Source organism: Streptomyces sp. P9(2023), from assembly GCF_032436795.1.
Lineage (GTDB): Bacteria > Actinomycetota > Actinomycetes > Streptomycetales > Streptomycetaceae > Streptomyces.
The window spans coordinates 1-57,671 of the sequence record NZ_JAUPWM010000026.1 but is presented as its reverse complement, the minus strand read 5'-3'; the positions used below and the strand labels follow the sequence as shown (position 1 = coordinate 57,671).

The 57,671-nt window shown below is 70.9% G+C and carries 46 protein-coding genes, 8 tRNA genes, 1 other RNA gene and 1 pseudogene (1 of these 56 running past the window's edge); 28 read left to right on the top strand and 28 right to left on the bottom strand.

All coding sequences use genetic code 11. The features are described from left to right. From Q5762_RS26610 to Q5762_RS26595, 4 genes are all read right to left on the bottom strand, one after another. A protein-coding gene (locus Q5762_RS26610; protein WP_315894768.1) for a winged helix DNA-binding domain-containing protein crosses the window boundary here: on the bottom strand, positions 1-1,126 show its 5' portion. 71 nt of this gene lie to the left of the window's left edge; only the first 1,126 of its 1,197 coding nucleotides appear in the window; it begins with the start codon at positions 1,124-1,126; the stop codon falls past the left edge of the window. A 283-nt stretch (positions 1,127-1,409) separates the two neighbouring features. After that, entirely contained in the window at positions 1,410-3,698 is a 2,289-nt protein-coding gene (locus Q5762_RS26605) for an FtsX-like permease family protein (RefSeq protein ID WP_315894767.1), read from the bottom strand. Beyond that, positions 3,695-4,354 (bottom strand): ABC transporter ATP-binding protein, encoded by a 660-nt coding sequence (locus tag Q5762_RS26600; RefSeq protein WP_315894766.1) that lies wholly within the window; start codon positions 4,352-4,354, stop codon positions 3,695-3,697. Before Q5762_RS26600 ends, Q5762_RS26605 begins: the two co-directional genes overlap by 4 nt. Positions 4,355-4,385: 31 nt before the next feature. After that, positions 4,386-4,799 carry a hypothetical protein gene (locus Q5762_RS26595; RefSeq protein ID WP_315894765.1) on the bottom strand — a complete coding sequence of 138 codons (414 nt, stop codon included), beginning with the start codon at positions 4,797-4,799 and terminating at the stop codon, positions 4,386-4,388. A gap of 250 nt (positions 4,800-5,049) precedes the next feature. Here Q5762_RS26595 and Q5762_RS26590 point away from each other — a divergent pair, with 250 nt between their 5' ends. The 3 genes from Q5762_RS26590 (at position 5,050) to Q5762_RS26580 (ending at position 7,802) form a co-directional block, all read left to right on the top strand. Continuing rightward, entirely contained in the window at positions 5,050-5,604 is a 555-nt protein-coding gene (locus Q5762_RS26590) for a hypothetical protein (RefSeq protein ID WP_315894764.1), read from the top strand. Positions 5,605-5,922: 318 nt separating this feature from the next. Further along, positions 5,923-6,891 carry a hypothetical protein gene (locus Q5762_RS26585; protein ID WP_315894763.1) on the top strand — a complete coding sequence of 323 codons (969 nt, stop codon included), beginning with the start codon at positions 5,923-5,925 and terminating at the stop codon, positions 6,889-6,891. A gap of 32 nt (positions 6,892-6,923) precedes the next feature. Continuing rightward, positions 6,924-7,802 carry a hypothetical protein gene (locus Q5762_RS26580; RefSeq protein ID WP_315894762.1) on the top strand — a complete coding sequence of 293 codons (879 nt, stop codon included), beginning with the start codon at positions 6,924-6,926 and terminating at the stop codon, positions 7,800-7,802. A 74-nt stretch (positions 7,803-7,876) separates the two neighbouring features. Here Q5762_RS26580 and Q5762_RS26575 read toward each other — a convergent pair whose 3' ends face one another. Continuing rightward, the gene (locus tag Q5762_RS26575) at positions 7,877-9,277 is read right to left on the bottom strand and encodes a PLP-dependent aminotransferase family protein (protein ID WP_315894761.1); all 1,401 of its coding nucleotides are present in this window, start codon (positions 9,275-9,277) and stop codon (positions 7,877-7,879) included. Between the two features lie 169 nt (positions 9,278-9,446). Here Q5762_RS26575 and Q5762_RS26570 point away from each other — a divergent pair, with 169 nt between their 5' ends. Next, complete coding sequence (locus tag Q5762_RS26570; protein ID WP_315894760.1) at positions 9,447-10,592, top strand: aminotransferase class V-fold PLP-dependent enzyme; 1,146 nt, start codon at positions 9,447-9,449, stop codon at positions 10,590-10,592. Then, a complete protein-coding gene (locus Q5762_RS26565) occupies positions 10,589-11,929 on the top strand; it encodes an MFS transporter (protein WP_315894759.1) in 1,341 nt (446 codons plus the stop codon). Before Q5762_RS26570 ends, Q5762_RS26565 begins: the two co-directional genes overlap by 4 nt. 257 nt (positions 11,930-12,186) lie before the next feature. Here the strand turns inward: Q5762_RS26565 and Q5762_RS26560 are convergent, their stop codons facing one another. From Q5762_RS26560 to Q5762_RS26525, 6 genes and pseudogenes are all read right to left on the bottom strand, one after another. Beyond that, positions 12,187-13,608: an ATP-binding protein gene (locus tag Q5762_RS26560; protein ID WP_315894758.1), complete on the bottom strand. Its 1,422-nt coding sequence runs from the start codon at positions 13,606-13,608 to the stop codon at positions 12,187-12,189. Between the two features lie 61 nt (positions 13,609-13,669). Further along, positions 13,670-16,067: pseudogene (locus Q5762_RS40050) on the bottom strand (helicase-associated domain-containing protein). A 478-nt stretch (positions 16,068-16,545) separates the two neighbouring features. Next, complete coding sequence (locus Q5762_RS26540) at positions 16,546-16,968, bottom strand: PIN domain nuclease (RefSeq protein ID WP_315894757.1); 423 nt, start codon at positions 16,966-16,968, stop codon at positions 16,546-16,548. Beyond that, the gene (locus Q5762_RS26535; RefSeq protein ID WP_046777527.1) at positions 16,965-17,180 is read right to left on the bottom strand and encodes a type II toxin-antitoxin system VapB family antitoxin; all 216 of its coding nucleotides are present in this window, start codon (positions 17,178-17,180) and stop codon (positions 16,965-16,967) included. Before Q5762_RS26535 ends, Q5762_RS26540 begins: the two co-directional genes overlap by 4 nt. A gap of 122 nt (positions 17,181-17,302) precedes the next feature. Beyond that, positions 17,303-19,726 (bottom strand): helicase C-terminal domain-containing protein, encoded by a 2,424-nt coding sequence (locus Q5762_RS26530; RefSeq protein ID WP_315894756.1) that lies wholly within the window; start codon positions 19,724-19,726, stop codon positions 17,303-17,305. A gap of 276 nt (positions 19,727-20,002) precedes the next feature. Beyond that, positions 20,003-20,090: transfer RNA gene (locus Q5762_RS26525), tRNA-Ser, on the bottom strand. Positions 20,091-20,209: 119 nt separating this feature from the next. Between Q5762_RS26525 and ffs the strand changes: the two genes are divergently transcribed. The 6 genes from ffs to Q5762_RS26495 all read left to right on the top strand — a co-directional run bounded on the left by ffs (position 20,210) and on the right by Q5762_RS26495 (position 28,842). Then, an RNA gene (ffs, locus tag Q5762_RS26520) (signal recognition particle sRNA small type) lies at positions 20,210-20,308 on the top strand. Positions 20,309-20,466: 158 nt separating this feature from the next. Beyond that, positions 20,467-22,620: a DNA polymerase III subunit gamma and tau gene (locus tag Q5762_RS26515; protein WP_315894755.1), complete on the top strand. Its 2,154-nt coding sequence runs from the start codon at positions 20,467-20,469 to the stop codon at positions 22,618-22,620. Between the two features lie 61 nt (positions 22,621-22,681). Beyond that, entirely contained in the window at positions 22,682-23,932 is a 1,251-nt protein-coding gene (gene purD, locus Q5762_RS26510) for a phosphoribosylamine--glycine ligase (protein ID WP_315894754.1), read from the top strand. A gap of 217 nt (positions 23,933-24,149) precedes the next feature. Next, positions 24,150-26,168 carry a hypothetical protein gene (locus tag Q5762_RS26505; RefSeq protein WP_315894753.1) on the top strand — a complete coding sequence of 673 codons (2,019 nt, stop codon included), beginning with the start codon at positions 24,150-24,152 and terminating at the stop codon, positions 26,166-26,168. Between the two features lie 184 nt (positions 26,169-26,352). After that, positions 26,353-27,813, top strand: a complete 1,461-nt coding sequence (locus Q5762_RS26500) for a N,N-dimethylformamidase beta subunit family domain-containing protein (protein WP_315894752.1) — start codon at positions 26,353-26,355, stop codon at positions 27,811-27,813. Between the two features lie 117 nt (positions 27,814-27,930). Next, positions 27,931-28,842 carry a phosphoribosylaminoimidazolesuccinocarboxamide synthase gene (locus Q5762_RS26495; RefSeq protein ID WP_315894751.1) on the top strand — a complete coding sequence of 304 codons (912 nt, stop codon included), beginning with the start codon at positions 27,931-27,933 and terminating at the stop codon, positions 28,840-28,842. Positions 28,843-28,893: 51 nt separating this feature from the next. On the opposite strand, the gene Q5762_RS26490 is transcribed toward Q5762_RS26495, so the two are convergent. The 8 genes from Q5762_RS26490 to Q5762_RS26455 form a co-directional block, all read right to left on the bottom strand. Continuing rightward, positions 28,894-28,969, bottom strand: a tRNA-Gly gene (locus tag Q5762_RS26490). Positions 28,970-28,991: 22 nt separating this feature from the next. Next, complete coding sequence (locus Q5762_RS26485; RefSeq protein WP_315894750.1) at positions 28,992-29,600, bottom strand: response regulator transcription factor; 609 nt, start codon at positions 29,598-29,600, stop codon at positions 28,992-28,994. Continuing rightward, positions 29,597-30,835, bottom strand: a complete 1,239-nt coding sequence (locus Q5762_RS26480; protein WP_315894749.1) for a histidine kinase — start codon at positions 30,833-30,835, stop codon at positions 29,597-29,599. Before Q5762_RS26480 ends, Q5762_RS26485 begins: the two co-directional genes overlap by 4 nt. Before the next feature lie 18 nt (positions 30,836-30,853). After that, a complete protein-coding gene (locus tag Q5762_RS26475) occupies positions 30,854-31,618 on the bottom strand; it encodes an ABC transporter permease (RefSeq protein WP_315894748.1) in 765 nt (254 codons plus the stop codon). Then, positions 31,615-32,577 (bottom strand): ABC transporter ATP-binding protein, encoded by a 963-nt coding sequence (locus Q5762_RS26470; protein ID WP_315894747.1) that lies wholly within the window; start codon positions 32,575-32,577, stop codon positions 31,615-31,617. Before Q5762_RS26470 ends, Q5762_RS26475 begins: the two co-directional genes overlap by 4 nt. A 142-nt stretch (positions 32,578-32,719) precedes the next feature. Further along, positions 32,720-32,792, bottom strand: a tRNA-Gly gene (locus Q5762_RS26465). 80 nt (positions 32,793-32,872) lie between these two features. Then, positions 32,873-32,944 (bottom strand) — tRNA-Gly (locus Q5762_RS26460). A gap of 122 nt (positions 32,945-33,066) precedes the next feature. Beyond that, a complete protein-coding gene (locus Q5762_RS26455; protein WP_315894746.1) occupies positions 33,067-33,411 on the bottom strand; it encodes an Lsr2 family protein in 345 nt (114 codons plus the stop codon). Between the two features lie 333 nt (positions 33,412-33,744). On the opposite strand from Q5762_RS26455, the gene purS reads away from it, so the two are divergent. The 5 genes from purS (at position 33,745) to Q5762_RS26430 (ending at position 38,431) form a co-directional block, all read left to right on the top strand. Then, positions 33,745-34,026, top strand: coding sequence for a phosphoribosylformylglycinamidine synthase subunit PurS (gene purS / locus Q5762_RS26450; protein ID WP_315894745.1), 282 nt, complete (start codon positions 33,745-33,747; stop codon positions 34,024-34,026). Then, complete coding sequence (gene purQ / locus Q5762_RS26445; RefSeq protein WP_315894744.1) at positions 34,023-34,703, top strand: phosphoribosylformylglycinamidine synthase subunit PurQ; 681 nt, start codon at positions 34,023-34,025, stop codon at positions 34,701-34,703. The genes purS and purQ overlap by 4 nt, the downstream gene beginning before the upstream one ends. Continuing rightward, a complete protein-coding gene (gene purL, locus Q5762_RS26440) occupies positions 34,700-36,949 on the top strand; it encodes a phosphoribosylformylglycinamidine synthase subunit PurL (protein ID WP_315894743.1) in 2,250 nt (749 codons plus the stop codon). Before purQ ends, purL begins: the two co-directional genes overlap by 4 nt. A 128-nt stretch (positions 36,950-37,077) precedes the next feature. Beyond that, the gene (locus tag Q5762_RS26435) at positions 37,078-37,584 is read left to right on the top strand and encodes a helix-turn-helix domain-containing protein (protein WP_315894742.1); all 507 of its coding nucleotides are present in this window, start codon (positions 37,078-37,080) and stop codon (positions 37,582-37,584) included. A gap of 25 nt (positions 37,585-37,609) precedes the next feature. Continuing rightward, on the top strand, positions 37,610-38,431 hold the full coding sequence (locus tag Q5762_RS26430; protein WP_315894741.1) for a M23 family metallopeptidase: 822 nt from the start codon (positions 37,610-37,612) through the stop codon (positions 38,429-38,431). Here Q5762_RS26430 and Q5762_RS26425 read toward each other — a convergent pair. Beyond that, positions 38,419-38,823 (bottom strand): nuclear transport factor 2 family protein, encoded by a 405-nt coding sequence (locus Q5762_RS26425; RefSeq protein ID WP_315894740.1) that lies wholly within the window; start codon positions 38,821-38,823, stop codon positions 38,419-38,421. The two genes, Q5762_RS26430 and Q5762_RS26425, sit on opposite strands and share 13 nt — an antisense overlap. Before the next feature lie 73 nt (positions 38,824-38,896). Between Q5762_RS26425 and Q5762_RS26420 the strand changes: the two genes are divergently transcribed. The 4 genes from Q5762_RS26420 to purM all read left to right on the top strand — a co-directional run bounded on the left by Q5762_RS26420 (position 38,897) and on the right by purM (position 43,472). After that, complete coding sequence (locus tag Q5762_RS26420; protein ID WP_315894739.1) at positions 38,897-39,685, top strand: sterol carrier family protein; 789 nt, start codon at positions 38,897-38,899, stop codon at positions 39,683-39,685. Between the two features lie 67 nt (positions 39,686-39,752). After that, a complete protein-coding gene (locus Q5762_RS26415; RefSeq protein WP_315894738.1) occupies positions 39,753-40,580 on the top strand; it encodes an META domain-containing protein in 828 nt (275 codons plus the stop codon). A gap of 239 nt (positions 40,581-40,819) precedes the next feature. Further along, positions 40,820-42,346, top strand: a complete 1,527-nt coding sequence (purF, locus tag Q5762_RS26410) for an amidophosphoribosyltransferase (protein WP_315894737.1) — start codon at positions 40,820-40,822, stop codon at positions 42,344-42,346. Positions 42,347-42,398: 52 nt separating this feature from the next. Continuing rightward, positions 42,399-43,472: a phosphoribosylformylglycinamidine cyclo-ligase gene (gene purM / locus Q5762_RS26405; protein WP_315894736.1), complete on the top strand. Its 1,074-nt coding sequence runs from the start codon at positions 42,399-42,401 to the stop codon at positions 43,470-43,472. Positions 43,473-43,597: 125 nt separating this feature from the next. Here the strand turns inward: purM and Q5762_RS26400 are convergent, their stop codons facing one another. Both Q5762_RS26400 and Q5762_RS26395 read right to left on the bottom strand, forming a co-directional pair. Continuing rightward, the gene (locus tag Q5762_RS26400) at positions 43,598-43,852 is read right to left on the bottom strand and encodes a DUF3073 domain-containing protein (protein ID WP_315894735.1); all 255 of its coding nucleotides are present in this window, start codon (positions 43,850-43,852) and stop codon (positions 43,598-43,600) included. A 355-nt stretch (positions 43,853-44,207) separates the two neighbouring features. Then, positions 44,208-45,302: a Glu/Leu/Phe/Val dehydrogenase dimerization domain-containing protein gene (locus Q5762_RS26395; protein ID WP_315894734.1), complete on the bottom strand. Its 1,095-nt coding sequence runs from the start codon at positions 45,300-45,302 to the stop codon at positions 44,208-44,210. 160 nt (positions 45,303-45,462) lie between these two features. On the opposite strand from Q5762_RS26395, the gene Q5762_RS26390 reads away from it, so the two are divergent. Both Q5762_RS26390 and bldC read left to right on the top strand, forming a co-directional pair. Then, positions 45,463-46,338 (top strand): hypothetical protein, encoded by an 876-nt coding sequence (locus Q5762_RS26390; RefSeq protein WP_315894733.1) that lies wholly within the window; start codon positions 45,463-45,465, stop codon positions 46,336-46,338. 560 nt (positions 46,339-46,898) lie between these two features. Further along, entirely contained in the window at positions 46,899-47,105 is a 207-nt protein-coding gene (gene bldC / locus Q5762_RS26385; RefSeq protein ID WP_003949541.1) for a developmental transcriptional regulator BldC, read from the top strand. Between the two features lie 322 nt (positions 47,106-47,427). Here bldC and Q5762_RS26380 read toward each other — a convergent pair whose 3' ends face one another. The 3 genes from Q5762_RS26380 to hrpA all read right to left on the bottom strand — a co-directional run bounded on the left by Q5762_RS26380 (position 47,428) and on the right by hrpA (position 51,849). Further along, positions 47,428-47,610: a DUF6274 family protein gene (locus Q5762_RS26380; protein ID WP_315894732.1), complete on the bottom strand. Its 183-nt coding sequence runs from the start codon at positions 47,608-47,610 to the stop codon at positions 47,428-47,430. 127 nt (positions 47,611-47,737) lie between these two features. Continuing rightward, a tRNA-Asp gene (locus Q5762_RS26375) sits at positions 47,738-47,811 on the bottom strand. A gap of 99 nt (positions 47,812-47,910) precedes the next feature. Then, complete coding sequence (gene hrpA / locus Q5762_RS26370) at positions 47,911-51,849, bottom strand: ATP-dependent RNA helicase HrpA (RefSeq protein WP_315894731.1); 3,939 nt, start codon at positions 51,847-51,849, stop codon at positions 47,911-47,913. A gap of 134 nt (positions 51,850-51,983) precedes the next feature. Between hrpA and Q5762_RS26365 the strand changes: the two genes are divergently transcribed. Genes Q5762_RS26365 through Q5762_RS26355 form a run of 3 tightly spaced genes read left to right on the top strand, consistent with a single transcriptional unit; the run spans position 51,984 to position 53,992 of the window. Then, entirely contained in the window at positions 51,984-52,355 is a 372-nt protein-coding gene (locus tag Q5762_RS26365) for a hypothetical protein (RefSeq protein ID WP_315894730.1), read from the top strand. 57 nt (positions 52,356-52,412) lie between these two features. Continuing rightward, positions 52,413-53,159: a thioredoxin domain-containing protein gene (locus tag Q5762_RS26360; RefSeq protein WP_315894729.1), complete on the top strand. Its 747-nt coding sequence runs from the start codon at positions 52,413-52,415 to the stop codon at positions 53,157-53,159. Further along, the gene (locus tag Q5762_RS26355; protein ID WP_315894728.1) at positions 53,156-53,992 is read left to right on the top strand and encodes a cytochrome c biogenesis CcdA family protein; all 837 of its coding nucleotides are present in this window, start codon (positions 53,156-53,158) and stop codon (positions 53,990-53,992) included. The genes Q5762_RS26360 and Q5762_RS26355 overlap by 4 nt, the downstream gene beginning before the upstream one ends. Positions 53,993-54,159: 167 nt before the next feature. Here the strand turns inward: Q5762_RS26355 and Q5762_RS26350 are convergent. From Q5762_RS26350 to Q5762_RS26340, 3 genes are all read right to left on the bottom strand, one after another. Continuing rightward, positions 54,160-54,233 (bottom strand) — tRNA-Phe (locus Q5762_RS26350). A 22-nt stretch (positions 54,234-54,255) separates the two neighbouring features. Beyond that, positions 54,256-54,329, bottom strand: a tRNA-Asp gene (locus Q5762_RS26345). A gap of 39 nt (positions 54,330-54,368) precedes the next feature. Then, positions 54,369-54,441, bottom strand: a tRNA-Glu gene (locus Q5762_RS26340). A 104-nt stretch (positions 54,442-54,545) separates the two neighbouring features. On the opposite strand from Q5762_RS26340, the gene Q5762_RS26335 reads away from it, so the two are divergent. The 3 genes from Q5762_RS26335 to Q5762_RS26325 all read left to right on the top strand — a co-directional run. Then, a complete protein-coding gene (locus tag Q5762_RS26335; protein ID WP_315894727.1) occupies positions 54,546-54,896 on the top strand; it encodes a metallopeptidase family protein in 351 nt (116 codons plus the stop codon). 200 nt (positions 54,897-55,096) lie between these two features. Beyond that, positions 55,097-55,633 carry a hypothetical protein gene (locus Q5762_RS26330; RefSeq protein ID WP_315894726.1) on the top strand — a complete coding sequence of 179 codons (537 nt, stop codon included), beginning with the start codon at positions 55,097-55,099 and terminating at the stop codon, positions 55,631-55,633. 224 nt (positions 55,634-55,857) lie between these two features. Then, on the top strand, positions 55,858-57,671 hold a 1,814-nt coding region (locus Q5762_RS26325), incomplete at its 3' end, for a DEAD/DEAH box helicase (protein WP_315894725.1).

The window sequence follows — 57,671 nt, the reverse complement described above, 5'->3', positions numbered from 1 at the left end:
CGCTCAGCCGCGCCGCCTCCGCCTCGGCGGCCGCCCGCGCCGCCTCGCCCCCCTCGTCGCTCAGGAACCGGAGAGCGATCTCCCCGTCCGGGCGCTGGGCCCAGCCGCCGACGACGCGGCCGTTCCACCACACGGTCGGGCCGATGTTGCCGCTGCGGTCGAAGAGCGCGGCCTTGTGGGCGGGGTCGGTGTACCAGTCGCGGTACTGCCAGCCCATCGCCGTCGGATCGAGGGCGGGCAGCAGCGCGGCCCAGGGCTCGGGGTAGTCCCGTACGGGTTCAAGGTCGTCAGGCAGCACATACCCCGTGCCCTCGGACAGCTCCACCGCCTCCGCGCCGATCGCCGAGAGCGCCTTGCGGACATCGGTGACCTTCCACCCGGTCCACCACTTCAGGTCCGCCTCGGTCGCGGGCCCGCAGGCCGCCAGCCACCGCCGTACGAGTTCGGCGTGGGCGAACTCGTCGGAGGGGTCGGGCTGTTCGGGCGTCGGGGCCCACCGGAACCGGCTGGAGGTCCAGGCACCCTGCGGCCGGCCGCGCGCGATCCGCCCCTCCATGCCGAGGACCCGGAGCAGCCGGCTGGAGAGCGACTGCGGCCCTTCCTGACGGGTACCGACCCCGTACACGTACTGCGTGCGCAGCCGGGGAACGGCCGCGCCCAGCTCGGCCCCGGTGGCCTCACCCCGTACGGCCAGCTCGGCGAGGACGAGCCGCTCGGTCTCGGCGAGCCAGGCCGAGTCGTACGCGCTGCCTTTGGCCAGATCCTTGATCAGCATGGCGCGTTCGCGGGTGGCGACGTCACGGGTGGTGGAGGCGTGCACGGTGGGGACGAGTGAGGTCGGGAAGACGAAGATCGTGTGCCGCATGCCGTGCATCCGGGTCAGCGTCCGGTCCTCGTACAGGGCCCGCTCGAGCCCGGCCACGGGCCCCTCGACGCCGTGCTTCCCGGCCAGCCGGGCCCCGACGGCGAGGAAGACGGTGGCGGGGTCGGTCGCGTGCAGGGCGACCAACGACTCGGCGACGTCCTCCACACCGGCCGCCCGCGCGACCCCGGCCAGCCGATGCCGCACGCCCAGCCGGGCTCTGCGCTCTTCGTCCTCGATACGGCGGTGAGCCTTGTTCCCCATGGGGCAAGGATGACCCAGGGGACCTCCGGGGACGGGGAATCACCCGATGAAGTCGACGAGGAGCCGATGAAGGACGTCGGGCCGCTCCAGCTCCCGAACTTCACGGGCCAGGAGTCGAGCCACCCCTGGACCTCCCGCCCGCCGCCGGGATCGGCCCCCACGGGCCCGGCCTCGACGAGCACGAGCCCGGTCAACCGGTCCGGGTACGCGGCGGCGACGAGCCGGGGCCCCCGAGCGCTGCCCGACCAACAGGGGCTGTTCCAGGGCGAGTTCACCGAGGGGGTCAGTCGCGCCGGATGTGCTCGGGATCGACGTGCCGGCGTACGAGCGGCACCGAGGAGACGGCGGCGGCGAGCAGCACCCCGAGACAACAGGCGAGCAGCAACGGCAACCCACTCCAGTCCCAGTGCACCGCCCCACCCCCGGTGATCAGGTAACTCGACTCGGCCAGCCACCCGGTGACCACGGCGGCCCCCAACCCCACGGCCAACGGCACAACCACCTGCACACACTGCACCACCCGCAAGGTCCCACCCCGAGCCCCCAACAACACCAACGCGGCCACCTGCCCCCGCCGCTCCATGGCCCGATCAGCCACGGAAACGACGAACGCGGCCACACTGATGACCAGCCCGAGCACCATGCCTGCGGCGAGGAGGCTGCGGATGACGGTGAGCTGGGCGAGGGATTCGACGACGATGCCGACGGGTTCGACTTCGGCGGTGGGTGCGATGGCGCCGATGCCGTCGAGGACGGTACGGACGGTCGGAGCGTCGGCGTCGCTCAGGAGGACGAGTGCCGAATTCTTCGGCAGTTCGTCGACGCGAACCAGCGACGGAGGAATGAGTACATCGGTCGAGGAGAAGGCGGAGGGTTGATAGGCGCGGACCGTCAGGTGCTCGTGTGGCACGGTGAGGCTGAGTTTCCGGCCGTTCTTCAGGATGAACGGGAAGGTTCGACCCGGCACCGCGTCCTCGTTCGGGGAGCTGCCAAGGTCACGCAGGCTGAGCATCTTCCCGTCGACGCAGCCGCGTGACTCCGCAACGAAGGCGGCGAGTTGGGCACAGGTGGCGATGATGCCTGCCACGCTGGGCTTGGTGAGGCTGTCGTCCGCGGGGGTCCAGGAGGAGAGTTCGACGGCTTGTGCCCGTGCGCCCTCCACCCGGGACATCCTGGCGTACTGCTCGCCGGTGAGTTTGTCCAGCGCCACGCGGTATTCCTGGACGGGAGCCGTGCGGCGGCTGACCTGGTCCAGTTCCACGAGGACGCCCTGGGTCAGAGATGTGGCGAAGATCAGCAGAACCAGACCGGTCACCACACGGAGTGAGGCGCCCGGCTCGACTTCGGCGCGTCGCATCGCAAGCGCCAGGGGGAGTGACCGAGCGGTGCCCGCGAGTTTGCGGGCGAGCCACATGGTGAGGGGCGGAAGTCCGAAGACCAATCCGGCGCCGGTCAGCAGAACCGCAGCGGGGATGAGGAGGGTGTTGGCGGACCCTCCGGACGGGTCTTTCCCCAGGACACTGAGCGCGCAGTAACCGGCGATGACGCCGAGCCCGGGGACCAGGAGGAGCATCCCGTACATACTCGGCGGCTTGCGCTCCGCGGTGCGACGGACGTTGAGCGGGGTACGCGCGGCTGCCCGGGCGCTGTGCCGACCGACGATCCAGGCGAGAGCAGGACACAGGACCAGGCAGGCGAAGAGCGTCGTGGCCTCGGGGCGGCCATCGGCCGGGTACCAGTGGAGTCCAGGCAGACCGATCCGCGCCATCACCTCGTTGAAGGCGAGGTACCCGCCGACTCCGAGGAGCGCCCCGAGGAAAGCCGCGGCTACGGTCTCGCCGGCATTGACCCGCAGGGTGTCTTTGACGCTCAGGCCCACCAGCCGAAGGGCGGCGAGCCTGCGCGCACGGGACTCGGCGGACAACCTGGCGCACACCGAGAGGAACACGGCGAGGGGCAGTAGGACCACGCAGGCGAGGGTGAACCGCAGAATGTCGAGGGTTGACTCTTCGACGACCTCGGAGCGGGCGTAGCGAGAGCCGAAGAAGTCCACTTGCCGGGCGTTCTCCGCCGGGATGATCTGGTCGTGGGTGCTGCCGACGTAGGCGTACAGATCATCGGGTCCGGCAAGTCCGTCGGGCCGGATCGTGCCGGTCACTTTGCCTGGCAGGAGTCCGGCCACTCCGGGTGATTCTGCCAGGACTTCCCGCAGTCGTGGCGAGACGATCACTTCCCCTGCGGCCGGCAGCCTGTCGATGCCGGGGGGAACCGGCGCCGGACCGGAGACCGGGCGGGCGACGAACAGACGGCGGAGCGGCTGGGACCCGTAGGCGTCCTCAAGGCTGAGGGCGACGGTGGCGGCGGTTGGCGATCCGTCCTTCAGCTCGTAGTTGGTTCGCGGCTCACGGGCCGCGGATCGAGAGTCGTGGGCGGCCAGGATCGTCGGAATGGTGAGGACGGCGGCGAGACAAGCCACCCCGAGTGAGCAGCCGAACGTCATCAGCAGGAACCGGGCCCGGCCTCTGCGTCCACCACGCCACAGGAGCCGCAGGCCGAGCAAGAAGGGATTCACTTCAGATTCCCGTCGGTCATCGTGTAGCGACTGTCGGCGTACTCAGCCACCGTTGCGTCGTGAGTGACGATGACGACAGCCGTGCCCTGGTCCCTTGCGAGTTTGAGGAACTCCTCGAGGACAGCAGCGGCGTTGGTGCTGTCGAGCGCACCAGTCGGCTCGTCCGCGAACACGACGTCCGGTCGATGGACCAGCGCTCGGGCAACGGCCACCCGCTGACTCTGCCCACCGGACAATTGCGAGGTTCTGCGCTGGAGCAACTCGGTCATACCGAGCCGCCCGAGCACCTCGCCGGCCGCCGCATGCGCGGGCGCCTTACGCTGGCCGGCGAGGCGCAGAGGGAGAGCGGCGTTCTCCTCGACGGTGAGCTCAGGCAGCAACTCCCCGTACTGAAACACGAATCCGAAGCGTTCCCGGCGGAGTGTGCTCAGCTCGTCGTCCGTGAGTGACGACAACGTCGCCCGGTCGAAGCTCACGGTGCCTCGCGTTGGCGCGAGGACCCCGGCCAGGCAGTACAGCAGCGACGACTTACCTGAGCCGCTGCTTCCCATGACGGCGGCCACTTCTCCACGCCGCAGGGTGAAGTCGGCACCGTTGACGGCCTGGTGCGTTCCATAGAGGAGATCCACGCCCTCGGCGCGGAGAATGGCGTTCATGGTCGTGTGACTCCCTGGCGCTTGCCCGCGGCTACTTCCGGTGGAACGACTTGGGGATCGTGCAGTTGTCAGGTCGCAGGGAGCCCCGGTCGCGGCACACGCGGATGTCCGCGTCGTTGGTGTACTGGGCGGCGCCGTCGTAGACGACCTTGTTCAGAGGCACGGTCTTCCGCTGTACGCCCTTGAAGCGGTTCCAGCTGTAGCCCTCGACCTTGGCCTCCACATAGACGTTGTGGCCGTCGTTCGGAGCGAGGTCCTTGAGCTGCCCCCTGAAGCCGAAGCCTCCGTGGTTCTGCCCCTTGGGCCACCACCGGTACTCCGGATTCAGGAGCTCTGCGCCGTAGGTCTGCATTTGACCGAGGCTCTTCCACGAGTCCGCCACAGCCACCCCCGCTCCACCCAGGAACAACCCCGCCGCCACCGCGACCGTCGCCAACTTGCGCACGTTTCCTCCTGCTTGAGAGCACCCCGACTGGGTGTAGCAGAAAGTGTTCCAGTGATTACGGAGCGCGTGCGCGGGCGTAACGTCACTGCCTGTTCGGCCCCCCCGAACCGGTGACATCAGCACATGAGTGAGGCCCCGGCCGGCCGCGCGCCGTGCCCTGGTTCCCCGGCGGGACGCCGCCCCGCCCCGTAGGAGTGATCATCGGTGTGGCGCCGTGAATCGGCGCGGCCGCCTCGCCAAGGTGGCGCGCATGCGCCTTCCCTCGTACCGCCGTTCCCTCGTCCCCTTCGTGGCCGCCGTCGCCCTGCTGGCCACCGCGGGCTCCGCCGTCTCCACCGCGGCGGAGTCGTGCGGCTCGATCATCACCGCCCCGCTCAACCGGCCCGTCTCCGCCGACGATCCCTGCCCCAGTACCGACCCCGTCGTGTGCCGGATCCGTGTCCTGCCGATGGACGAGAAGGTCGAGGCCCAGCGGACCCGGATGCAGTACCACGGCCTCCTGGAGGACATGCACCGTACGGAGGCCAACATGCGTGAAGCCGGCGCCTCCGAGGAGGAGATCGCCCGGGAACTGGTCGACATGCGCAACCAGGCCAAGGAGATCACCCGCGCCGGCATGACCCCGGCAGAGGTTCGGATCCTGGAGGAGCGCAACATCGCCAAGTACGGCAACCCCCTCGGCCCGACCGCCGACCAGCTCTACGCCAAGTACGGCTCCTGGGAGAAGGTCACCGACGCCTCGATGCGTACGAGTTATGCCGTCGACCGCGAACTGAGCCTCGAGTACCGTCCCTGCCCCGTGTAGGCACGCACGCACTCCGAACAGTGCGAACAGTGCGTGCGAACAGTGCGAAGGGCGCGACCGGTGGTGCCGGTCGCACCCTTCGTCATGCGTGCGGAACGTCTGGCAGGGCCCGTGCAGCCAGACGTACGTCGTGGACCGTAGGGGCGGGTGGGAAGCCCTACGGGACCGGTGATCGCGCCCCGCCCGCGTACGCCCCTCGCGTGCGCCTTCGCGCTCCGCCGGACGGCGTATGCGGCACTGGGGTCCGCCTCACCATGATCAATAACCTGACGTCCGGCGCGTGACCGCGCGTCTGATCGGACAGAAGGTGAGCGACCAGTGGAACTCCCGATGGTGCGGCGACGCACGGCCTGGCTCGCGGCGGCGGCCACCCTGTTGACCGTGCTCGGCACCGGTCCGGCGGTCGGTGCGGCGGACGGCACATGGCAGAAGGTCGGCGGCGACGCCCGCAGCGGGGTCAGCGGACTGGCGTACGAGGGGCGGACGGCGGACGGCAGCGGCGTGAACCTGCTCGTGGTCCACGACAACAAGCGGACCGGCCGGCAGCGCCTCTCCCGCATCACCCATCACGACGGCTCCGCCACCGCCACCGCCTCCGCCACCGCCTCCGACTCCGTCGCCCCGCTCACCTGGAACGGGGCCGAACCGGTCGACCTGGAGGCGATCGAAGCGGTTCCCGGGGCGCCGGGGGAGTACGTGGCGCTGGCCGCCCGCGGCATCGTCTACCGCCTCAAGGTCGACGGCTCCACGGCCACGGTCCTCGACTACGCGCCGCTCCCTGCGATCGGCGACGGCGACGACTTCGAGAGCTTCGCGCTCATCGCGCAGAACGGGAAGCTCGCCGCCCTCTGGGCGGACCGGGGCGCCGGCCAGGACCGCCCCGCGACGCTCTACGCGGCGCCGATGACCATCGCCGCCTGGGGGCAGCCGCTGTTCGGCGCCGTGACGCGGCGGGCCTACCGGGCGCCGTACCCGACCGACGCCGGCACGCGCCACATCTCCGACATCTCCGTGACCGACGCGGGCCGCCTCGTCGTGAGCTCGGCGGCGGACGCCGGCGACGACGGCCCCTTCGACTCGGCGGTGACCGACGCGGGCCGCGTGACGGTGTCGTCCACGGGCCGGGTCCGGGTCACCCTCGACAGCTCCCCGACCGTCCTCGGAACCTTCCCCGGATACAAGGTCGAGGCGGTGGAGTGCCTCCCCGGCGCCGGCTCCACGGACGGCGTTCTCGGCACGGACGACGAGAACGCCGGCGGATACGTACGTACCGCATCGATCCGCTGAACGGATCGGCCCTGTGCGGTTGAGTGGGGGTTATGGATCACTCCCCCCTCCTCGACACCGTATGGAAGCTGCTCCATGAGCGCATACCCGGCGACGTCCCGACCCTGATCGAGGTCCCCGAAGGGGGCACTCTGCGGGAGCTCGTCGCCGCGATCGGCGGGCGGGCGGGCCGGTCCCGGAGCCTGGTCTCCGACGGTGTCGCCGACCCGTCGCTCACCGAGTACGCAGGCCTGGCCCTCCTGGAGCCCTTCGGTGCGGATATCGGCGCTGACCTGCTGGAGCTACGGGCGTGGTCCCACTGGTCCCACTGGATCGGCTGCGCCGAAGTCGCCTCCCCGAAGGCCCTGGACGCCCTGGACGCCCTAGACGCCCCGGACGGCACCCGCCTGTTCGTCGTGCTCGCCGACCGCGAGGACCCGGCGGCGGGCGGGCTCCCGGAGGGCGCGTCCTGGGCGGAGAAGCTGCGCATCGTCACCGGTTGGGAGCCGATGCCCCAGCCGGCCGTCGACTGGTCCGCCGTCGAAGCCGCCCTGGGCACGGCGCTGCCGAGCGACTACAAGGAGACCGCCGACCTCTTCGGCGCGGGCAGCTTCGACTGGTACCTGGACCTCCTCGTCCCCGGCGCCAAGGGCGGCCTGGACCTCGTGACATGGGCCGAGCACGACGCGAAGCACGGCCGCACCGGCCTGCTGCGCTTCGGCACCTCGGAGCGCGAGATCGACTTCGCCTGGCAGACCGGCGCCACCGACCCCGACGCCTGGCCGGTAGTCGTACGGCACGACTTCCGCACCTGGGAACGCCACGACTACGGCTTCGGCGAATTCGTCCTCCGCATGCTGACCGACCCCCAACTCGGCTTCCCGACAAGCCGCCTCACCGCCCACACCTTCCTGAGCTTCGACATGTCGTAAGGAAGAACGAATCGGGAAGAACGAATCGCGAAGAACGAATCGGGAAGAATGAATCGTCAGGAAGAACGAACGCCTCATCCCTCCCTCGGGCCGACGTCGGTGAGCGCGAGTCCCAGCCGCCGTGCGCCCTCGGTCAGCTCGGCGTGATCGGCGGTCGCGGCGAACCCGATGCGCAGGTGCGCCGCCGGCGGTTCGGTGGCGAAGTAGCGACTGCCGGCGCTCACGGCGACGCCGCGCTGCCGGGCCGCGCCGGTGAGGACGGCGTCGTCCACGCCCGACGGCAGGCGAACCCACAGGTGCAGCCCGCCCGTTGGCAACCCGGCCACCGTCGCGCCCGGGATCTCCCGAGTGACCGCCGCGGCCAGCACCGCGCACCGCTCTCGCAGCGCCGTGCCGAGGGCGCGGACGTGCCGGTCCCAGGACGGGGAGCTGAGCACTTCCAGCGCGGCCTCCTGCAGCGGGCGCGTGACGAAGAAGTCGTCGACCAGGCGCACCGCCCGCATGCGTTCCATCACCGGGCCGCGGGCCACAAGGGCTCCGATCCGCAGGCTCGGTGCGGCGGGCTTGGTCAGGGAGGTGACGTGGACGACGGTGCCGTCGCGGTCGTCGGCGACGAGCGGTCGCGGCACGGCACCACCGTGCCCCAGGTGCCGCGCGAAGTCGTCCTCGAGTACGAACGCGCCCGAGGCGCGCGCCACGTCGAGGATCTGGCGGCGCCGCTCTGGCGCGAGCACGGTGCCGGTCGGGTTCTGGTACGTCGGCTGGCAGTAGAGCAGTCGCGCGCCGGTCATCGCGAACGCGTCGGCCAGCAGGTCGGGCCGCAGGCCGTCGGCGTCGAGCGGGACCGGAACGGGCCGCAGCCCCGCGGCGCGGGCGGCGGCCAGGGCCCGCGGGTAGGTGGGGGACTCGACCAGAACCGGGCTGCCGGGCCCGGCGATGGCCCGGAACGCGATCGACAGCGCGCTCTGCCCGCCGGCGGTGACCAGCACGTCCTCCGACGCCACGCTGCCGCCGACGATCCGGGCGAACACGGTGCGCAGCGCCATCAGGCCGCCGGCCGGGGCGCGGTCCCAGGCGTCCGGGCGGCGGCCCGCCCGCGCGAGCGCCGCGCTCAGGGCCCGGGTGGGCTGGAGCGAGCGGTGCACGTAGCCGCCGTCCATCGTGATCGTCCCGGCCGGTGGCGGGCCGAGCGGGTCGGCGATCAGGTGGGTGTCGACGGCGCGGTCGGTGAGGGCGACCGTCTGCCAGTCGGTATCCGTGTCGCTGCCGTCGGCGGCGTCGCGGAGCCCGCCCGGCCGCGCCGCGAACGTACCGCTGCCCGGACGGGTCACCACCGCGCCCTCGGCGGCCAGCGCGGCGATGGCCCGTGCCACGGTCGCCGGGCCGACCCGGTACTCCTTGACCAGCTCCCGGCTGCTCGGCAGCCGGTCGCCGGGCGACAGCCGGGAGACCAGGGCGCGGAGACTCTCGGCCAATTCTCCGGAAGTCCCAGCACTAGAAGTGCTACTGTCGTTCATGAGAGACAACAGTAGCGCTTCTGGTCCTGGTCGGGAAACACTTCGGGGTGCACTTCGGGAAACACTTCGGGAAGCACCTCACCTGGACGTCGCCGCCCTGCGGGCCGACACCCCGGGGTGCCGCCAGGTGATCCACTTCAACAACGCGGGCTGCGGACTGCTGGCCGCCCCGGTCCTCGACGCGATGGTCGGCCATCTGAACCTCGAAGCACGGATCGGCGGTTACGAGGCGTCGGCCGCCCGAGCCGCCGAAGTCCGGGACTTCTACACGGAGATCGCCGCCCTCATCAACACCACCCCCGACAGCATCGCGTTCGCCGGCAGCGCCACCCACGCCTACGCCAACGCCCTGTCCTCGATCCCGTTCGAGACCGACGACGTCATCCTCACCACCCGCGACGACTTCGTCTCCAACCAGATCGCCTTCCTCTCCCTGCGCAAGCGCTTCGGCGTACGCATCGTCCACGCGCCCGACACCCCGGAGGGCGGGGTCGACGTGGAGGCGATGGCCGCGCTGATGCGGACCCACCGCCCCCGCCTGGTGTCCGCCACCCACGTCCCCACCAACTCGGGCCTGGTCTCCCCCGTCGCCGAAATCGGCCGCCACTGCCGCGAGCTGGACCTGCTCTACCTGGTGGACGCCTGCCAGTCGGTGGGGCAGTTCGTCATCGACGTGGAGGAGATCGGCTGCGACTTCCTCACCGCCACCTGCCGCAAGTTCCTCCGCGGCCCGCGCGGCTCCGGATTCCTGTACGTCTCCGATCGCGTCCTGCGCGCGGGCTACGAGCCGCTGTTCATCGACATGCACGGTGCCCGCTGGACCGAGCCGGGCGGCTACGAGCCCGTGGCGAACGCGGCCCGGTTCGAGGAGTGGGAGTTCCCGTACGCCACGGTCCTCGGCAGCGCGGTCGCGACGCGCTACGCCCGCGAGGTCGGCATCGAGGCCATCCAGCAGCGCACCCCCGCGCTCGCGGCCCGGCTCCGCGACCGGCTCGCGCCGATCCCGGGGGTACGCGTACTCGACCGGGGCCCGCGCCTGGCCGCGCTCGTCACGGTCGGCGTCGCGGGCTGGCAGCCGCAGCCGTTCAAGGCGGCCATGGACGCCCGCGGGATCAACTCGGCGCTCAGCTTCCGCGAGTTCGCGCAGTTCGACTTCGGGGACAAGAACGTCGACTGGTGCCTGCGCCTGTCGCCGCACTACTACAACACCGAGGAGGAAGTGGACCACGTGGCGGAGGCGGTCGCGGATCTGGCAGGCCAGGTCCGCCGATGACCGCCACACAGGCACGCACCAAGGAGCCGCCCAAGGAACCCGAGGAGTCGAAGGAATACAAGGAGTCCAAGGACTCCAGCGCGAGCCTCTGGCGCAACGGCGACTTCCTGAAGTTCTGGCTCGGCGAGACCCTCTCGCTCCTCGGCAACCAGGTCACCAACCTGGCCCTGCCCCTCACCGCGATCACCGCCTTCGACGCCACCGACGAGCAGGTCGGCATCCTGAGGTTCCTGCAGCTCGTCCCGTACCTCGGGCTCGCCCTGGTCTTCGGGGTATGGGTGGACCGGGCCAGACGCCGGCGGATCATGCTGGGCGCCAACCTCGTCCGCATGCTCCTCCTCGCCCTCGTCCCCGTCCTGTACTGGACGGACGCGCTCGGCCTGACCTCACTCCTCGTGATCGCCTGCGCGGTGGGCGTCGCCTCGGTGCTGTTCGACGTGAGCTGGATGTCGTACGTACCCACACTCGTACGCGACCCCAAGCACTACGTGGAGGCCGGCGCCAAGATGGGGATGAGCTCATCGGCGGCCGACGTGGCGGGGCCGGGGCTCGCGGGCGTACTGGTCGGAGCCCTCACCGCGCCCGTGGCGCTGATCGTCGACGCCTTCTCCTACCTGGTGTCCCTGATCTCCCTGCTCCTCATCCGCACGCCCGAGCCCCGTCCCGAACCGCCGGCCGCCCGGAGGCACCTGCCGACCGAGCTCAGGGACGGCCTGCGTCTGGTGCTGAGGAACCCGGTCCTGCGCTCGCTGGCCCTGATCGGGTTCTGCTGCAACTTCTCCATGATCACCGTGTGGACGATGTTCCTGCTGTACGGAACGCGGGACCTGCACCTGGACTCGACGACCCTCGGCGCCATCTTCGCCACCGCCTCCGTGGGCGGACTGATCGGCGCGGCGATCTCCCGCAAGGTCATCCGGCGATTCCGGCTGGGCCTCGTCTACCTGGTCGCCCAGTCGGCCCTGCTCATCGGCCCGTCACTGATCGTCCTGGCCGGCGGCCCCCGGCCGGTGATGGTGGGGATGTTCGTCCTCTCCTTCTTCACCACCTGCCTCGGGCTCGGCGTCGCCGGCGTCGTCATCGTCAGCCTGCGCCAGGCCAGCACCCCGCAGTCGATGATGGGCCGGATGACAGCGGTCTTCCGCACCCTGCTGTTCGGCGGCGGCGCACTGGGCGGCCTGTCCGCGGGCCTCCTGTCCGGCGCGATCGGCGCCCGGGCCGCCCTGACCGTGGCGGCACTCGCCTCCGCCGCCGTACTGATCGCGCTCGTCCTGTCCCCGGTAACCCGCCTACGCGGCCTGCCGGCGGCACCGGCGGAGGTGCACGCGACCGGCTGAAACGCAGAACGTCGAAGGGCCCCGCTGCAAGCAGCGGGGCCCTTCGACTTCGTGCCCGGTGAGGCACTGGCGGAGGATACGAGATTCGAACTCGTGAGGGGTTGCCCCCAACACGCTTTCCAAATGTTCGTACGCCCGTCCGGCGGGGGCCGTGTGTGTCCTGACCTGCGGCGGAGCGTTCTGACTGCCTCCGTTCGGATGGCCCCGAACGGAGGCGAATGCAACCAGAACTGCAACCACAGGAGTCCGGGCCCTGATCAGGCCCTGCGCCAGCCGCCGAGCAGTGCTTCGGGTCCGTACGCCGCCTGGAGTCCGGAACAGGTGGTCCCGTTGCGCGAGACCGCCACAAGCGGTACCGGCTCGTCGGTGATCGCGGCCCGGTGCTTCTGCAACGCGGCCAGGTCGTGGCCGTCGAACGCGGAGTTCTCCAGCCACTTGACCGAACCGAGGAAGAGCAGCTCCTTGGCCACCGGCTGCCGGTCGGCGCCCACCAGGTCGACTTCGACGTCATTGCTGCGAGTCCAGTACCCGCCGATCGCCGGAGCGGCGGGCAGGAGCCCGTCCGGCAGGAGGCGGGCGAGGGATTCCCGGACGAGGGGTTCGATCGCACGCCCCCGCCAACTCGTCCACTGCTCCTGGATCCGGCTCAGCGTGAGATCCCCCCGCATCCGCTCGATCTCCGCCATGTGCGGATCCAGAAACGCGAGCCAAAAACGGAGGTAGGGGTCTGCCACGCGGTAGCGGCGTTCCTTCGACGGCCTCAGCGAGAGGGGAAGCTCGGCTGCCACCACCCGTTTCTCGGTGAGGACGTCGGTCGCCCGGGTGAGAGTGGTGTGCGCGATACCGCCCGCCGCGCGAGCGATGTTGGTGAAGGTTCTCTCCCCGCTTCCGATGGCCCGCAGAACTTCCCGGCTCATCGCCTGCGGCGGAAACTCCGCGGCCAGTGACCGCTCGGCGGAGACCAGTAGCGCCGAGATCGGATTGTCCAGCGAATCGCGGAGAAACTCCCAGACGTCGGCCCCGGGCCGCCACTCTGCGCAGATCAGCGGAAGACCGCCGGTGATCAGGGCGGCGTCGAAGGCGGCCGCCGGCTCAAGACCGAGCATCTCGCCGATGTCGGCCGGGTTCAGCGGCCCCACGACCATTTCTCGGCCTCGCTGGTGGAAGGGCCGGTCGTAGCTGTTCAGCGCCTCCATCATCGACAGGTCGGACCCGACCAGGAGGAGGAGCACGGGTTTGCGGCTCAGCAGACGGTCCCACGCCCGCTGGAGCATGCCCTCGAAGGCATCGATGCGGTCCATCAGGTACGGAACCTCGTCCACGACGACCACGCTCGGGCTGTCGTCGGGAAGGATCTCCGAGAGCAACCTGAATGCCGAATTCCACTGCTCTGGAGTCTCCTCCGAGAACAGCTCCCGCTCCGGCAAGGTGGATCTGGCGACGGCGTCGAGCAACTCCGTCAGCTCGTCCTCCGCCGTGCCGCCCGCCGCGGTGAAGAACAGATACGGCACTTCGGTGCGTCGGAGAAATTCTTCGACGAGGCTGGACTTGCCGACCCGCCGCCGTCCACGCATGAGGATGCACTGCCCCGGTTTCACCGACCCGACGGCATCGTGAAGCGACTGCAAGGCGGTGCCGAGCACGTTCAGCTCGCGATCCCGCCCGATGAAGCGCCGCATACAAGCCTCCCGTGAGAAATAGTATCGCCGGAGATAGTATCTCAGCCGATACTATTCTCCCTCATGGTGCGAGGCTCATCACGCTGTGGATGCGGGAGAGGGTGAAAACGCGCTCGGCGCCCCGAAGGTGGCACCAGGCTTCGAGGTAGGGCGGATCGAGGTCGAGGCGGCTGAGGGTGCGCACGGTCCGGTTGCCCGAGGTCGCGACGTACTCGACCGTGATGGCCTGACCGGCATCGATGGCATGAGCCAGCTGGCGGACGTCGCTGTACGGAAGGCGTTTCGCCCATCCCGCGACGATCTCCTCGGTGTCCGTGGCGAAGGGCGCTCCGCCGTCGAGTGGCGCCGGTTCGGGAGCGGGCGGAGCCGCCAGCAGCCGGAACGCCAAGGCGTTCGGGTCGAAGGCGGCGGATTCCTTCGCCGTGCTCGTGGCGATCCGGCCGCTGCCCCTTGTCCTGGAGCCGCGCGGAGCCGGAACGGCAGCGGCCCTTTGAGGCCGGGCCCTTTCGATGCGTACCGTGCCCTCGGCTGTCTCGGCGACGGGGGCGTACCCCTCGGCCCGGAGCGCGGCGAGGGTCGTGTCGAGCGGGCTGCGGCTGATCAGCACCGTCGGCGCCAGCTGTCGCAGTCCGAGCTTGGCGAGCCTGCGATGGGCAGTGAGTTCGGCCAGGAACGCGGGCTCGTCGCCGTGGAGGACGCAGGAGGCGGGGGCGATACGTACACGCCCGTGGCCTCGTGCGGTATCGGCGATCAGGTACGACAGCGGCCAGGTCGGCCGTGATGTCTTCGGGGGTACGGCCGGCGTCCAGAGCACGGCGGATGCTGCCGGCACTGAACCGCCACACCGACGCCGTGCCGCTGGTCTCCCGGTCCGCGACGGAGTCCAGGAGGAAGGCCAGTCGCGCGGACGGTGTGCCGGTGACGACGGCGGTGAGGTCGGCGCCGATCCGGGCCGTCGAGGTGGCTGAGGGCAGCAGCCGCCGGCACTCGACGCCCAGCCCCTCCGCGGCGCCGGTCCGCAGGTGGATGCCGATGGCGGAAAGGGCGCCTCGCGCGAGTACGCCGAGGAGTTCGGCCTCGCGGATCACGGTGGCGAACGGCGGTCCGTCCGGCGACGAGTCGGCGAGGGGGCGGTACCAGGCGATCAGCGGCCCCAGATCCGACGCGACCCGCACGCCCTGCCCTGCCGGGAGCCGCGCGGCTGCGGCCAACAGCCCGTGGCGGGCATGCACACAGCCGTTGCAGGGCGGTGCGCCGGCGAGGGCGGGGAGAGCCTTGTTGTCCTCGTCGCGCGCCTGGGTGGGGGTGAGCGGCAGGTTCCGCCATGCCTGGAGCAATACGGCGAACTGCTCCGGGGGTTCCTGCTCCGCCCAGGCGTCGTAAGCCTCGGTGGGGGCCACGCGATCGCCGTCCCGGGCCAGCAGCCCGGCGGCATGCGCGGTCTCCAGGGCGAGGCGTACGACGGCGTCGTCGGCCTGGGCAGCCTTGCCGATCCGGGCCAGTTCACGCGCACCGATCCCGCCGGACTTCAGCCGGGCCGGCGGGGTCGTCGAGCAGGCCGACAGGACCGAGGCGGCGTGGGTGGCGAACGCCGCGGCTGCGGCCGACGCCTCGCGGTCGACCTCGCTCGGGGTGACCGGCGCCAAGACCACGGAAGGCGGGACTGGCTGGAACGGGGCGTGCCAGCCGGACCCGCGCAGCGCGAGCGTCACCTCGGCGGGCATACGGGCCGGGCCGTAGCGGTGACGGTCATGGATCAGGAACCCCCGTTCCAGTGCCCATCGAGCGCCCGGTTCGAGCTCGAGGCCCGGACTCCCGAACATGATGAACCGCGCGGGCCTCGCGGCCCCAGCTCCTGTTCGGCCTTCGAGCAGCTTCCGAGTCGCCGCAGGGGCCTTGGCGGCCAAGGAGAGGACCCGCTCCGGGTCGCTGTGGTGTTCCACCAGCGCGGCCAGCCGCTGCGACTTGCCGCTCGGCGGCTTGACCCCCAGTGCCACGAGCATGCCGCGCAGTTCGTCGGAGGTCGTGCCCGCGACCAGTTCCTCCAGCGGGGCATCCAGTCCCAGAGGCGCGTCCCACGCCTGCCGCAGGGGTCCGGCCATGCGGAGCTTCTCCGCGCCGTCCGGCCAGACCAGAGCATGATCGGCCAGCGCCTCCAGCACGGCCGTCAGTTCGCGGGTGGTGGTGTCGTCGCCTGCAACTCCCAGCAGCTTCGCCAGGTCATCGCGCGACGCGGGCGCACGCAGCGCCGCCAGCGCTTCGGCGACCTGGAGATGCGGCAGCGCGAGCTGCGGCAGGGCAAGCGCCACCGATCCCGGGCGCTGAAGACGGTCGGCCAGTTCCCCCACCGAGCGCGGCTCCGGAGCGGCCGTGGCGTCCCTCCGCGTCTCGAGCACGCGTACCAGACGACAGCCGTCGAGGCCGCCCAACCATGTCGCCAGCGTTGATCGGGACTTCATGCCGGGGCACCTCGCGAGATCAGGACCATGCCAGCGGGCAGACCCGCCACGGGTTTCAAGGATGGGCCTATCTCTGCGATCCGCAGATGCCGTACGGGAGCGGACTCCCCCGCTGGTGGGCGCCGGCCGCTGCGGTGCGGCGGGAGCGGGGCTGCCCAGTTCCTCGAAATGCCTGAATTGTATGCGTATAAACGCAACCAGAAATGCAACCAGCGCACGACGAGAAGCCGAGCCGCAGATTGCGGCTCGGCTTCTCGTTTCGCCTGTTCAGGCGGCTGCGGAGGATACGAGATTCGAACTCGTGAGGGGTTGCCCCCAACACGCTTTCCAAATGTTCGTACGGGAGTCCGGCGAGGGCCGTGGGTGTCCTGATCTGCGGCGGAGCGTTCGCGGTAGCCCCGTCCGGACGGGTCCGGACAGGTGTGAACGAGACCAGAAGTGAGACCGCGGACAGAGCGGAGCCCGGCGTCTTTCTGACTTACTTGCCGGTGTCCGGTCCGTACCACTGAAGGGCCTGGCCGGTGACCATTGCGATGCATTCGAAGTCGCGGTCGCAGTGCAGGAGCGTCAGCCCTTGCAGTTCCGCCGTAGCGGCCACGACCAGATCCACGGCTCCGGCGCTGCGGTGCTGTCCTCGCTTGGTGAGCGCTTCCTGTACCTGCCAGGCGCGGTCATAGGCGCGGTCATCGACCGGCACCCATCCGAACAGCAGACGCATGTCCTCGATGCCTTGAGCGCGGTCTGCCGCGGAGCGGGCGCTGTAGAAGAATTCGAGCTCCGTGATCGGGCACGTCGCGATGAGTCCGGCGGCGGCTGCCTGGTCCCAGCCGAACTGCTCGGCGTCGGTGCGCATGAAGCGTGCCAGGGCGCTGGTGTCGATCAGGAACTGCGCGGCGTTCACCGACGGTAATCGCCCTTCTCCTGGAAGAGCTCCAGGTCGAAGGCGCCGTCGGCGGAGGCCGCGCGCAGTCGGGCGAGTGCGAGCGCCCTCCGCCGGTTTTCGAGTACCTCGCGCAGCGCGGTGTTGACCGTCTCCTTCTTGGTACTGGTGCCGAGTGCTCGGGCGACATCGGCCAGCAGCTCGTCGTCCAGGTCGATCACGGTTCGACTCATGGGGCATCCCTCCTGATATCACCTGTGCCATCAAATATATCTCGACGGATGCCCGGAGTCCCGGCTTTCCCCGGGGAGCGATGCCGCCGCTCCTCGGCGTGGGCGTACGCCAGGTCGTCTGCCTACGCCGGCATGACACTGTGGATGCGGGAGAGCGTGAAGACGCGTTCGGCGTCGCGTAGGTGGCACCACGCTTCCAGGTAGGGCGGGTCGAGTTCGAGGCGGCCGAGGGTGCGCACGGTGCGGCTGCCCGAGGCGGCGACGTACTCGACGGTGATGGCCGTGCCCGTGTCGATGGCGTGGGCGAGCTGGCGGACGTCTGTGTACGTCAGCTGCTTTGCGTATCCGGCGACGATCTCCTCGGTGTCCGTGCCGAAGGGGACTCCGTTGCTGGATGGGTCGGGCTTCGGAGCGGTCGGCGGGGTGGCCAGCAGTCGGACCGCCAAACCGAAGGAGTCGACTGCGGCAGGCGCCTCCGCCGCTCGGTGTGCTGAGCGCCCGGTGCCGGCCTCCGTGGTGGGCTTCCGAGGGGCAGGAACGGCGGCGGCCCGTCGAGGCGGCACCTTCTCGATGCGTACGGTCCCGTCCGCGGCCTCGGCGACGGGCGCATAGCCCTGGTCCCGGAGCGCGGCGAGGGTCTTGTCGGGCGAGCTGCCGCTGACGAGCACCGTCGGGGCGAGCTGCCGCAGCCCGAGCGCGGCGAGTGTCCGGTGGGCGGCGAGCTCGGCCAGGAGCGCGGGTTCGTCGCTGTGGATGACGCAGGCGGCGGGGGCGATGCGCATACGGCCGTGACGGCGGGCGGCGTCGGCGACGAGATAGGACAGGGGCTGCGGCAGGGGGCCGTCGGCGACGGCGGTCAGCTCGGCCGAGATCTCGTCCGGAGCGCGACCGGTGTCCAGGGCGCGGCGGACGCTGTCGCCGCTGAAGCGCCATACCGAGGCCGTGCCGCTGGTCTCCCGGTCGGCGGTCGAATCCAGGAGCTCGGCCAGGCGTGCGGAGGGCGTACCGGTGACGATGGCGGTGAGGTCGCCACCGAACCGGGCTGTTCTCGTGGCCTCCGGCAGCAGCCGTCGACATGCGACGGCCAGTTCCTCCCGGTCACCGGTCACCAGGGCCGCACCGAGCCGGGAGAGAGCGCCTCGGGCGATGACACCCGTCAGCTCGGCCTCGCGGACCGTCGCGGCGAAGGGCGTCTCGTCGTGGAACGACGGATGAGCGAGCGGACGGTGCCAGGCGACGAGCGGACCCAGATCGGTGCCGACCCGCACACCCTGACCCTCGGGAAGCGCTGCCGCCGCTGCGAGCAGCCCGCGCCGGGCCTGCAGGCAGGCGCTGCAGCGAGGGGCCCCGGCCACGGCAGGAAGCGACTTGTTGTCCTCGTCGCGGTACTGCGAGGGAGTGAACTGCAGGTTCCACCATGCGTGAAGCAGGTCGGCGAACTGCGCTGCCGGTTCCTGCACCGCCCAGGTGTCGTATACCGCGGTGGGTGCGATGCGGTCGCCGTCGGCGCCCAGCAACCCGACCGAGTAGGCGATCTCCAGGGTGATGCGTACCACCGCGTCGTCGGCCTGCGCGGCCTTGCCGATCCGCCCCAGTTCACGCGCGCCGATCCCGCCGGACTTCAGCCGGGCCGGTGGAGCCGCCGAGCAGGCCGACAGGACCGAGGCGGCGTGGGCGGCGAACGCCGTGGCCGCCGCCGCTGCCTCCCGTTCCACCTCCACCGCGGGGACGGGCACCAGCTCCGCCACGGGCGGTACGGGATCGAACGGCGCACGCCAGTCCGGCCCGCGCAGCGCGAGTGTCACTTCGGCGGGCATGCGGGCCGGCCCGTATCCGTGGCGGTTGCGGATCAGGAACCCCCTGTCCAGGGCCCATCGCTCACCCGGCGGGACATCGGCCATGGGAGCTCCGAACACGACGAATTCCGTGTGCTGTGGTGCGGACTTCGCCCGTCGCTCCAGCAGCTGTCGGGTGGCCGAAGGGGCCTTCGTGATCACCGCGGCGACGTGTTGCGGATCGCCATGGTGCTCCAGGAGTGCGGCCGTGCGCTGCTGCCTGGTGCCGGGCGGCTTGATGCCCAGTGCCACGAGCATGCCGCGCAGCTCCTCGGAGGTCACACCCTCCAACAGCTCCTCCAGTGAAGCGTCCAGCCCCAGGGGCGCGTCCCACGCCTGCCGCAGCGGTGCGGCCATGTCGAGCTTTCCGTTGCCGTCCGGCCAGAGCAGAGCGTGATCGGCCAGAGCCATCAGCGCGCCGTCCAACTCCAGAGCAGCAGCGGGTGCCGTCGCTCCCAGCGCCTTCGCCAGGTCGCCGTGCGACAAGGGCGTTCCCCAGGCGGCCAGGGCCTCGGCCACTTGAAGGTGCGGCAGGGGGAGCCGCGGCAGGACGAGTGCCACCGAGCCGGGCCGCAGAAGACGTTCCGCCAACTCCTCCATGGAACGTGGCTCCGGTGGCGCCACGGCGTCCTTCCGTATCCCGAGTACACGCGCCAGCCGCGGGGCGTCGAGGCCGGCCAGCCAGGCCGTCAGCGTGGATCGGGACGTCATGGGGAACACCTCGCGAGGCCGGGAACACGGGCTGGGACCGGAGCAGCCCCGAGCGGAGCCAAGGATTGCGCATTCGACGGGCCCACCGTCGGCACTCGGTGGGCAGTTCACCCACGGAGAGCGAGGTGCGGATGGGCCGGAGTGCGGTTGATCCTGGCGCGCCGTGCTAAATGACCTGAATGCCGGAGATGAACGAGACTGCAAATGAGACCAGGGCATGTCGAAGGGCCCCACCGCGAACGGTGGGGCCCTTCGACATCGTGCCCGGTGAGGCACTGGCGGAGGATACGAGATTCGAACTCGTGAGGGGTTGCCCCCAACACGCTTTCCAAGCGTGCGCCCTAGGCCACTAGGCGAATCCTCCGCCGCAAACAATACAAGACGCTGAGGGGTGCTCGCGAACGTGATCCAGATCGGGTTCGCGGGGAGTGCGCGTGATCGGGACCTCGGGTCCGGGAGGGGGTCGGGATCGGGTACCCTTGGCGGAGCCCCTCACGTGGCGCTATCTGACTGAACTCCCCCAGGGCCGGAAGGCAGCAAGGGTAGGTTGGCTCTGGCGGGTGCGTGAGGGGCGCTTGCGTTCCCAGGGATCTCTCGCCGTATCCGACGGTCTCTCGCCGTGTCCGCGTATCCCTCGTCGTATCCCGACGATCTCCCGCCGTACCCGACGACCCCTCGTCCTATCCCGACGATCTCTCGTCGTGCCCGGGTTGTCGGTGGGCGCCTATAACCTCGTATACGTGTCGTCTCTCGCGCTGTACCGCCGCTATCGCCCCGAGTCCTTCGCCGAGGTCATCGGGCAGGAGCATGTCACCGACCCGTTGCAGCAGGCCCTGCGGAACAACCGGGTCAATCACGCGTACCTGTTCAGCGGGCCGCGAGGCTGTGGCAAGACGACCAGTGCGCGCATCCTCGCGCGCTGTCTGAACTGTGAGCAGGGTCCCACTCCCACGCCCTGCGGCGAGTGCCAGTCCTGCCGTGACCTCGCGCGGAACGGGCCGGGGTCCATCGATGTCATCGAGATCGACGCCGCTTCCCACGGTGGTGTGGACGACGCCCGTGACCTGCGGGAGAAGGCCTTCTTCGGGCCCGCCTCCAGCCGGTACAAGATCTACATCATCGACGAGGCGCACATGGTCACCTCGGCGGGCTTCAACGCCCTGCTGAAGGTGGTCGAGGAGCCCCCGGAGCACCTCAAGTTCATCTTCGCCACGACCGAGCCCGAGAAGGTCATCGGGACCATCCGGTCCCGGACCCATCACTACCCCTTCCGGCTCGTGCCCCCCGGCACCCTGCGGGAGTACCTGGGCGAGGTCTGCGGGCACGAGGGCATCCCCGTCGAGGACGGCGTGCTGCCGCTCGTCGTGCGCGCCGGCGCCGGATCCGTGCGTGACTCGATGTCCGTGATGGACCAGCTGCTCGCCGGAGCCGCCGACGACGGTGTGACATACGCCATGGCGACCTCTCTTCTCGGGTATACGGACGGGTCGCTGCTCGACTCGGTCGTGGACTCGTTCGCTTCCGGTGACGGGGCGGCCGCCTTCGAGGTCGTCGACCGGGTCATCGAGGGCGGCAACGACCCTCGGCGGTTCGTCGCCGACCTTCTCGAGCGGCTGCGCGACCTCGTGATCCTCGCCGCCGTGCCCGACGCCGCCGAGAAGGGGCTCATCGACGCCCCGGTGGACGTCGTGGAGCGCATGCAGGCGCAGGCGTCCGTGTTCGGCGCGGCCGAGCTCAGCCGCGCGGCCGACCTCGTCAACACGGGGCTGACCGAGATGCGCGGCGCCACCTCGCCCCGGCTCCAGCTGGAGCTGATCTGCGCGCGCGTGCTGCTGCCCGCCGCCTTCGACGACGAGCGCTCTATGCAGGCCCGCCTCGACCGCCTTGAGCGCGGCACCGCCGGGGCGCCCGCGCCCGCCGCCGTCTTCACGGCCGGTTCGCCCGCGCCGGCGATGGGGTACGTCCCCGGGCCCGACGCCCATACGCCGATGGCCCCGCCCCCGCTCCCTCCCGCGCAGCCGGTGCAGCAGGCCCCGGTCCAGCCGGCCCCGGTCCAGCAGGCCCCGGTCCAGCAGGCCCCCGCGCCCGCCCCCGTACAGCCCGAGAGCGGGCCCCGGCCCGGCGCCTGGCCCGGTGCCGCCACCCCCGGCGCCCCCGCCCCCGCCCCCGGCGCCTGGCCCGGTGCCTCGGCTCCGGCGGCCGCGCCCGCCCCCGCGCCCTCCGCCCCGGCCCCGCAGGCCGCCGCACCCGCAGCGGCCCCGGCCCCCACCGGTGACCCGGCCCAAGGCGCCGCCCAGGTGCGGAACATGTGGCCGTCGATGCTCGACGCCGTCAAGAACAAGCGCCGTTTCACCTGGATCCTGCTCAGTCAGAACGCGCAGGTCGCCGGCTTCGACGGCACCACCCTCCAGCTCGGCTTCCTGAACGCAGGCGCCCGCGACAACTTCGCGAGCAGCGGCAGCGAGGACGTCCTGCGCCAGGTCCTGGCCGACCAGTTCCATGTGAACTGGAAGATCGAGGCGATCGTCGACCCCTCGGGCGGCGCCAACCCGCCGCCCGCCGCCACCGGCTTCGGCGGCGGCCGCCCGGCCGCCCAGTCCTCCGCCCCGCCCGCCGCGCCCCAGCAGCAGTGGGCCCCCGCGCAGCAGCCTCCGCAGGCCCAGCAGCCTCCGCAGGCCGCCCCGCCCGCCCGGCAGGCGCCCGCGCCCACCTCCGTACCGCAGTCCCAGCCCCAGGCTCCCGCGCAGCAGCACCACGCCCCGCCGCCCGTCGCGCCCGAGGACGACGTGCCCGAGGAGGACGACCCGGACCTCGTCGACTCGGCCCTTTCCGGCCACGACCTGATCGTGCGCGAGCTCGGAGCGACCGTTGTGGAGGAATACACGAACGAGTAGGGGCGTCTCGCTCGGTGGCCCGCACAAGGGGCATCCGGCCACGCGGGCTACCCTGGCTGGCGTGAAGGTCCTCGTCATCGGCGGCGGCGCCCGCGAACACGCCCTGTGCCGCTCTCTCTCCCTCGATCCCGACGTCACCGCTCTGCACTGCGCGCCCGGCAACGCCGGAATCGCGGAGGTCGCCGAGCTGCACCCCGTCGACCAGCTGGACGGCGACGCCGTCGCACGACTCGCGGCCGGCCTCCAGGCCGACCTGGTCGTCGTCGGCCCGGAGGCCCCGCTCGTCGCGGGTGTCGCCGACGCCGTCCGCGCGGCCGGCATCCCCTGCTTCGGCCCGTCCGAGCAGGCGGCGCAGCTGGAGGGCTCCAAGGCGTTCGCCAAGGACGTCATGGCGGGCGCCAATGTGCCCACCGCCCGCAGCTACGTCTGTACGACCCCCGAGGAGATCGACGAGGCGCTCGACGCCTTCGGCGCTCCGTACGTCGTCAAGGACGACGGTCTCGCCGCCGGCAAGGGCGTCGTCGTGACGAACGACCTCGCCGAGGCGAAGGCCCACGCCCTCGCCTGCGACCGCGTCGTCATCGAGGAGTTCCTGGACGGCCCCGAGGTCTCCCTCTTCGCGATCACCGACGGCGTGACCGTCCTCCCGCTCACCCCCGCGCAGGACTTCAAGCGCGCGCTCGACGGCGACGAGGGCCCGAACACCGGCGGCATGGGCGCGTACTCCCCGCTGCCCTGGGCCGACCCCAAGCTGGTCGACGAGGTCATGGACACCGTCCTCCAGCCGACCGTCGACGAGCTGCGCCGCCGGGGCACCCCGTTCCAGGGGCTGCTGTACGCGGGTCTGGCGATCACGAGCCGCGGCGTACGGGTCATCGAGTTCAACGCCCGCTTCGGCGACCCGGAGACCCAGGTCGTCCTGGCCCGGCTGCGGACCCCGCTGGCGAGCGTCCTGCTGAACGCCGCCAACGGCACCCTCGACAACGAGCCGCCGCTGAACTGGCACGAGGACGCGGCCGTGACCGTCGTCATCGCCTCGCACAACTACCCGGCGACCCCGCGCACGGGTGACCCGATCGAGGGCCTGGACGAGGTCGCGGCGCAGGATGCCCCGTACGCGTACGTCCTGCACGCCGGTACGAAGCCGGACGGCGACGCGGTCGTCAGCGCGGGCGGGCGGGTGCTGTCCGTCACCGCGACCGGAAACGACCTGGCGCAGGCCCGCGAGCGGGCGTACAAGGCGGTCGGCCGGATCCGTCTGGACGGCTCGCAGCACCGTACGGACATCGCACGCAAGGCCGCCGGGGAGTGAACCCCTAACGGCCCCGAACCGTCATCACCTTTACCCAAAGCCATTCCATCGAGTGACGACTGAGCCATCCGGATGACGACCGCCGAACCCCCAACTAGGGTGCGGCGAAGGCGTTCCGGCACTTGGCCCACCGGCATTGCGATGTCAGTGGCGGGTGCCACAGTGGGGGAGTGAGCAACACCGCCACAGGCAGTCCCGACGAGGGCAGGAGGGGGTGATGTACGGCGTGTCCGGTACCGGTTCCGTTGTCGGCGAGGAGATGGGTGTGCGCGCCGCGCGCGCCCGGGCCCTCGCCGTGCTCCGCGTCCGCGGCAGGGCACTCGGCCTCGCGCTGCTCCCCGCCGCCGCGGCCGTGATCCTGTACGCGGGCGGGGTCACCGGCCATATGACCGGGACCGGCTGGGACAGCGCCCGCTGGGTCGTCACCGCGCTCGCGTTGGTCGTGCTGCTCGCGGCGGCGGCCGTCGCCCTCGTGATCGCGCGCTCCCGGCCCGCGGTCACGCCGACGGTCGAGCTCTCGGAGAAGGCAGCGCCCGATCTGTACCGGTTGGTGCGGGACCTGGCCGACCGGCTCGGCGTCCCCGCGCCCTCCGCGATAGCCCTGACGCCGGACTGCGACAGCTGGCTGGAGGACCGTACGCACCCGGCCCACGACTCCGGCCGTACGACGGGACTGCGGCGCTCCACCGACGCTCCGGTCCTGGTCATAGGCTCGCCGTTCCTGTGGTGGATGCGCGTCGGCGAGCTGCGCGCGGTCCTCGCGCCCGTCGTCGCCGGTACGGCCCCGGCGGCGCACCCCGACATAGCCGCGGCCCGCCGTTTCGTGCAGGGACTCGACGCCGCCGTCGCCGCTCCCCGGCGGCCCGGGCTCGACCCGGTCAGCAGGCTGGGCGCGCACGGCATCGCGCGGGTCGCCCGGGTGCTGCTGCTCCTCTGCCGGGGGCACGCCGCCGAGATGGAGCGGGGCGTCGCCGTGGCCGGGTCCGAGCGTGCACAGACTGTGGACTACGGCGTCCGGATCGTCGCCCAGGAGCAGGTCGGCCTCGCCTACGCGGGCTGGGACCGGCTGCTCACCCGGGTCGCGCTGCCCGCCTGGCGGATGGGCCGCTGGCCGGCCAGCCTCGACGTGGGCGTGGTCGCGGCCCTCACCGAGCTGTCCCGCCGCGACCGCCTCGCCGAGGGCTTCGCCTCCAGGCTCGGCGAGCGCCCGGCCTGCGACCTGCTCGAAGAGCCCGGAGTCGTGGACGAGGCCGCCTCACTGCTCGCCGCCCGGCTCTTCCACGGCGGACCCGCGGAGGCCGGCCCGGACTGGTCCCCGGTGGACTGGAATCAGTACCCGGAGGAGGTCGTGGACCGGAAGTGGCGCAGCGACGCCGCCCGCCTCCACCAGGTCCTCGACGAACTCGGCGTCCTGCCGTCCGGTACGGGTGCCGGGTCGGGTGCCGGTTCGGGTGCCGGGTCGGGCTCGGCGGGCGGGCCTGCCGACGGCCCGACGCTGACCCGAGTCCTGAGCCACCTCTCGGCCCACCCGGAGCCCGCGGACGGACCCCCTGACGGACCCCCGAACCCCGCCGCAGCACCCACCGCCGACCTCGGACCCGCCGCAGCACCCACCGCCGACCTCGGACCCGCCGCAGCACCCACCGCCGACCTCGAACCCGCCGACGACCAGGCCCCTGCCGCCGCACCCGCCGACGACCAGGCCCCTGCCGCCGCACCCGCCGACGACCAGGCCCCTGCCGCCGCACCCGCCGACGACCAGGCCCCCGCCGCCGTACCCCCCGACCACCTGGCCCCCGGGGTCGACCCGGACCAGCCCCTCGCCGCCAACCCCACCGCCGACGCGCTCGCCGCCGCTCTCACCGCCCATGTGGCGCGCGAGGAGGCCGCGCGGCCCGCGGGGCAGGCGCAGGCGCACGCCCACGCCCAGCTGGACGTCACCGGTGCGGACGGCGGCGACGCGCTGCCGCTCTTCCCGCTGCAGCCGCCCCGGACGGGGCGGGACCTGCTCGCGGACCACGTGACGGCGATGGTCTGCTGCGCCGCCGTGGACACCGCCGGCGCCGCCCCCGGCCTCGACTGGCTCGACGGCCCCGCGCTCCTCGTCGGCGGCGTGCGGAACACGGACCTGACCGCCCGCGTCCTCGCCCTCGTCGAGGACGGCGACCCCGACCCGCTCCGCGCCTGGCTCGCGGAGACCGGCGTGCGCCCCGAGAAGCCCGTCCGCCTCGTCTGAAACGAGCTCGATTCCGGAAGCTCGCCTTCCGTTCACGCCAATTCGCGACGAACGGTGACGGAGTGCGTGCGTTATGTGATGTGCTGGAGACCGGCACTGACAGCAGCACATGACAGCGCGTACGACAGCTCCATGTGCGGACGACGGAAGACGGCACGCGGGGGAGTCGAGGGAGGGGCGCGACATGGGGGCGGACCAGATCAGGCGGTGGGAGTCGGGCGCGCTCGCCCACGCCGTCACGGACCCGTTCGGTCAGGGCCCCCTGCCCTGGCTGCGCGGCTCGGAGAACTACTTCGACGACACCGGCCAGGTCGTCCCCTGGTACGCCGACGAGACCCTGGCCCGCGGCGGCAGCGGCGGCCCGCGCACCGCCGACGACGTACGGAGCCAGATCAAGGGATTCGTCTCCAGCGGAGCAGTGGCCCCCGGCGAGGCGATCGATTTCCACATCACGGTGGACCCGCCGCAGCAGTTCTCGGTCGACATCTACCGGATCGGTCACTACGCCGGCGAGGGCGCCACCAAGATCACCACCAGCCCCCGGCTCTCCGGAATCGTCCAGCCGGCCCCGCTCACCGCCGACCGCACGGTCTCCTGTCACCACTGGTGGCAGTCCTGGCGGCTGCAGGTCCCCGCCCACTGGTCGATCGGCGCGTACGTCGCCGTCCTCACCACCGCCGACGGCTACCGCTCCCACATCCCCTTCACCGTCCGCGACAACCACCCCGCCGACCTGCTCCTCGTCCTCCCGGACATCACCTGGCAGGCGTACAACCTCTACCCCGAGGACGGCAGGACGGGCGCCAGCCTCTACCACGCGTGGGACGAGCAGGGCCGGCTCCTCGGCGAGCAGGACGCGGCCATCACCGTCTCCTTCGACCGCCCGTACGCGGGCGCCGGCCTCCCCCTCCACGTGGGCCACGCCTACGACTTCATCCGCTGGGCCGAGCGGTACGGCTACGACCTCGCCTACGCCGAGACCCGCGACCTGCACGCCGGCCGCGTCGACCCGACCCGCTACCGGGGCCTGGTCTTCCCCGGCCATGACGAGTACTGGTCCGTCCCCATGCGCCGGACCGTCGAACTCGCCCGTGACCAGGGCACCTCCCTCGTCTTCCTCTCCGCCAACACCATGTACTGGCAGGTGGAGCTGGGCCCCTCCCCGTCCGGGGTCCCCGACCGGCTCCTCACCTGCCGCAAGCGCCGTGGCCCCGGCCGCCCCGCGCTCTGGCGCGAGGTCGACCGCCCGGAGCAGCAGCTGCTCGGCATCCAGTACGCGGGCCGGGTCCCGGAGCCGCACCCCCTGGTCGTACGGAACGCGGACCACTGGCTCTGGGAGGCCACCGGCGCCGGCGACGGCGACGAGATCCCCGGCCTGGTCGCGGGCGAGGCGGACCGCTACTTCCCGCGCACCGCGCTCCCCGAGCACGAGGCCCGCATCCTGCTCGCCCACTCGCCCTACCAGGACAGCGAGGGAGCGCTCAGGCACCAGGAATCGAGCCTCTACCGGGCGCCGTCCGGAGCGTGGGTCTTCGCCTCCGGGACCTTCGCCTGGTCGCCCGCCCTGGACCGGCCGGGCCATGTCGACCCCCGGATCCAGCGCGCCACCGCGAATCTCCTCGACCGCATCTGTAAGAGGGACTGACCAGGACGAGGGGCTGGACGAGGGACTGACCAGGGCGTTCGAGGGGCCGCTCGACGAGCACCCCGCACAGTGCGAGAGAATCGGAACCGTTCCTGGATCAACCTACGCGGAGGAACCGTGTCCGGATTCGTAGAAAAGCCCGAGCCTGTTCAGGTCCCGGGCCTGACCCACCTCCACACGGGCAAGGTGCGTGACCTCTACCAGAACGAGGCCGGCGAGCTCGTGATGGTGGCCAGCGACCGCATCTCCGCGTACGACTGGGTGCTGCCGACCGAGATCCCCGACAAGGGGCGGGTGCTCACCCGGCTCTCCCTGTGGTGGTTCGACCGGCTCGCCGACCTGGCCCCCAACCACGTCATCTCCACCGACGTCCCGGCCGGCGCCCCCGCCGACTGGGCGGGCCGCACCCTCATCTGCAAGTCGCTGAGCATGGTGCCCGTCGAGTGCGTGGCCCGCGGCTACCTCACCGGCTCCGGCCTGGTCGAGTACGTCGAGTCCCGTACGGTCTGCGGCCTCGCGCTCCCCGAGGGCCTCAGCGACGGCTCCGAGCTGCCCGCGCCGATCTTCACCCCGGCCACCAAGGCCGCCGTCGGCGACCACGACGAGAACGTGTCGTACGAGGAGGTCGCCCGCCAGGTCGGCGCGGAGACCGCCGCGCTGCTGCGCCAGACGACCCTCGCCGTCTACGGCCGGGCCCGGGACATCGCCCGCGAGCGCGGGATCATCCTCGCCGACACCAAGTTCGAGTTCGGCTTCGCGTCGACCGAGGAGGGCGAGCGGCTGATCCTCGCCGACGAGGTCCTCACCCCGGACTCGTCCCGCTTCTGGCCGGCCGACCAGTGGCAGCCGGGCCGCGCCCAGCCCTCGTACGACAAGCAGTTCGTCCGGGACTGGCTGACCTCCCCGGCCTCCGGCTGGGACCGCAAGAGCGAGCAGCCGCCGCCGGCCCTCCCGCAGGAGATCGTGGACGCGACCCGCGCCAAGTACATCGAGGCGTACGAGCTGCTGACCGGCACCGCCTGGAAGTAGCACCGGGAACACGAAGAAACCCCCGGTCGGATCGACCGGGGGTTTCTTTCATGGAGCGGACGACGAGATTCGAACTCGCGACCCTCACCTTGGCAAGGTGATGCTCTACCAACTGAGCCACGTCCGCATGCGCCGTAGCGCGGAGCCCACTATACCCAACCTTTCTCGCGTGCGAGACGCACCGCCGTGTGCCGGTTCTCGGCACCGAGCTTCGCGGCGGCCGAGGAGAGGTAGTTGCGGACCGTCCCCTGCGAGAGCGAGGCCCGCTCGGCGATCTCCGCGACGGGCGCTCCGTCGGCGGCGAGTTCGAGCACCTCGGCCTCGCGCGCGGTCAGCGGGGAGTCCCCGGCGGCGATCGCGTCGGCCGCCAACTCCGGGTCCACGTAGCGGTTACCGGCGTGCACGGTTCGGATCAGCTCGGCGAGCCGCTGGGCGCTGACGGTCTTCGGTACGAAGCCCCGCACGCCGGCCGCGAGCGCCCGCTTGAGGTGCCCGGGGCGGCCGTGACTGGTCACGATCATGGTGCGGCAGCCGGGCAGTTCGTCCCGGAGCGCTGTGGCGACCCTCACACCGTCGAGGCCCGGCATCTGGAGATCGAGGACGGCGACGTCGGGCCGGTGGGCGCGGGCCATGGCGAGCGCCTCGGGTCCGGTGGCGGCCTCGGCGACGACCACGAGATCGTCCTCCAGGGCGAGCAGAGCGGCGAGCGCGCCCCGGATCAGATGCTCGTCGTCGGCGAGCAGGACGCGTACGGTCACGGCCGCACCCCCCGCTCCGCTGCCGCCACCGGTACCGGCACCAGTGCCGTCACCTGGAACGAACCGGCGTCGTCGGGACCCGCCTCCAGGGTCCCGTCCACCGTCGCGAGCCGCTCCCGCAGCCCCGCGAGGCCCGAGCCGCGCTCCATCACCGCCCCTTCCCGCACACCGTCGTTCCGTACCGTCAGCAGCACCGAACCGTCCTTCTCCCGCAGTGAGATCGCGCACCGCCGCGCGTCCCCGTGCCGCAGCACGTTGGTCGTCGTCTCCCGCACCACCCAGCCCAGCACCGACTGGACGGTGGCCGGCAGCTCCAGGGCCACCGGATCGATCGCGCACTCGATGCCGGCCGCCCCGAGCACCCCGCGCGCGCCCTCCAGTTCGACCCGCAGGTCCGCCTCCCGGTAGCCGCGCACCACGTCCCGTACCTCCCGCTGGGACTCCTGCGCGATCCGCTGCACCTCGATCATCTGGTCCACGGCCTCGGGCCGTTCGCGCCGCGCGAGCTGCACGGCCAGTTCGCTCTTGAGGGCGATCACCGACAGGTTGCGGCCCATGACGTCGTGCAGGTCGCGGCCGAAGCGGAGCCGTTCCTCGGCGACGGCGAGCCGGGCCTTCAGGTCGCGGGACCGCTCCAGCTCCCAGACGATCTTCATCAGCCAGCCGGAGAAGCCGCAGGCGGCGACGAGGAAGACGCCGCCCACCATGATGGCGATGACGTATCCGAGGCCCTCGCCCCAGTGGCCGCTCATCACCGCGGCGGCGACTCCGGTCGCGACCGCGGTGGCCGGGGCGATGTACAGCATCCGCCGGGGCCGCCGCATGCAGAGCACCAGCGCGCCGAGGCCGAAGGAGACCAGGCCGGTGACGACGGCGGCCGCGACCGTGAGGTCGGCGATCACCCCGGTGGCCCGCAGCGCGATCACGGTCAGCGCACCGGCCGCCGTCAGCACGGTCAGCGCGACGGCGAGGCGGACCGGCTGCTCGCGCCGGTCAAGTGCCCAGTCCAGGGCGCGCGAGGAGACCAGGGCGGCCAGCACGGCGTGCGCGCCGACCAGCACCATCAGGCCGATCGAGAGCGGGCCGGCCTGCGGTTCGCCCTGGATGCTCGCGACGGCGCTCAGCCCGACGAAGCCGATCTCGATCAGCGCGAAGAAGTGGAAGCTCCATCGGGTGTACAGCTCGACCTTGGCCGCGCTGCCGCGCCGGCTCCACCACCCCGTCAGCCTGGACACGCGCCCCGGCCCCCCTTTCTAGCGTCGCGGCTCCCAGCGGAACCACTTCTGGACAGCAAACACGGTGAGGACGCCCCAGGCCAGCGTGGTGAGCCCGGCGGTCAGCAGGTCCTTGGTGTCGCCGACGCCGAGCCAGCCGGCCCGGACGAACTCCATGACGCCGGTGAACGGCAGCAGTTGCGTGATGCTCGCGGCCAGGTCCGGAAGGACGTCGCGGGGGACCATCAGCCCCGAGCCCATCGCCGAGATGAGGAAGAACGGCAGCGTGGTGAGACCCGCGCTCTCGACGTTCCGCGTGATGGCGGTGGTCGCGGCAGCCAGCCCGGCCAGCAGCAGGATCGCGATGAGCACGCCGAGCACGAGCAGGTCCGGCCGCTTCGGCGCGGGTACGTCGAGGGCGAGGGCGCCGCCGACGGTCAGCACGGCGCACTGGGCGAGCGCGATGGCGGCGGACGGGAGCGCGGCGCCGGCCAGGATCTCCAGGTCGCTCGCCTCGCCCGTACGCAGCCGCTTGAGGACCAGTTCCTCGCGCCGTGCGACGAGGGCGGAGACGAGGCCCATGTAGACGACGAGCACGAGGACCATCCCGGTCCCGCCGATGAGGGTGGCTCCGGCCATGCCCAGCGGCAGTTCGTTCTGGCCCATCTGCGAGAGCGAGGACCGCAGCACGAAGATCATCAGCACCGGCATCAGGAGGGCGATGAAGAGGTTGTTCTTGTTCCGCCCGAGGAGGGTGAGTTCGGCCCGCCCGAGCGAGGTCATCCGGCGTGCGGTCGCGTTCATCGAACGGTCTCCAGGTCGTCTGTACGGAAGTCGTCGGTACGGGACGCGATCTCCAGGAACGCCTCTTCGAGGGTGGCCGAGCGGGCGTCGAGCCCGTCGAGCCGTACGCCCGCCTCGCGGGCCCAGCCCAGGAGTTCGCCGAGCGCCTCCTGCAGTTCGTACGTACGGATCTCCACGCGCCGGCCTCCCCCAGAGCTCCGCCTGGGAGGTACCCCCACCGCGGCGGCCTTCAGGGCGAGCGGCAGCCGGCCGGGCTCGACGCCCTCGGGGAGGGTGAAGCGGATCCGGGCGGGCCGCGCGGCGGTGACCTCGGCCGGCGTACCGGAGAGCACGATCCGGCCCCGGTGCATGATCGCGAGGCGGTCGGCCAGGGACTCGGCCTCCTCCAGGTAGTGCGTGGTGAGGACCACGGTGGTGCCCTCGTCCCGCAGCGCCCGGACCAGGTCCCAGGTGTCGCGGCGCCCTTCGGCGTCGAGGCCGGTGGTCGGCTCGTCGAGGAAGAGGACCTCGGGGCGGCCGAGGAGCGCGAGGGCGAGGTCGAGGCGCCGCCGTTCGCCACCGGAGAGCTGCTTGATCCGGACCCGTTCGCGGGAGCCGAGGCCGACGGCCGCGAGGGCCTCGCCGGCCGGCCGGGCACCGGTGGTGCAGCCCGCCCACATCCGTACGGTCTCGGCCACGGTCAGGTCGGAGGGGAAGCCGCCCTCCTGGAGCATCACCCCGATCCGGGGCCGGACGACGGCCCGTTCCCGGTACGGGTCGTGGCCGAGGACGTGGACGGTGCCGCCGCTCGGCGCGGCGAGGCCCTCCAGGAGCTCGACGGTGGAGGTCTTGCCGGCCCCGTTGGTGCCGAGCAGGGCGAAGACCTCACCCCTGGGGACGGCGAAGGAGATTCCGTTGACGGCGTCGTAGCCGCCGGAGTAGCGCCGGCGGAGGTCCTCCGCCACGATCACATCGGTCATGGTTCAAGGCTCGCGGCGCGGCGGCCCGGTCGGCAGTGCGCGCTGTCATCGCTGCTCATGACAAATGTCAGACCGGGAACACCTGGAACCGCGGCACAAACGACGAAGGCCCGGTTCGTGAGAACCGGGCCTTCGATCAACGAGCGGACGACGAGATTCGAACTCGCGACCCTCACCTTGGCAAGGTGATGCTCTACCAACTGAGCCACGTCCGCATTGCTGCCGCTCAGCTCTCACTGGGCGGTGCGAGCACCACTGTACCCGATGCACCGGAGTGCTCGGTAATGCGATGCAGAGCGGGTGACAGGAATTGCACACTGCGCCTTCCCCCTGGAAGGGGGATGTTCTACTACTGAACTACACCCGCACGCTGCGTGAGGTTCGGCCCTGCGGCCTCGCCCCTCGGCGTGATCCAGACTCTAGCCGATCAGCGGGGGTGCAATGCAACTCGGTTCCCGGCGCGCGGCCGGGCGGGCGGTTCAAGGCGGCTCAACTGGCCTCGCGGAACGCCTCGTAGACCCGCTTCGGGATGCGGCCGCGGGCGGGCACGTCCATCTTGTTGGACTGGGCCCAGGCGCGGACCGCCGCCGGGTCGGGGGCCAGGGCGGTGTGCTTGTACGAAGCCACCGAGGCGGTCTGGCCGCCGGCCCTGGCCTTGCCCGTCAGCTTCCGGCCGGCCGCGAGGTAGGGCGCCAGCGCCTTGCGCAGTTTCTTTGCATTGGCGGGATTCAGGTCGATCTCGTACATCTTCCCGTCCAGGCCGAACGCAACCGTTTCCGCCGCATCTCCGCCGTCGATGTCATCGGAGAGAGTGACCACTACTCGCTGAGCCACGGATATCGGTCCTTTCCTGCGGCGTGCCGTGATCGTCTCGACGTGTGAAGCGCCTCTGACGTGCGGCGACACCGACTTTGCGGCTGCCCCGGGGCAATGCTGCTTTCCTCTGTATTCCTTTGTACAGCGGTAGGCGTCGCATTGTGAAGCCCAGCCAATTGCATCAGCGTGTCTCCCCGCAATGGGCCGCGCAATATTTCACTTGAATTTTCCGTGGGGATCTTCGGAGATCCTCGGGAGTCTTTGTAGGGTCCTCCAGTCCTCTACCCGCGTAGAATTTGGAGGCAGGTACGCTGAGGGAACCGCCCACGCAACACACCACCGGGAGTGCCAGTGGCACGCGTCGTAGTCGACGTCATGCTCAAGCCGGAGATCCTCGACCCCCAGGGCCAGGCCGTGCAGCGTGCACTGCCCCGCCTCGGATTCGAGGGAATCGCCGACGTCCGCCAGGGAAAGCGCTTCGAGCTGGAGGTGGAGGGACCGGTCGACGAGGCCGCCCTCGCCCGCATCCATGAGATGGCCGAAACCTTCCTCGCCAACACCGTGATCGAGGACTTCACCGTCAAGGTCGAGTCCGAGGTCGAGTCCGCGGAGACCGCCGGGGCCCCCTCGTGACGGCACGCATCGGCGTCGTCACGTTCCCCGGAACGCTCGACGACCAGGACGCGCTGCGCGCCGTCCGCCTCGCGGGCGCCGAGCCCGTCTCGCTGTGGCACCGCGACAAGGACCTCAAGCAGGTCGACGCCGTGGTCCTGGCCGGTGGCTTCTCCTACGGCGACTACCTGCGGGCCGGTGCCATCTCCCGCTTCTCGCCGGTGATGGAGCCGCTCATCGAGCAGGCGAAGGCGGGCATGCCCGTCCTCGGCATCTGCAACGGCTTCCAGATCCTCACCGAGGCCCATCTGCTGCCGGGCGCGATGCTGCGCAACAACCACCTGCACTTCATCTGCCGCGACCAGAAGCTGCGGGTGGAGAACGCGGACACCGCGTGGACGTCCGACTACGAGCAGGGCCAGGAGATCACGGTCCCGCTCAAGAACATGGACGGCCGGTACGTCGCCGACCAGCGCGTGCTCGACGAGCTGGAGGCCGAGGGGCGGGTGGCCTTCCGCTACCTGGACCTGAACCCCAACGGCTCGCTCCGCGACATCGCGGGCATCACCAACGCCGCGGGCAACGTGGTCGGCCTCATGCCGCACCCCGAGCACGCCGTCGAGCCGCTGATCGGTACGGGCCGTACCGACGGCCTCGGTTTCTTCACCTCGATCCTCAAGAAGCTGGTCAACGCATGACTCTGGACACGGTCAAGCACGCCACCGAGACCCCGGACAGCGAGCAGCCCTGGAAGGAGCTCGGCCTCAAGGAGGACGAGTACGCCCGGATCCGCGAGATCCTCGGCCGCCGTCCCACCGGCGCCGAGCTCGCCATGTACTCCGTCATGTGGTCCGAGCACTGCTCGTACAAGAGCAGCAAGGTCCACCTGAAGCAGTTCGGCGAGAAGGTTCCCGAGAACGACGCGATGCTCGTCGGCATCGGCGAGAACGCGGGCGTGGTCGACGTCGGCCAGGGTTACGCGGTCACCTTCAAGGTCGAGTCGCACAACCACCCCTCGTACATCGAGCCCTACCAGGGCGCGGCCACCGGCGTCGGCGGCATCGTCCGCGACATCCTCGCGATGGGCGCCCGCCCGGTCGCGGTCGTGGACCCGCTGCGCTTCGGCGCGGCCGACCACCCCGACACCAAGCGCGTCCTCCCGGGTGTCGTCGCGGGCATCGGCGGCTACGGCAACTGCCTGGGCCTGCCGAACATCGGCGGCGAGGTCGTCTTCGACGAGTGCTACCAGGGCAACCCGCTGGTCAACGCCGGCTGCATCGGCGTGATGAAGCACGAGGACATCCACCTCGCCCAGGCTTCCGGCCCCGGCAACAAGGTGATCCTCTACGGCGCCCGTACCGGCGGCGACGGCATCGGCGGCGTCTCCGTGCTCGCCTCCGAGACCTTCGACGACTCGAAGCCGACGAAGCGGCCCGCGGTCCAGGTCGGCGACCCGTTCCAGGAGAAGCTCCTCATCGAGTGCACCCTGGAGATCTTCAAGGAGAAGCTGGTCGCCGGCATCCAGGACCTGGGTGGCGCCGGACTCTCCTGTGCGACGTCCGAGCTGGCCTCCGCCGGTTCCGGCGGTATGCGGGTCGACCTCGACCGGGTCCACCTGCGCGACGCGACGCTCTCGCCCGAGGAGATCCTCATGAGCGAGTCGCAGGAGCGCATGTGCGCGATCGTCGAGCCCGAGCACGTCGACCGCTTCCTCGAACTCTGCGAGAAGTGGGACGTCATCGCCACCGTCATCGGTGAGGTGACCGACGGCGAGCGCCTGGAGATCTTCTGGCACGGCGAGCAGATCGTGGACGTCCCGCCGCGTACGGTCGCGCACGAGGGCCCGGTCTACCACCGGCCGTACGCGCGCCCCGAGTGGCAGGACGCGCTCCAGGCCGACGACGCGAACAAGCTGCCCCGGCCGGAGACGGGCGAGGAGCTGCGGGAGCAGGTCCTGAAGCTGGTCTCCTCTCCGAACCAGGCGTCGAAGTCCTGGATCACGGACCAGTACGACCGGTTCGTGCAGGGCAACACCGTCCTGGCGCAGCCCGAGGACGCGGGCATGGTCCGGATCGACGAGGAGACCAACCTCGGCGTGGCCATGGCGACCGACGGCAACGGCCGGTACGCGAAGCTCGACCCGTACACGGGTGCGCAGCTCGCGCTCGCGGAGGCGTACCGCAACGTCGCCGCCTCCGGCGCCAAGCCGCTGGCGATCTCGGACTGCCTGAACTTCGGTTCGCCCGAGGACCCGGCCGTGATGTGGCAGTTCGCCGAGGCCACCCGTGGTCTCGCGGACGGCTGCCTGCAGCTGGGCACCCCGGTGACCGGCGGCAACGTCTCGCTGTACAACCAGACGGGCGAGGTCGCCATCCACCCGACGCCGGTCGTGGCCGTGCTCGGTGTGATCGACGACGTCAACCGCCGTACGCCGATCGCCTTCGCGGAAGAGGGCCAGCTCCTCTACCTGCTGGGCGACACGCGTGAGGAGTTCGGCGGCTCGGCCTGGTCCGAGGTGATCCACCAGCACCTCGGCGGTCTGCCGCCGGCCGTGGACCTCGACCGGGAGAAGCTGCTCGGCGAGATCCTGATCTCGGCCTCCCGCGACGGCATGATCGACGCGGCGCACGACCTGTCCGACGGCGGTCTGGTCCAGGCGGTCGTGGAGTCCTGCCTGCGCGGCGGCACCGGCGCGCGCCTGGTCGTCCCGGAGGGCCTGGACGCCTTCACGTTCCTCTTCAGCGAGTCGGCCGGCCGCGCGGTCGTGGCCGTCCCGCGCAGCGAGGAGCTCCGCTTCACCGACATGTGCGGCGCGCGGGGTCTGCCGGCGACGCGGATCGGTGTCGTGGACGGCGAGGAGATCGACGTGCAGGGCGAGTTCGGCATCGCGCTGACCGAGCTGCGCACGGCGCACGAGGCGACGATCCCGGCCCTGCTGGCCTGATCCGGAGCAGCACGACAGCAGCACGACAGCAGCACGACGGGGAGCCCCCGTCCGGACCTTCGGGTCCGGGCGGGGGCTTTCTGCATATGGCCTTGCACGTGATTACGTAATTACGTAATCTACGAAACATGGAGCTGGAGGAGCGGGTCGCGGAGCTGGAACGGCGGATGGCGGCCCTGGAGCGGGCGGATCGCCCCGCGCCCGAGGTCACCGACGACACGTTCTGGGCCCTGGAAGGGCTCAAGGCGCAGCTCGCCGAGGCGGGCGCGCCGGGCGAGGACGGGGCGGTGCTGTTCACCGGGTCGGTCCGACTGCCGACCGAGGAGCGGTACGAGTGGCAGTTCGGCGCCCTCACCGAGCGGCTGCTCGACGAGGACTGGACCGAGACCGCCGAATCCTTCGCCGCGCTGGGCCATCCCGTACGGCTCCGGCTGCTGCGGGAGATCCTCGGCGGCCGGCGCACCGCGGCCGACCTCGCGGAGTTGGCGGAGATCGGCACGACCGGCCAGATCTACCACCACCTGCGCCAACTGACCGGCGCCGGCTGGCTCCACACCATAGGCCGCGGCCGCTACGAGGTGCCGGGGACCCGGGTCGTCCCGCTCCTGGTGGTCCTCACGGCCGCCCGTCCGTAACCGCGAAAATCAGGGGGAGACGTCTATGTCGTGGCGCAAGGCCGTACTGGTCCTTCATCGCATGCTCTGGCTGCTGTTCATCGTGCAGGCGCTGGCCTCGCTCTTCGTGGAACCGCCCTATCCGTACTGGGCGGGCTGGCTGCCCGCGCTCGCCGCCATGGCGGTCGGCGTCACGCTCACCGTGAAGGGCGGCAGCCGGAACGACTCACGGACCGCCGTCGAGGTGGATCCGCCGGTCACCGGCCGCTGGTCGGCGCTGAACAGCCCGGCGGACCGGACACCGAGCCACGGCACGCACCAGTACGGCCAGACGTACGCGATCGACGTCACCGCCGAGGACGACGACCTGCCCCGCCCGGCGTTCGCCCGGCTGTGGCCGCTCGTCCGCCGCCCACAGAACTTCCCGGCCTTCGACGCGCCCCTGCTCGCGGTCGCCGACGCGACCGTCGTGCACGCGGAGGACGGACAGCGCGACCACCTCAGCCGCAACTCGCTGCCCGCCGTGGCCTACCTGATGCTGATCGAGTCAGCCGTCCGCGTCCTCGCCGGTCCCCGCCGGGTCGTCGGGAACCACCTCGTCCTCGACCTCGGCGACGGTACGTACGCGATGTACGCGCACCTCAAGCGCGGTTCGCTCGCGGTCCGCACGGGCGACCGGGTGGTGGCCGGGCAGGAACTCGCCCGCTGCGGCAACTCCGGCAACTCCACCGAGCCGCACCTGCACTTCCAGCTGATGGACGGCCCGGACCTGGACACGGCCCGCGGCCTGCCCTTCACCTGGCGCGGGGTCGGCGTACCGAAGAACGGCGAGACGTTCGTCGCGGGGGACGCCGCCTACTCGGGCTGACCCCAGAAGGCGTCGCTCTCGTCGATGTCCTCGACGCACTCGTCGACGTCGGAAATCTTGCCTCCGATGATCGTGAAGAAGAGCCCGCCTCTCATCTCGATGCCGCGGTCCCCGCGCTCGGCGAAAGTCTTGTGCGTGGATATGACGTGTCCGCGGCCGTCCGGGTAGACGCCGTCCAGCTCCACCCGCATGGTGCCGTGGGACAGGTCGAACAGTTGCTGGAACATGGCCAGGATGTTCTCCCGGCCCTTGAAGTGCCCGGACACCTGGCTCTCGCCCGGTGAGTGGTGCGTACAGTCGGCCGTCATCAACTCGGCGAGGGTCGCCAGATCACCCTTGCCGAACGCCTCGTAGCCCTGGCGCACCAAGGCCGCGTCGGGGTGCATGGCCATGGTCGTCCGCCCTTCTCGTACGTGTGCGGTCGGAGATGGTCGTCCCTACCAGTCTCCGACTACCCTCGCCCCCATGCCACCGGCCAAGAAGCGCACCCGCAGCTACGACTCCGCCAAGATCCGGGCCGCCGTGCCCGCCCAGTTCGGGAACGTACGGGACGCGGTGGCGGGGCTCACGCCGGAGCAGCTCGCCGGGCCGACGCGGCTGGGGGAGTGGACCGTACGGGAGCTGGCCGCGCACCTCACGATGGCGCTCGGGTCGGTCGCCCGGTACCTCGCGGAGCCCCAGCCCGCGAAGCAGGAACTCGCCCTGCTCGACTGGCCGTCGGCGACCGCGACGGCTGCCGCACGGATCGACGCGGACACCCGGGCGCTCGACACCGCCGACCTGCCCGGGCTGTACGAGCGGACGGCGGCGCTCTACGAGGAGCGGGTCTCCGGGGCCTCGGACGAGCGGCTTGTGCCGACCCGGTTCGGCGCCATGCGACTCGCAGACTTCCTGGTCACCCGCACCGTCGAACTCGTCGTCCACACCGACGACCTGAACGCGGCGACCGGCCTGGACATCCCGTACGACCGGCAGGCCCTGGCCGCCTGTACGCGGCTGCTCGCCGACGCGCTCGCGGTGAAGGCGCCGGGCGGGGCGGTCGAGGTGCGGATCCCGCCCTTCGCCGTCGTCCAGTGCGTGGAGGGCCCCCGGCACACCCGGGGCACCCCGCCCAACGTCGTGGAGACCGACCCGCTGACCTGGATCCGGCTCGCGACCGGCCGGACGGGGTGGGCCGAGGAGCTGGACGCGGCGCGCGTCGGCGCCAGCGGAGAGCGGGCGGACCTCACCGCCCTGCTGCCGCTCATGGGGTGACCTGGCTCCTGGGGTGACCTGAGGAGGCGGTACGGAACCGTCCGTACCGTTCGCCCGTCCCATCGCCATGCTGAAGACGCGCACCACCGCAGCCGCCGCCGTCCTGGCCTCGCTCGTCGTGCTCTCGGCGTGCGGCACCCAGAAGTCCGGTTCCGACCCCGGCGCCGGAACCGTCGCCCCCGACGTGCCCGTCACCGGAGTGCACTGGTCCTTCGACACCGTGACCGTGGCGGGCGAGGAGAGCCGCGCGCCCGCCGGTGCCCACATCAAGATCGCCGCGAACGGCCAGGCGTCGGGCAACAGCGGTTGCAACGGCTTCGGGGCCGAGGTGTCGGTCGAGGGGGACACGGTCACCGTGAAGCCGGGCCAGGGCACCGAGATGGCGTGTCCCGGTGAGCGGGGCGCCTTCGAGACGGTGCTCCAGAAGGCCCTCGCCGGCTCGATGAAGGCCCGGCTCGAAGGCGACCGGCTCACCCTCACCTCGCCGGACGGCAAGAACGTCGTCGCGCTGACCTCCGAACCGCCCGCTCCCCTGCGCGGCACGACCTGGACCGTCGACTCCCTGCTCTCCGGCGACACGGCCACCTCCCTGCCCCAGGGCAGCGAGGGCAAGGCCACCTTCGTGATCGACAAGGACGGCAAGGTCCGCGGCAACCTCGGCTGCAACCGGTTCACCGCCACCGCCAAGGTCACCCCCACGACCCTCACCGTCACCGGACCGGTCGTGACCACGCGGATGATGTGCTCGTCCGCGCAGATGGAGCTGGAGACGAAGCTGTACGAGCTCCTCGACGGACCGCTCTCGTACGAGCTGGGTCACCGTTCCCTGGGCCTCACGGCCGCCGACGGCGAGGGCTTCGCCGCGACGACGACGACCCCGACCGCGCCGAAGTAGGCCCTCCCGCTGCGTCTTCCGTCACACTGCGAGCCTCCCGGGCCCGCTCCTACCCACCGGTAGGCCGTCCTGCGGGCCCGGGCGGGGATCCCCCGGAGCCCTTCTCCCCCTTGGCCACCGGGCCCCTCATGGGTGTCCCGCCAAGGGCTTGTGGATCAGTTCGTACGATCACACCATTCGAAGGCCCCGACGATTTCCCCAATTCGGACCAGTGGTCGACCTCCCCTACACTCGGGAACGTGCCACGTGGTGACGGTCGACTCAATCACGATCTGCTTCCCGGCGAGAAGGGCCCCCAGGACGCTTGCGGCGTCTTCGGTGTCTGGGCTCCGGGTGAAGAGGTCGCAAAGCTCACGTACTTCGGGCTCTACGCCCTCCAGCATCGGGGCCAGGAATCCGCGGGTATCGCGGTCAGCAACGGCTCCCAGATCCTCGTCTTCAAGGACATGGGCCTGGTGTCCCAGGTCTTCGACGAGACCTCTCTCGGTTCCCTCCAAGGTCATATCGCGGTCGGTCACGCCCGCTACTCGACCACCGGTGCCTCCGTGTGGGAGAACGCGCAGCCGACGTTCCGGGCGACCGCCCACGGCTCGATCGCGCTCGGCCACAACGGCAACCTGGTGAACACGGCCCGGCTCGCCGAGATGGTCGCGGACCTGCCCAAGCAGGAAGGCCGCACCACCCGTGTCGCGGCCACCAACGACACCGACCTGCTCACGGCGCTCCTCGCCGCGCAGGTCGACGAGGACGGCAAGCCGCTCACCATCGAGCAGGGCGCCGCGAAGATCCTCCCCGAGGTCCGGGGCGCCTTCTCCCTCGTCTTCATGGACGAGCACACCCTCTACGCGGCCCGTGACCCGCAGGGCATCCGCCCGCTGGTCCTCGGCCGCCTGGAGCGCGGCTGGGTCGTCGCCTCCGAGTCCGCCGCCCTCGACATCTGCGGCGCCAGCTACGTCCGCGAGGTCGAGCCGGGCGAGCTGATCGCGATCGACGAGAACGGCATCCGCACCTCGCGATTCGCGGAAGCGAAGCCCAAGGGATGTGTCTTCGAGTACGTGTACCTGGCTCGTCCGGACACGGACATCGCCGGCCGCAACGTCTACCTCTCGCGCGTCGAGATGGGCCGTCGCCTCGCCAAGGAGGCGCCCGTCGAGGCCGACCTGGTGATAGCGACGCCGGAATCCGGCACGCCGGCCGCGATCGGCTACGCCGAGGCCTCCGGCATCCCCTTCGGCGCGGGCCTGGTGAAGAACGCCTATGTGGGCCGCACCTTCATCCAGCCGTCCCAGACCATCCGCCAGCTGGGCATCCGGCTGAAGCTGAACCCGCTCAAGGACGTCATCAAGGGCAAGCGCCTGGTCGTCGTGGACGACTCGATCGTCCGCGGCAACACCCAGCGCGCCCTGGTCAAGATGCTCCGCGAGGCGGGCGCCGCCGAGATCCACATCCGGATCTCCTCCCCGCCCGTGAAGTGGCCCTGCTTCTTCGGCATCGACTTCGCGACCCGCGCGGAGCTGATCGCCAACGGCATGTCGATCGACGAGATCGGCAAGTCGCTCGGCGCGGACTCGCTCTCGTACATCTCCATCGACGGGATGATCGAGGCGACCACCATCGACAAGCCGAACCTCTGCCGGGCCTGCTTCGACGGCGAGTACCCGATGGAGCTGCCGGACCCCGAGCTGCTCGGCAAGCAGCTCCTGGAGACCGAGCTGGCCGCCGGCCCCGCCGCGACCGCGGCCGCCGACGCGCTGCGCCGCCCGTAAGACCCCGCTGCACCCCGCAGTACCGCAGTAACGACACGAAAGCTCTGAACCCATGTCTCAGACCACCGGTGCCTCCTACGCGTCCGCGGGCGTCGACATCGAGGCGGGCGACCGCGCCGTCGAACTCATGAAGCAGTGGGTGAAGAAGACCCAGCGCCCGGAAGTCGCGGGCCTCGGTGGTCTGGGCGGCTTCGCCGGCCTCTTCGACGCCTCCGCCCTCAAGCGCTACGAGCGGCCGCTGCTCGCCTCCGCCACCGACGGTGTCGGTACGAAGGTCGACATCGCCCGCCAGATGGGCGTCTACGACACCATCGGCCACGACCTGGTCGCGATGGTCATGGACGACATCGTCGTGTGCGGCGCCGAGCCGCTCTTCATGACCGACTACATCTGCGTCGGCAAGGTGCACCCCGAGCGGGTCGCCGCCATCGTCAAGGGCATCGCCGAGGGTTGCGTCCTGGCCGGTACGGCACTGGTCGGCGGCGAGACCGCCGAGCACCCCGGACTGCTCGGCCCGGACGACTTCGACGTCGCCGGCGCCGGTACGGGCGTGGTGGAGGCGGACCGTCTCCTCGGCCCCGATCGCATCCGTACGGGTGACGCCGTCATCGCCATGGCGTCCTCCGGCCTTCACTCCAACGGGTACTCGCTCGTCCGCCACGTCCTCTTCGACCGGGCCGGCATGAGCCTCGACCAGCGTGTCGAGGAGCTCGGCCGGACCCTGGGCGAGGAGCTCCTGGAGCCGACGAAGATCTACTCGCTGGACTGCCTGGCGGTCACCCGGACGGCCGAGGTGCACGCCTTCAGCCACATCACGGGCGGTGGCCTGGCCGCCAACCTGGCGCGGGTGATCCCGGACGGGCTGCACGCGACGGTCGACCGTTCGACCTGGGCGCCGGGCGCGATCTTCGACCTGGTCGGCAAGGCCGGACAGGTCGAGCGCCTGGAGCTGGAGAAGACCCTGAACATGGGCGTCGGCATGATGGCCGTCGTCCCGGCCGAGTCCGTGGACGTGGTCCTGGCGACCCTGGAGGACCGGGGCGTCGAGGCCTGGGTCTCGGGCGAGATCACCGAGCGCGGCGAGCACACGACGGGCGCGGAGCTGGTCGGCGACTACGCGGTCTGATCCGACGGGTGCGGGTGGGCCACGGGCCCGCCCACACCCTTCGTGAGCCGTCCTGCGGACGCACAGAAACCCGGTCCGGGTGTCCCGGACCGGGTTCAGTGTTGAGCGGCACTCTTGTTAAGAGGTCAAGTGCGACGCTGGGACGACGCGTCGGGACCGGACTCGTCGTCCTCGTCCTCGTCGTCGTCGTAGAGATCCGCGTACTGCGCGTACGGGTCGTCTTCCTCGTCGTCGTCCTCGAACGGCTCGCCATTCGGCGGCTGGTTCGAAGTCGAAGCGCCCAGCTCGTTGGCCAGACGCGACAGGTCAGTCCCGCCGCTGCTGTACTTCAGCTGGCGGGCGACCTTGGTCTGCTTGGCCTTTGCCCGGCCGCGCCCCATGGCTCGACCCCCTCGGTGACGGGGCTCGGCGGCCCCAGAGTCTTGACACGCGTTCATGATTCGGAACGGGCTCTCGAAGGAGAGACCGGTCCGTAGGGCTTCAACGGTACCTGCTTCCGTGGCCATACGGTACGCCGCACGCATCACATGCCCCGGTACAGAACCATCGAGGAGCCCTGTCCTCGCTGGTCAATCGCGATTTTAACCTCTTCTGGAGGGCCGACCCGCCGACCGGGGTGAGTCATCTCTCGATTGGGGTGAACCTACAAAGTTCGCCCCTGGGAGCGACCCGCGAACGCCCTTGCGGGCAGCGGGCGGTCGGCGGGCGGGCGGCCCGTCAAGAATCGGCCACCGGTCAGCCGCGCCGGGCGTCCGCCATCCGCTGCTCGGCGATCCGGTCGGCGGCCGCGGCCGGCGGGATGCCGTCCGCCTTCGCACGCGCGAAGATTTCCAGGGTGGTGTCGAAGATGCGGGTGGCCTTCGCCTTGCAGCGGTCGAAGTCGAAGCCGTGCAGCTCGTCGGCGACCTGGATCACGCCACCGGCGTTGACCACGTAGTCGGGCGCGTAGAGGATCCCGCGGTCCGCGAGGTCCTTCTCGACACCGGGGTGGGCCAGCTGGTTGTTGGCCGCGCCACAGACGATCCGGGCGGTCAGGACCGGCACGGTCTCGTCGTTCAGGGCGCCGCCCAGCGCGCACGGGGCGTAGATGTCCAGGCCCTCGACGCGGATCAGGGCGTCGGTGTCCGCGACGACCGTGACCTGCGGGTGCTTGTCGGTGATCCGGCGCACCGACTCCTCGCGGACGTCGGTGATGTACACCTGGGCGCCGTCCTCCAGGAGGTGCTCGACCAGGTAGTGGCCGACCTTGCCGACGCCCGCCACGCCGACCTTGCGGTCGCGCAGCGTGGGGTCGCCCCAGAGGGTCTGGGCGGAGGCGCGCATGCCCTGGAAGACACCGAAGGCGGTGAGGACGGAGGAGTCGCCGGCGCCGCCGTTCTCGGGCGAGCGGCCGGTGGTCCACTGGTTCGTACGGGCGACGACGTCCATGTCGGCGACGTAGGTGCCGACGTCGCAGGCGGTCACGTAGCGGCCGCCGAGGGAGGCGACCATGCGGCCGTAGGCGAGCAGCAGCTCGTCCGTCTTGATCTTCTCGGGGTCGCCGATGATCACGGCCTTGCCGCCGCCGTGGTCGAGGCCGGCCATGGCGTTCTTGTAGGACATGCCCCGGGAGAGGTTCAGCGCGTCGGCGACGGCCTCGGCCTCGGTGGCGTACGGGTAGAACCGGGTGCCGCCGAGGGCGGGGCCCAGGGCGGTGGAGTGGAGGGCGATGACGGCCTTGAGGCCGGAGGCGCGGTCCTGGCAGAGCACGACTTGCTCGTGGCCACCCTGCTCCGAATGGAACAGGGTGTGCAGTACGTCAGCAGCAGGAACGCCGGTCACATCGGTCACGGTGGTGACTCCCAAGTACGAAGCGGCGGTTACGCCGGTCCCCCCATGCGGGTGGTGGCGGGACCGGTTCGGCAAGAGAGTAAGTCCTACGCGGGCGTAGATCCGCCCCAGTGCGCAGGATCACCCCCTCCCGGAGTACCGCCGTGGAAGGATTCGCGACATGTCGGTCGCCTCCTCGGTCCTCGTCCCGTACGCCTCCTATCTGCGGGTCTACGAGCCCCTGGGGGCCTTCCCGGAGCCCGAGCGGGCGCACTGGGCGCAGTACGCGCGCCGGGCGGGGACGCCGACGGCCCAGGACGAACTGCGTCGGTCGCTGGCGGACTTGCTGCCGACCCCGGCGGTCCCGGTGCCGGTCCACGAGAGCGGGGACGCCTTCGTCGCGGAGGTGGACGGGGTGGTCGTGGTCTGTCCGTGGCGGACCCGGATGCGGGCCCTGCTGGCCATGGAGGAGCTCGGGCGGAGCGGGGACGTCGAGCCCGGGCGGGCGCCGCTGCCGGGGGTGGTGCTGGACGCGATGCTGCCGCCGGTGGTGCGGGCCCAGGTGGCGGCGGACCACGAGCGCTGGCGGGAGCGGAACCCGGACGCCCGGCCGTGGATCCGTACGGCGGTCTGGCAGGTGCCGGTGCGCTGGTTCACGCTCTTCGCGGACGAGGAGCGGGAGTACGTGCCGGGGGACCGGGCGGGCGGGGTGGCGCCGGTGTTCCGGTACCGGACGCCGATGGTGCAGGCGCGGCGGCGGATCGCGCGGGCGCTGAAGACGCTGCGGGAGTCGATCGACGAGGGTCCGATGACGGAGGGCCTGGTCGAGGTCGGCCGGTGGCTGGAGGAGTTCCATCCGCGGGCGCTCGTGGAGCTGGACTACGGCGGTCTGGTGCACGCGCTGTCGCCGGAGCTGCTGGCGGAGGACCGGTCGGCGGCCGATGTCGCGGAGGGGATCGCGGCGCTGCGGGACGGTGACGGGGAGGCGGCGGGCGAGGCGTACGGCCGGCTCGCCGAGCGGTGGCGGGCCATCCGCAACCTGCAGTTTGCCAACTGACCATCGACAAGACATGTCGACCTGATGTAAATGATCATTGAGCGGTGTCTGTGGCCTCGCTGTGTCCGATGAGGACTCCCGGTGCGTCCGTGACGGGACGTAGGTGAGTCCACCTCGGGACGTAGGTCCCGATCCGGGCCTTTGGCTCAAGCGTGACGGATAGCACTTACTGCGCCCTTGCGTCCATCACCCTCCCTCGTGCCAAAATAGGACAAGGAGTCCGGGGAGGGTTCCTTCCGTCCAACTATGGGCGGAACGCTCAGCATTGCACTCTATGGGGGGTCTGAGGACTCCTGATCGCTCTGTGACTGATCGTCACAGCGGCGTGACTGTCCGTTATGGCATGGTCCATCGACTTCCGCCGCTGATGAACACCTGCGAGGGCAATTCCATCGGTTTGGCCGACGTGGCTGGACGGATGGTGTAGTTGTAGTGCCGAGGACAAGCCGTTCGTCCTATAACCGACTCGGCTCGCGTCCGCCATTTCGGGCAACGCGGGTCAAGGTGCAGAATTTAGAGGAAAGAACCGAGAAGGTTCGGTTCTCCCGAGGAGGCCGCTCATGACCGCTCGCACCCCTGATGCCGAGCCGCTGCTGACCCCCGCCGAGGTTGCCACGATGTTCCGCGTGGACCCGAAGACGGTGACCCGTTGGGCGAAGGCAGGAAAGCTCACGTCCATCCGCACCCTGGGTGGACATCGCCGCTACCGCGAGGCTGAGGTCCGCGCTCTGCTCGCGGGCATTCCGCAGCAGCGCAGCGAGGCCTGAGGTACGCGCAACACCCCGTAACACCGGGCATATCCGGGTCCCCCAACCTGGACCGCCCACCCAAGCTCTGCCGACTTGGTGCCTGCCCCAACAGGCTCTTCGTCATCGATCGCGCTGGACTCCGCCGGGTCCAGCGCGATCTTTTTTGTGCCGGCTCACCGGCCTCGAAGAGTGGTGCAATTGCACATATTAAATGGGGCTGGTGTAGGGAGGGTGCAAGTGCGGGGGTTCGTAAAACTCGTTCGGTGACTCCCGTCACACTGGTGAAGTCTTGCCAAGGAACAGCCTGCCACTCCGCGCGCGGCCCTCAACCCGCCGTTGGTCATGGGCTGGTGGGACTTTCGTCCTCGGTGTGCTCGACCTCGACCTCGCCCTCGATCACGAGCCGCTGGAGGCGGTGACAGACGGGGCAGAGGCGGGTGAGGTGCCGCTGGCGGGACGCGGCCGCCAGATGGGCGCGCAACAGCGCCCGTATCTCGTGTCGTGCTGCGGACGCCGCGGCCATGCGCGACCACCTCCGGTGTGGGCCCCCGATTCCCTGATGCAGGGGTACCGGGCCCCGCCCGACGCCGTCAATACACCGGGAGGCAACGAAGAAGGCCCACATCTTTCGATGTGGGCCTTCTTGCAAGCGATCCTGACGGGACTTGAACCCGCGACCTCCACCTTGACAGGGTGGCGAGCTAACCAACTGCTCCACAGGACCTTGATTCGCAGCCCTCGGTGGGGGCTGCGAAGAAGACTGTACAGCAGGTCAGACGGTCTGGTCGAACCGGCGGAAGGCGACACCCCGGCCGCCCGTCCCTTACGGGGCCAATGCGTCGATCGCCTTCACGATCCGCTTGTCCGAGACGGGGTGGGCCGTGCCGAGCGCGTGGGCGAAATAGCTGACCCGGAGCTCCTCGATCATCCAGCGGACGTCGGTGACCTCCCTCGCCACCGGCCGCCCCTTCGGGAGCTGTTCGAGCAGCCAGGCGTACTCGTCCAGCATCTCGTGGACCTTCTCCATCCGGGTGGTGTCCCGCTGCACACCGGTCGGCATCTGCTGGAGCCGGCGGTCCACGGCCACCAGATAGCGCATCAGGTCCGGCAGCCGCTTCAGCCCCGTCTTGGTGACGAAGCCGGCCGGCATCAGCCAGGCCAGCTGCGTGCGCACGTCCGCCAGGTTGTTGATCAGCGCGAGGCTGTTCGTGGCCTTCAGACGGCGCTCGCAGGCCTGCCAGGCGGCCAGGATCTGCTGGACCTGATCCACCGTCCGGACGGTCGTGTCGACGAGGTCGGCGCGGACCTTGTCGTACAGCTTCCGGAAGGACTCCTCGTCCCAGGCCGGGCCACCGTGGTCGGCGATCAGCCTGTCCGCGGCGGCGGTCGCGCAGTCGTCGAAGAGCGCCTGGATCGAGCCGTGCGGGTTACGGGACAGGGCGAGCTTCTGCTGGTTGGTGAGCTTGTCCGAGGCGAACTTCGCCGGGTTCACCGGGATGTTCAGCAGGATCAGCTTCCGCGTGCCCTGCCACATCGCCCGCTCCTGCTCGGCCTCCGTGTCGAAGAGGCGTACGGAGACGGTGTCACCGGCGTCCACGAGCGCCGGGAACGCCTTGACCGGCTGGCCGGCCCGCCGGGTCTCGAAGACCTTCGTGAGCGTGCCGATCGTCCAGTCGGTGAGCCCTGTGCGCTCCAGGGACGGCCCGGAGCCGTCAGGGCCACCCGTGGCCGCGGCGGCGGCCTGGGAGAGCGCCTGACGGGCCTTGGGGCGCAGCTGGAGCTTCAGCGCCTCCAGGTCCTTGTCCTCGGCCAGCTTGCGGCGCCGCTCGTCGACGATCCGGAAGGTGATCTTCAGGTGGTCGGCGATCCGGGACAGGTCGAAGTCGTCGGGGGAGACCGGGACGCCGACCATCCGGTGCAGCTCGCGGGCGAGCGTGACCGGCAGCGGCTCTTGGAGGGGTACGGCCGAGTCCAGGAAGCGGGTCGCGAAGTTCGGCGCCGGCACGTAGTTGCGGCGGATCGGCTTCGGCAGCGAACGGATCAGCTCGGTGACGATCTCCTCGCGCAGGCCCGGGATCTGCCAGTCGAAGCCCTCGTCCGTGACCTGGTTGAGCACCTGGAGCGGGATGTGGACCGTCACACCGTCGGCGTCCGCGCCCGGCTCGAACTGGTACGTCACCCGGAACTTCAGCGGCCCCTGCCGCCAGGAGTCCGGATAGTCCTCCTTGGTGACCCCGGCGGCCTTCTCGTTGATGAGCATCTCGCGCTCGAAGTCGAGGAACTCCGGTTCCTCGTGCCGCTTGTGCTTCCACCACGAGTCGAAGTGCGCCCCGGACACCACGTGTTCGGGCACGCGCTTGTCGTAGAAGTCGAAGAGCGTCTCGTCGTCGACGAGGATGTCCCGCCGGCGGGCACGGTGCTCCAGCTCCTCGACCTCGGTGAGGAGCTTGCGGTTGTCCGCGAAGAACTTGTGGTGCGTACGCCAGTCGCCCTCGACCAGCGCGTTGCGGATGAACAGGTCGCGGGAGGCCTCGGGGTCGATCCGGCCGTAGTTGACCTTGCGGTCGGTGACGATCGGGACGCCGTAGAGGGTGACCTTCTCGATGGCCATCACGGCCGCCTGGTCCTTCTCCCAGTGCGGCTCGCTGTACGTCTTCTTGATCAGGTGCTGGGCCAGCGGCTCGATCCACTCGGGCTCGATCCTCGCGTTGACCCGGGCCCAGAGCCGCGAGGTCTCCACCAGCTCGGCGGACATGATGAAGCGCGGGGGCTTCTTGAAGAGCGCCGAACCCGGGAAGACCGCGAACTTGGCGCTGCGGGCGCCCAGGTACTCGTTCTTCGCGCCCTCCTTCACGTCCTTCATGCCGATGTGCGACAGGAGACCGGCGAGGAGCGAGGTGTGCACGGACTGCTCGGGCGCGTCCTCCTCGTTGAGGTGGATGCCCATCTGCTTGGCGACCGTACGCAGCTGCGCGTAGATGTCCTGCCACTCGCGGATGCGCAGGAAGTTCAGGTACTCCGACTTGCACATCCGGCGGAACGAGCTGGAGCCGCGCTCCTTCTGCTGCTCGCGGATGTAGCGCCAGAGGTTGAGGAAGGCGAGGAAGTCGCTGGTCTCGTCCTTGAAGCGGGCGTGCTGCTGGTCGGCCTGGGCCTGCTTCTCGGCGGGGCGCTCGCGCGGGTCCTGGATGGAGAGCGCGGCCGCGATCACCATGACCTCGCGTACGCAGCCGTTCTTGTCGGCCTCCAGGACCATGCGGGCCAGGCGGGGGTCGACGGGGAGCTGGGCGAGCTGCCGGCCCTGCTGGGTCAGCCGCTTCTTCGGGTCCTTCTCGGTCGGGTCGATCGCCCCCAGCTCCTGGAGGAGCTGCACGCCGTCCCGGATGTTGCGGTGGTCCGGCGGGTCGATGAAGGGGAACTTCTCGATCTCGCCGAGGCCGGCCGCGGTCATCTGGAGGATGACGGAGGCCAGGTTCGTACGGAGGATCTCGGCGTCCGTGAACTCCGGGCGGGAGACGAAGTCGTCCTCGGAGTACAGCCGGATGCAGATGCCGTCGGACGTACGGCCGCAGCGGCCCTTGCGCTGGTTGGCGCTGGCCTGGCTGACCGCCTCGATCGGCAGGCGCTGGACCTTGGTGCGGTGGGAGTAGCGGGAGATGCGGGCGGTGCCCGGATCGATCACGTACTTGATGCCCGGGACGGTCAGCGAGGTCTCGGCCACGTTGGTGGCGAGGACGATCCGGCGGCCGGAGTGGGCCTGGAAGACGCGGTGCTGTTCGGCGTGGGAGAGCCGCGCGTAGAGGGGGAGGACCTCGGTGCTGCGCAGCTGCTTCTTGTTGAGCGCGTCGGCGGTGTCGCGGATCTCCCGCTCACCGGAGAGGAAGACGAGGATGTCGCCGGGGCCCTCGGACTGGAGCTCGTCGACGGCGTCGCAGATCGCGGTGATCTGGTCCCGGTCGGACTCCTCGCTGTCCTCTTCGAGGAGGGGCCGGTAGCGGACCTCGACCGGGTACGTACGCCCGCTGACCTCGACGATCGGCGCCTCGCCGAAGTGTCGGGAGAAACGCTCCGGGTCGATGGTCGCGGAGGTGATGACGACCTTGAGGTCCGGGCGCTTGGGCAGCAGCTGGGCCAGATAGCCGAGCAGGAAGTCGATGTTGAGGGACCGCTCGTGGGCCTCGTCGATGATGATCGTGTCGTAGGCGCGCAGCTCGCGGTCGGTCTGGATCTCGGCGAGCAGGATGCCGTCGGTCATCAGCTTCACGAAGGTCGCGTCGGGGTTCACCTGGTCGGTGAAGCGGACCTTCCAGCCGACCGCCTCGCCCAGCGGGGTCTTCAGCTCGTCGGCCACGCGCTCGGCGACCGTACGGGCCGCGATCCGGCGGGGCTGGGTGTGGCCGATCATGCCCCGGACGCCCCGGCCTAGCTCCAGACAGATCTTGGGGATCTGCGTGGTCTTACCGGAGCCCGTCTCACCGGCGACGATCACGACCTGGTGGTCACGTATCGCCTCCAGGATCACGTCCTTCTTCTGGGAGACGGGCAGCTGCTCGGGATACGTGACGGCGGGCACGCGGGAGGCCCGCCCGTCGACGCGCTCCTTGGCCTTGCCGGCCTCGGCGGCGATCTCGTCCAGGACGGCCTCACGGGCCTCGGGCTTGCGGATGCGGCGGGCGCCCTCGAGACGGCGGCCGAGCCGGTGCGCGTCCCGCAGCGAGACCTCGGCCAGGACGGACTGGAGGGCGGCGAAGGAAGTAGACATACGGAATCCAGGATCGCACCCCGGGCCGAGTACCGGCGAACCGATTTCCGTGGGGTGCGGCCGGGGGTGCGGCCGGGGTGCCGCAGAGGTCCGACCCGTAATATTTCGGGCACGTCGAGCTGAGAGGTACCCCCATGTCCCGCACCGCCCGCGCGCTCGCGGCGCTCGCCGCGCTGGTGGGCGTGGTGTTCGGGGTTCTTGGGTGCGGTGCGAGGACGTCGGCGGTGGTGGCGGAGTCGTCCCCCGTGGTGGCGTCCTCCGCGGTGGTCGTCGGGAGCGGCGTGCCGGGCTGCGGACAGAGTCACGCGGTCGACGGCGCCGCCCGGCCGGCCACCCCGCCGCGCCCGAACGGCTTCGGCGATCTGCTGCCCACGCTGGCGGGGGAGCGGGCGTCCGGGGCCGGGACCTGGGGCTGTGACCAGGCCATACGTGCGCTGGTGCCGGGCCCGGAGCCGCCGGAGCTCGTACCGCAGTCACCCGTGGAGCTGTCGATCCTGCGCGTCTAGAGGGCCGGCCGCCGTCGTCGTCCGTCCCCCTCTCTCCACGTTCAGGAGCACTTCCGCATGCCTACGTCCACGTCCAGGTCCAAGCCGGTCATGATCATCGCCGGGGTGGCCGTCGCCGCCGCGCTGCTCGGAGTCGTCTCGTTCAGCGCGACCCGGCCCGACTCCGGGGGCTCGGCCGGCTCCCCGGTCGCCGAGGTCTCGGCCGACCCGTCCGCCGGCATCTACCCCGAGCTGGAGGCGTACGCCCGCCGGGACGCGGCCGACAAGCTGGCCATGGGGCGGGCCGACGCGCCCGTCGTCCTCATCGAGTACGCCGACTTCAAGTGCGGCTACTGCGGGAAGTTCGCCCGGGACACCGAGCCCGAGCTGGTGAAGAAGTACGTGGAGAACGGCACCCTGCGCATCGAGTGGCGTAACTTCCCGATCTTCGGCGCGGAGTCCGAGGCGGCGGCCCGGGCGTCGTGGGCGGCGGGGCAGCAGGGCCGGTTCTGGGAGTTCCACAAGGCCGCGTACGCCGAGGGCGCCAAGGAGAAGGGCTTCGGCAAGGACCGGCTGACCGCGCTCGCGGAGGAGGCCGGGGTCCCCGACCTCGCCCGGTTCGCGAAGGACAGCGACGGCGCCGACGCTCGGGCGGCGGTGAGCAAGGACCAGGAGCAGGCGTACTCGCTCGGCGCGACCTCGACGCCGTCGTTCCTGGTCAACGGCCGTCCGATCGCGGGCGCGCAGCCGATGGAGGCGTTCACCGAGGCGATCGAGTCGGCGGCGAAGACGGCGAAGGCGGCCGGGTCGAAGGCCGGCCGATGACCTCCGACATCGGCTATCTGGCCGCGTTCCTCGGTGGCCTGCTCGCCCTGCTGAGCCCGTGCAGCGCTCTGCTGCTCCCGGCCTTCTTCGCGTACTCGATCGACTCGAAGAGCCGGCTGCTCGCCCGTACCGGCATCTTCTACGCGGGCCTGGCGACCACCCTCGTCCCGCTCGGCGCGGCCGGTTCGTTCGCCGGCCGGCTCTTCTACGGCCACCGGGACCTGCTGGTGGCCGTCGGCGGCTGGACGATCATCGCGCTCGGCGTGCTGCAGATCCTCGGGATGGGCTTCGCCTCGCGCCGGATCGCCGAGGTCAGCGGCCGGATCCGGCCGACCACGGCGGTCTCCGTCTACGCCCTCGGCCTGGTCTACGGCCTGGCCGGCTTCTGCGCGGGCCCGATCCTCGGCAGCGTCCTGACGGTGGCGGCGCTGAGCGGCAGCCCGGCGTACGGCGGTCTGCTCCTCGCGGTGTACGCGCTGGGCATGGCGGTGCCGCTGTTCCTGCTCGCGCTGCTCTGGGAGCGGTACGAGCTGGGCCGGCGCCGCTGGCTGCGGGGCCGGACGGTCCGGCTCGGCCGCTTCGAGCTGCACACGACGTCGCTCCTGTCGGGGCTGTTCTTCGTGGTGCTCGGGTCGGTCTTCCTGATCTTCGACGGCACGACGGCGCTGCCGGGCCTGCTGTCGGTGGACGACTCGTTCGCGGTGGAGGAGCGGGTGTCGTCGCTGGGCCGTTCGGTGCCGGACTGGGCGCTGCTGGTGCTCGTCGTGGCGGTGGTGGCGCTGGTGCTCGCGGTGCGCGGATGGCGCGGGCGGCGGCGGAGCCGGGAGGCCTGAGGGGGCGGGGGTGCGCGGGCGATGGCTCGCGTGCCCCCGCTCCGTACTCCCGCTCCGTACTCCCGCTCCGTACTCCCGCTCCGTACTCCCGCTCCGTACTCCCGCTCCGTCCTCCCGTCTCCGGACACGACAAAGGCCCCGCTCTTTCGAACGGGGCCTTCTCCTTGTGGCTGGGGCCGGGGTCGAACCGGCGACCTATCGCTTTTCAGGCGATCGCTCGTACCAACTGAGCTACCCAGCCACGAGACCATTGCTGATCTCAGCGATCCTGACGGGACTTGAACCCGCGACCTCCACCTTGACAGGGTGGCGAGCTAACCAACTGCTCCACAGGACCTTGCGATGTGCGAGAACCAGTCTCGCACAGGATGTTGCGTGCCCCCAACGGGATTCGAACCCGTGCTACCGCCTTGAAAGGGCGGCGTCCTGGGCCACTAGACGATGAGGGCTAGAGGCTCACCTGAGCGCTTCGCAGCGCGTCGGGGACGTGAGAAGCATATGGGATGCCGACCGCTATCGCCAAAACGGTTTCACCTGGGGGGACAATGGCCGGGTGCTGGAGATGACGCGCGAGGAGTTCGAGGAGCTGGTGGCCGAGGCCCTGGACCGGATCCCGCCGGAGCTGACGCGGCTGATGGACAACGTCGCGGTGTTCGTCGAGGACGAACCGGCGCCGGACGACCCGGAGCTGCTCGGGCTGTACGAGGGGACTCCGCTGACGGACCGGGGCGAGTGGTACGCGGGTGTGCTGCCGGACCGGATCACGATCTACCGGGGGCCGACGCTGCGGATGTGCGAGTCACAGGAGGACGTGGTCGCGGAGACCGAGATCACCGTCGTGCACGAGATCGCCCACCACTTCGGGATCGACGACGAGCGGCTCCACGCGCTCGGCTACGGCTGAGGTGGCTGAAGCGGCTGAGCTTGCCCTGGGGGCGTGTCCCTTGTGGTGCAAAGGGAGTTGGGCAGCGAAACACGGTTTTCCTGCCCGCTGTTCCCACCCTTTGTGTCCTGGAGGTGCCCTCCGTGCGCCATTTGCCCACCCGTGTGAGATGGGTCGCGACCGCGTTGGCCGTGGCCGCCTGTGCCGGTCTGAGCGGCTGCATGAGTGTGAGTGACGAGGGCGCGAAGCCGGCGCCGAGCAAGTCCGCGGGGAAGCAGGGTGTGGCGGACGGGTCCGGCGCGGACGCCGGGGTCCCGGGCGGCGGGCACGGCGGCACCGGCCGGGAGCCGACCGGCCGGAGCGGCCCGGACGTGGACGGCGCCGGTACGGAGGAGTCGCCGGTGCCCAGCGGGTCGCCGACGGCCTCCGGGAAGCCCCCTGCGGACGCGCCGGCGGGCGGGGTCGCGGGCGGCGGCCGGCCCAAGCCGGGCGGCCAGGAGCCCGGCGGGCCGGGTGGCGGCGCGGGCGGTCCGAGCGAGCCGGCCGGGGAGGTCACGCCGCCGGTCGACCCGCCGGAGCCGACGCCCGAGCCGACCGTGGAGCCGAGCCCGAGCCCCACTCCGGAGCCGACGCCCGAGCCGACCGACTCGCCCACGGCGACGCCCGGCGCGGACACCCACATGGGTGCCATGCGGGCGGCGGACGGCCCGGGAGCGCCGGCCGAACCAGAGGCATCGCCGCAGGTCGGACCGGCTTGAGGGCCGGTGCGCGGACCGGTGTGACGGAGCCCGGTTTGCCATAGGTGGGGGAGAGTGCGTATGGTGGTAGATCGTTTGATCCCATTGCCCGGCGCCGACACAGAAGAGCGCCGCGTGGCGCGTACTCTCCCTAGCCGTGGCTGGACCGCATTGAGGCGGTCGATTTGCGAATTTCACGGAGTTGACGGGCGCGTGCCGAGACTCCGGAAGGTTTCGCATTTCGCATGTCCATTTTCAGTTCTGACCACGCCGTCATGCCCGAGAACGACGAGATCGTCGAGGCCGTAGAGGCCACCGAGATCGTCGAGACCGAGGTCTCCGACGTCACCGAGGCCGAGTCCACCGAGGACTCCGAGCCCACCGAGCCCACCATCACCTTCGCCGACCTCGGCCTCCCCGAGGGCGTCGTGCGCAAGCTCGCGCAGAACGGTGTGACCAGCCCCTTCCCGATCCAGGCCGCGACCATCCCGGACGCCCTGGCCGGCAAGGACATCCTCGGCCGTGGCCGTACCGGCTCCGGCAAGACCCTCTCCTTCGGTCTGCCGACCCTGGCCTCGCTGGCCGGCGGCTCCACCGAGAAGAAGAAGCCCCGCGCGATCATCCTCACCCCGACCCGTGAGCTCGCGATGCAGGTCGCGGACGCGCTCCAGCCGTACGGCGACGTGCTCGGCCTGAAGATGAAGGTCGTCTGCGGCGGTACGTCCATGGGCAACCAGATCTACGCCCTGGAGCGCGGTGTCGACGTCCTCGTCGCCACCCCGGGCCGTCTGCGCGACATCATCAACCGTGGCGCCTGCTCGCTCGAGAACGTCCAGATCGCCGTCCTCGACGAGGCCGACCAGATGTCGGACCTGGGCTTCCTGCCCGAGGTCACCGAGCTGCTCGACCAGATCCCCGGCGGCGGCCAGCGCATGCTCTTCTCCGCCACCATGGAGAACGAGATTTCCACGCTGGTCAAGCGCTACCTGACGAACCCCGTCACGCACGAGGTCGACAGCGCGCAGGGCAACGTCTCGACCATGACGCACCACGTCCTCGTCGTGAAGCCGAAGGACAAGGCGCCGGTCACGGCCGCGATCGCCGCCCGCAAGGGCCGCACGATCATCTTCGTCCGCACCCAGCTGGGCGCCGACCGCATCGCCGAGCAGCTCGTCGAGTCCGGCGTGAAGGCGGACGCGCTGCACGGCGGCATGACGCAGGGTGCCCGTACCCGCGTGCTCGCCGACTTCAAGGACGGCTACGTCAACGCGCTGGTCGCCACCGACGTCGCCGCCCGCGGTATCCACGTCGACGGCATCGACCTGGTCCTGAACGTGGACCCGGCCGGTGACCACAAGGACTACCTGCACCGCTCGGGCCGTACGGCTCGTGCCGGCAAGTCCGGTGTCGTCGTCTCCCTGTCGCTGCCGCACCAGCGCCGCCAGATCTTCCGGCTGATGGAGGACGCGGGCGTCGACGCCTCGCGCCACATCATCCAGAGCGCCGGCGCGTTCGACCCGGAGGTCGCCGAGATCACCGGTGCGCGTTCGCTGACCGAGGTCCAGGCCGACTCGGCGAACAACGCCGCCAAGCAGGCCGAGCGTGAGGTCGCCGACCTCACCAAGCAGCTGGAGCGTCTGACCCGCCGCGCCGCCGAGCTCCGCGACGAGGCCGACCGCCTGGTCGCCCGTTCCGCGCGCGAGCGGGGCGAGGACCCGGAGGCCGCGGTCGCCGAGGTGACGGAGGCCGCCGAGGCCGAGGTCGCCGCGGCCGTCGTCGCCGCCGAGCCGGTCCAGGAGCGCCGCGAGGAGCGCACCCCGGCCTTCCGCGACGAGCGGGGCAACTACGAGCGCCGTGACCGTGGCGGCGACCGCGGTGGCGACCGTGGCGGTGACCGTGGTGGCTTCCGCCGCGACGACCGCCGTGACGACAACCGTGGTGGCGGCTTCCGCCGTGACAACGACCGTCCGTCCGGTGGCTTCCGCCGTGACAACGACCGTCCGTCCGGTGGCTTCCGCCGCGACGACCGTGGTGGCGACAACCGTGGTGGCGGCTTCCG

Coding starts and splice junctions, on each gene's coding strand:
- Q5762_RS26500 (WP_315894752.1), top strand. CDS start 26,353: ATGGGGGCGGACCAGATCAGGCGGTGGGAGTCGGGCGCGCTCGCCCAC.
- Q5762_RS26355 (WP_315894728.1), top strand. CDS start 53,156: ATGACCTCCGACATCGGCTATCTGGCCGCGTTCCTCGGTGGCCTGCTC.
- Q5762_RS26330 (WP_315894726.1), top strand. CDS start 55,097: ATGAGTGTGAGTGACGAGGGCGCGAAGCCGGCGCCGAGCAAGTCCGCG.
- Q5762_RS26505 (WP_315894753.1), top strand. CDS start 24,150: ATGTACGGCGTGTCCGGTACCGGTTCCGTTGTCGGCGAGGAGATGGGT.
- bldC (WP_003949541.1), top strand. CDS start 46,899: ATGACCGCTCGCACCCCTGATGCCGAGCCGCTGCTGACCCCCGCCGAG.
- Q5762_RS26600 (WP_315894766.1), bottom strand. CDS start 4,354: ATGAACGCCATTCTCCGCGCCGAGGGCGTGGATCTCCTCTATGGAACG.
- Q5762_RS26590 (WP_315894764.1), top strand. CDS start 5,050: ATGCGCCTTCCCTCGTACCGCCGTTCCCTCGTCCCCTTCGTGGCCGCC.
- Q5762_RS26530 (WP_315894756.1), bottom strand. CDS start 19,726: ATGACGTCCCGATCCACGCTGACGGCCTGGCTGGCCGGCCTCGACGCC.
- Q5762_RS26535 (WP_046777527.1), bottom strand. CDS start 17,180: ATGAGTCGAACCGTGATCGACCTGGACGACGAGCTGCTGGCCGATGTC.
- Q5762_RS26430 (WP_315894741.1), top strand. CDS start 37,610: ATGTCGTGGCGCAAGGCCGTACTGGTCCTTCATCGCATGCTCTGGCTG.
- Q5762_RS26365 (WP_315894730.1), top strand. CDS start 51,984: ATGTCCCGCACCGCCCGCGCGCTCGCGGCGCTCGCCGCGCTGGTGGGC.
- Q5762_RS26565 (WP_315894759.1), top strand. CDS start 10,589: ATGACCGCCACACAGGCACGCACCAAGGAGCCGCCCAAGGAACCCGAG.
- hrpA (WP_315894731.1), bottom strand. CDS start 51,849: ATGTCTACTTCCTTCGCCGCCCTCCAGTCCGTCCTGGCCGAGGTCTCG.
- Q5762_RS26420 (WP_315894739.1), top strand. CDS start 38,897: ATGCCACCGGCCAAGAAGCGCACCCGCAGCTACGACTCCGCCAAGATC.
- Q5762_RS26475 (WP_315894748.1), bottom strand. CDS start 31,618: ATGAACGCGACCGCACGCCGGATGACCTCGCTCGGGCGGGCCGAACTC.
- purL (WP_315894743.1), top strand. CDS start 34,700: ATGACTCTGGACACGGTCAAGCACGCCACCGAGACCCCGGACAGCGAG.
- Q5762_RS26380 (WP_315894732.1), bottom strand. CDS start 47,610: ATGGCCGCGGCGTCCGCAGCACGACACGAGATACGGGCGCTGTTGCGC.
- Q5762_RS26390 (WP_315894733.1), top strand. CDS start 45,463: ATGTCGGTCGCCTCCTCGGTCCTCGTCCCGTACGCCTCCTATCTGCGG.
- Q5762_RS26360 (WP_315894729.1), top strand. CDS start 52,413: ATGCCTACGTCCACGTCCAGGTCCAAGCCGGTCATGATCATCGCCGGG.
- Q5762_RS26435 (WP_315894742.1), top strand. CDS start 37,078: ATGGAGCTGGAGGAGCGGGTCGCGGAGCTGGAACGGCGGATGGCGGCC.
- Q5762_RS26470 (WP_315894747.1), bottom strand. CDS start 32,577: ATGACCGATGTGATCGTGGCGGAGGACCTCCGCCGGCGCTACTCCGGC.
- purM (WP_315894736.1), top strand. CDS start 42,399: ATGTCTCAGACCACCGGTGCCTCCTACGCGTCCGCGGGCGTCGACATC.
- Q5762_RS26425 (WP_315894740.1), bottom strand. CDS start 38,823: ATGGCCATGCACCCCGACGCGGCCTTGGTGCGCCAGGGCTACGAGGCG.
- Q5762_RS26400 (WP_315894735.1), bottom strand. CDS start 43,852: ATGGGGCGCGGCCGGGCAAAGGCCAAGCAGACCAAGGTCGCCCGCCAG.
- Q5762_RS26580 (WP_315894762.1), top strand. CDS start 6,924: ATGGATCACTCCCCCCTCCTCGACACCGTATGGAAGCTGCTCCATGAG.
- Q5762_RS26560 (WP_315894758.1), bottom strand. CDS start 13,608: ATGCGGCGCTTCATCGGGCGGGATCGCGAGCTGAACGTGCTCGGCACC.
- Q5762_RS26415 (WP_315894738.1), top strand. CDS start 39,753: ATGCTGAAGACGCGCACCACCGCAGCCGCCGCCGTCCTGGCCTCGCTC.